This is a genomic window from Streptomyces sp. NPDC039462, assembly GCF_055639375.1.
In genome coordinates, this window is record NZ_JBVKAO010000001.1 from 1480223 (window position 1) to 1537893 (window position 57671).

Consider the following 57671-nt stretch of genomic DNA (forward strand, 5'->3'; position numbering starts at 1 on the left):
GCACGACATCGGGCGCTTGGCCCCCGGCCGCCACTCCGTCCCGCAGAGCACCGAACGTGTCCCACACGGGGCCGGCGGCCAGCGCATCGGACAAGGCGTCGGCCAGCGCACCGGCCGACAAGGCGTCGGCCAGCGCACCGGCCGACGTACCGTCCATCGGGCCACCCTCGACCGGCGCGAGGACCGCGGCACGCGGGGTGCCGCCGCCCGTCTCCTCGGCCCGCGCGGCGACCTCCGCCCACACGAGCCGGAAGAGCGCGTCACGGTCCGCCGCGCGGGCGCCCGCGATCTGGTGGGCGGCCACCGGCCGTACCGTGAGCGACTCCAGCGTGAGAACCGGTTCCCCGCCTCCGCCCCCGTCCACGGCCGTGAGGGCCAGCTGGTCGGGTGCGGTGCGTGCGATGCGTACCCGCAGCTTCTCCGCGCCCGGCGCGTGCACCCGCAACCCGCTCCAGGAGAACGGCAGCAGCACTTGGTCGGTGTCGGCGGACGACGTGACCGCGTCAAGGATCAGCGCGTGCAGCGTGGCGTCGAGCAGCACCGGGTGCACCTGGTAGCGGTCGGCCCTGCCGCTCTCCGCCTCGGGCAGCGCCACCTCGGCGAAAAGGTCGTCCCCGAGCCGCCACGCGCTCACCAGTCCCTGCGAGCCGGGCCCGAAGTCATAGCCGTACGAAGCGAGTTCCCCGTACGGATCCTGCCCGCCGACCGGTGTGGCGCCCGGCGGCGGCCACGTCCCGCCGAACGAGGCGTCCCCGGCGTCGGGTCCCGGGGGAGCGACCACGCCCGCGGCATGCCGGGTCCAGACGGCCTCCTCGCCCTCACCCGTGGGCCGCGAATGGACGGTCACGGGACGCCGCCCGTCCTCGGCCACGGAACCGACCGCCACCTGCACGTCGACCGCGCCCGCGCCCTCGTCCCCGAAGGCGAGCGGAGTGTGCAGCGTCAGCTCCGCCAACTCTGCGCAGCCTGCCCGTACCGCGGCCTGCAGCGCGAGCTCCACGAACGCCGAACCGGGCAGCAGCACCGTGTCCATGACCCGGTGCTCGGCCAGCCACGCCTGGTCCCGCGGAGAGATCCGGCCGGTCAGCAGGTGACTGCCGCCGTCCGCGAGTTCCACGGCGGCCCCGAGCAGCGGATGCCCCGCGGAGGCGAGCCCGAGCCCCGCCGGGTCCCCGGCGAGCCCCCTGCGCCCCTCCAGCCAGAACCGCTCCCGCTGGAAGGCGTACGTCGGCAGATCCACCACCCGAGGCAGCGGCACGGCCGGGAACCAGCCCGTCCAGTCGACCTCCGCCCCCGCGCCGAAGGCCTGGGCGGCGGCGCGGGTGAGCTGCGCGGCGTCGCCGTGGTCGCGGCGCAGGGTGGGCACGACCGTGGCGGGCATGTCGGCCCGCTCGATGGTCTCCTCCATGCCGAGGTTGAGGACGGGGTGGGGGCTGGCCTCGATGAACAGACGGTAGCCGTCGGCCAGCAGCGCTTCGATGGTGTCGGCGAAACGGACCGGCTGGCGGAGGTTGGTGACCCAGTAATCCGTGTCGAGGGCAGTGGTGTCGTCGAGGCGTTCGGCGGTGACCGTCGAGTAGAAGGCGACGTCCGTGGTCGTGGGCCGGATGTCGGCCAGGCGCTCGGTGAGGAGGTCGTGGAGCTGGTCGATCTGGGGGCCGTGGGAGGCGTATCCGACGTCGATGACGCGGGCGCGCAGGCCTCGCGCCTCCGCATCCGCGACCACGGCTGCCACATGCTCCGGCGGCCCTGAAATGACCGTGGAGGAGGGCCCGTTGACGGCTGCGACACATACGCCGGGACGGTCGCCGATGAGCTCAGCAACCTGCTCCGAGCCGGCCCCCAACGACGCCATGTCGCCCTGCCCCATGAGCTGCCGGAGCGCGTCACTGCGTACGGCCACGATGCGCGCCGCATCCTCCAGTGACAGCGCCCCTGCGACGCACGCGGCGGCCATCTCGCCCTGCGAGTGCCCGATGACGGCAGCCGGGGTGATGCCATAGTCGGCCCACACCGCAGCGAGTGACACCATCACCGCCCACAGCACGGGCTGCACGACCTCGACCCGGGACAGCTCACTCCCATCCCCGCGCAAGACATCACTCAGCGACCAGTCCACATGCGCCGACAGCGCCCGCTCACACTCCGCGATCCGCGCCGCGAACACCGGCGACTCGTCAAGGAGCTGGGCACCCATGCCCACCCACTGCGACCCCTGCCCCGGGAACACCAACACCGGACCCGCGCCGGAGGCGCCCTGTACGGCGCCCTCGACGACGTCCGGTGACGGTTCGCCCGCCGCCAGGGACCGTAGCCCGGCGAGGAGAGTCTCGCCGTCCTTGCCCACGACGACGGCTCGGTTCTCGAACACCGACCGGGTCTTCACCAGGGACCAGCCCACGTCCAGCGGCGACGCGAGCCGCGGGTCCGCGGTGGCGCGGTCGGCCAGCAGGCGGGCCTGGGCCCGCAGCGCCTCCTCGCCGCGCGCCGACACCACCCAGGGCACCACTCTGGCCGGCGCCGCGGCGTCCTCCGCCGGAGCGGTCACGGGCTCCGGCGCGTCCGGGGCCTGTTCGAGGATGAGGTGCGCGTTGGTGCCGGAGATGCCGAAGGCGGACACCCCGGCGCGGCGCGGCCGTTCGCCGCGCGGCCAGGCGACTGGTTCGGACAGCAGGCGGACGCCACTGCCGTCCCAGTCCACGTGCGGCGTGGGCGCGTCGATGTGCAGGGAGGCGGGCAGCTGTTCGTTGCGCAGCGCCATGACCATCTTGATCACACCGGCGACACCGGCCGACGCCTGCGCGTGCCCGATGTTCGACTTGATCGAGCCGAGCCACAGCGGCCGGTCCGCGGGCCGCTCCTTGCCGTAGGTGGCGACGAGCGCGCTGGCCTCGATGGGGTCGCCCAGCATGGTGCCGGTGCCGTGCGCCTCCACCGCGTCGACGTCCTCGGCGGAGAGCCGCGCGTTGGCGAGTGCCTGCCGGATCACCCGCTGCTGCGCCTGCCCGTTGGGTGCCGTGAGCCCGTTGCTCGTGCCGTCCTGGTTGATGGCCGAACCCCGGATCACCGCCAGGACGTTGTGGCCGTTGCGCCGTGCCTCCGAGAGCCGTTCGAGCACGACCAGGCCGACTCCCTCGGCCCAGCCGGTGCCGTCGGCGGCGGCCGCGAACGGCTTGCACCGGCCGTCCTTGGCGAGCCCGCGCTGCAGCGAGAACTCGACGAACGAGCCGGGCGTGGCCATCACCGTCGCGCCGCCCGCGAGAGCGAGCGAGCACTCGCCCTGGCGCAGCGCGTGCGCCGCCTGGTGGATCGCCACCAGGGACGACGAGCAGCCGGTGTCGATCGTCATCGCGGGGCCTTCGAGGCCGAGTACGTACGACACCCGGCCGGAGGCGACACAACCGAGATTGCCGGTGCCGATGTAGCCCTCGACCTCGGTGGGCTGTTCACCGACGAGCGCGAGGTAGTCGAAGATGGTCAGGCCCGTGAACACCCCCGCGTCGCTGCCCTTGAGGGTCTCCCGGTCGAGGCCCGCGCGTTCGATCGCCTCCCACGCGGTCTCCAGGAGCAGCCGCTGCTGCGGGTCCATCGCGACGGCCTCGCGGGGGCTGATGCCGAAGAATCCGGCGTCGAAGTCGCCCGCGTCGTAGAGGAACCCGCCTTCGCGCACATAGCTGGTGCCGCGGCTCTCCGGGTCCGGGTCGTACAGCGTCTCCAGGTCCCAGCCCCGGTCGTCGGGGAAGGCCCCCATGGCGTCCTTGCCGGCCGCGACCAGATCCCACAGCTCCTCGGCGGAGCGGACGTCGCCCGGATAGCGGCAGGCCATGCCGACGATCGCGATCGGCTCGTCGTCGACGGCGCCTCCGGAGGCCCCGGCCGCCCGCACCGGGTCGGCGGAGGCCGCCGCGTCACCGGACAGCTCGGCCCGCAGAACGTCGGTGAGCGCGTCGGGGGTGGGGTGGTCGAAGACGACCGTGGTCGGCAGTGTCAGGCCGGTGCTCTTGTTCAGCCTGTTGCGCAGCTCCACCGCCGTCAGCGAGTCGAAGCCCAGCTCCTGGAACGGCTTGGTGGCGGGCACCGCGTCGACGTCCGAGTGCCCCAGCGTGGCCGCCGCCTGGGAGCGCACGTGCTGCAGCAGCAACTGCCGCTGCTGCGCCGGCTTCGCCTCCGTCAGCTCCTGCTGGAGCGACGATGCCTCCGTGGCGTCTTCCTGCTGTGCCGCGGGTGCGCTGGCCCGCCGGTTCTCGGGCAGATCGGCGAGGAGCGGGCTGGGCCGCTGCGCGGTGAACGTCGACGTGAACTGCGCCCAGTCGAAGTTCGCCACGGTCAGCGTCGTCTCACCCGCGTCCAGGGCCTGCTGCAGCGCCTTGACGCACAGCTCCGGGCTGAGCGGATGCAGGCCGAAGCGGCTGAAGAACGTCAACGCGGCCTGGTCCGCCGCCATGCCCGCCTCGGCCCAGGGCCCCCAGGCGATGGAGGTGGCGGGCAGGCCCTCGGCGCGGCGGTGCTCGGCGAGGGCGTCGAGGAAGTGGTTGGCCGCACCATAGGCGCCCTGCTGGCCGCTGCCCCACACGCCGGCGCCCGACGAGAACATCACGAACGCCGAGAGCGGCAACTCCCGTGTCAGTTCATGCAGATGGTGGGCGGCGAGCGCCTTCGGACGCAGCACCTCGTCCAGCTCGGCACCCGACACGTCGCCGAGACCGATGTAGTTCGGCACGCCGGCCGCGTGGATGACGGCGGTCAGCGGGTGCTCGGCGGGTACATCCTCGATGAGGCGGCGCACCTGCTCGCGGTCGCCGACGTCGCAGGCGGTGACGGTGACGGCGGCTCCCAACTCCGCCAGCTCGGCGGCGAGTTCCTCTGCTCCGGGGGCGTCGGGGCCGCGGCGGCTGGTCAGGAGGAGGTGCGGGGCGCCCGCACGGGCGAGCCACCGCGCGAGGACGGCGCCGATGCCGCCGGTCCCGCCGGTGATGAGAGTGGTGCCCTCGGGCCGCCAACCAAGCCCGCTGCCAACCAAGTTGGCGGGCGCGTGTGCGAGGCGACGGGCATGGACGCCGGACGGCCGGATGGAGATCTGGTCCTCGTCCTGCGGAACCAGCGCGGCGGCCAGCCGGGCCAGCGTCTGATGGTCGATACGAGCGGGCAGATCGACCAGCCCGCCCCACAGCCGCGGATACTCCAGCGCAGCGACGCGCCCCAGCCCCCACACCTGAGCCTGCACCGGGTGGGTGAGGGCGTCGCCGGCGCTCGTGGAAACAGCCCCCTGCGTGAGAGTGCGTACGGCGATGTCGGCGCCGTTGTCCCCGAGGGCCTGGACGAGAGCGGTCGTCGCGGCGAGTCCGGCGGGCACGGCCGAGTGCTCGGGATGCGGCTCCTCGTCCAGGGCCAGCAGATTGACGACTCCGGCAAACGCGGCCCCGTCCATCAGGACACGCAGCTCCTGCGCCAACTCCGTACGCTCCACGGCACGTGCGTCGACCACGTGCCGTCGCACCTCGCCACCATGGGCGGTCAGCGTCTGCGCGGTCGCGAGGACGGCCGGGTGGTCGGCGTGCGCGGCGGGCACGAGCAGCAGCCAGGCCCCGCTGAGCTCCGGCGCCGGCACGTCGGGCAGATGCTTCCAAGTGACCTGATAACGCCAGGAGTCGACGGTGGACTGCTCGCGGTGCCGACGCCGCCAGGCCGAGAGGACGGGCAGCGCGGACTCCAGCGCTCCGACGCTCTCCGCCTGCCCCTCGATCTCCAGGCTGCCGGCGAGGGCGTCGATGTCCAGGTCCTCGATCGCCTGCCACACCCGGGCCTCGACCGGATCGTGCCCACCACCCACGGCTGCGACCGCCGCGGGCGGCTCCACCCAGTAGTGCTTGTGCTGGAAGGCGTAGGTGGGCAGGTCGACGGTACGGGGGGTGGGGTCGGCCGGGAACCAGCGCCGCCAGTCGACGTCCGCGCCGGCGGTGAAGGCGTGGGCGGCGGCGCGGGTGAGCTGGGTGGTGTCGCCGTGGTCGCGACGCAGGGTGGGGATGGTGACGGCCGTCCCCGCAGCACCGGCCTGCTGCTCGATGGTCTCCTGGATGCCGAGGTTGAGGACGGGGTGGGGGCTGGCTTCGATGAACAGGCGGTAGCCGTCGGCCAGCAGCGCTTCGATGGTGTCGGCGAAGCGGACGGGCTGGCGGAGGTTGGTCACCCAGTAGGCGGTGTCGAGGGCCGTGGTGTCGTCGAGGCGCTCGGCGGTGACCGTCGAGTAGAAGGCCACGTCGGTGGTGGTCGGCTGGATGTCGGCGAGCCGGTCGGTGAGGAGGTCGTGGAGCTGGTCGATCTGGGGGCCGTGCGAGGCGTACCCGACGTCGATGACGCGGGCCCTGAGCCCCTGCGCCTCCGCATCGGCGACGACGGCTGCCACATGCTCGGGCGGTCCCGAAATCACGGTCGACGACGGCCCGTTGACCGCCGCGACGACCACTCCCGGCCGGTCGCCGATCAGCTCAGTGGCCTGCTCGGCACCGGTGCTGAGCGAGGCCATGTCGCCGTGCCCTTGCAGCTGACGAAGCGCGTCACTGCGTACCGCCACGATCCGCGCCGCATCCTCCAGCGAGAGTGCCCCCGCGACGCACGCGGCGGCCATCTCGCCCTGCGAGTGCCCGATGACGGCAGCAGGAGTGACCCCATAGTCCGCCCAGACGGCAGCCAGCGAGACCATCACCGCCCACAACACCGGCTGCACGACCTCGACCCGGGACAGCTCACTCCCGTCCCCGCGCAACACCGCACTCAGCGACCAGTCCACATGCGCCGACAGCGCCCGCTCACACTCCGCGATCCGCGCCGCGAAGACGGGGGACTCGTCAAGGAGCTGGGCACCCATGCCCACCCACTGCGACCCCTGCCCCGGGAACACCAACACCGGCCCAGGACCCACATCGCCGGCAACCCCGGCCACCACATCCGCCGAAGCCTCACCCGCGGCCAATGCCTCCAGGCCGGCACGGGCCTGAGCCAAGTCCCGCCCCACGACCACGGCCCGCTGATCGAACAACGCGCGTGTCGTGGCCAGCGACCAGCCCACCTCGGCCGCCGACGCATCCCCGGCCCCGACCACGAACTCGCCGAGCCGCCGCGTCTGTTCACGCAACGCGTCCGGCGTCCGCCCGGACACCACCCACGGCACGACCCCACCCGGCTCAGCCGCCACGGGGCCCGGCGCGTCCTCTTCCGGCGGCGCCTCCTCCAGAATCAGATGCGCGTTCGTCCCGGAGATCCCGAACGCCGAGATGCCTGCCCGCCGCGTGCGCTCCGCCGGCCAGTCGACGGGCTCGGAGAGCAGTCGTACGCTGCCCTGTTCCCACTGGACGTGCGGTGACGGGGCGTCGATGTGCAGGGAGGTCGGGAGGAGACCGTTGCGCATCGCCATGACCATCTTGATGACGCCCGCGACACCGGCGGCGGCCTGCGTGTGGCCGATGTTGGATTTCACCGAGCCGAGCCAGAGCGGGCGGTCATCCGGTCGCCCCTGCCCGTACGTGGCGATCAGGGCCTGCGCCTCGATGGGGTCGCCGAGCGTGGTGCCGGTGCCGTGGGCCTCCACGGCGTCGATGTCCTCGGCGGAGAGCCGTGCGTTGGCGAGGGCGGCCCGGATGACGCGTTCCTGGGAGGGGCCGTTGGGGGCGGCGAGCCCGTTGCTCGTACCGTCCTGGTTGGTGGCCGAACCCCGGATCACCGCAAGGACCTTGTGGCCGCGGCGCCGCGCTTCGGAGAGCAGCTCCAGCGCCACCACCCCGGCGCCCTCGCCCCAGCCGGTGCCGTCGGCGGCGGCGGCGAACGGCTTGCACCGCCCGTCGGGCGCGAGCCCCCGCTGCCGGGAGAACTCGGTGAACGAACCCGGCGTCGCCATCACCGTCGAACCGCCCGCCAGCGCGAGTGAGCACTCGCCCTGCCGCAGCGCCTGACTGGCCAGATGGATCGCCACCAGGGACGACGAGCACGCCGTGTCGACGGTGACCGCTGGGCCTTCGAGCCCCAGCGTGTAGGAGATCCGGCCCGACACCACACTGCCGAGGTTGCCGGTGCCGATGTACCCCTCGACGTCGCTGGCCGTCTGACTGATCAGCGTCAGGTAGTCGTGGGCGCTCACTCCGGTGAAGACGCCGGTGTCGCTGCCCTTCAGCGCGTGCGGGTTCATGCCCGCGTGCTCGATCGCCTCCCACGCGGTCTCCAGGAGCAGCCGCTGCTGCGGGTCCATCGCCGTGGCCTCGCGCGGGCTGATGCCGAAGAACTCGGCGTCGAAATGGCCGGCGTCGTACAGGAAGGCGCCGTCCCGCACATAGCTGGTGGCCGGATGCTCCGGATCCGGGTGATACAGCGACTCCAGGTCCCAGCCCCGGTCGTCGGGGAACCCCGCGACCGCGTCACCCCCGTCGCGCACGAGCTCCCAGAGGTCCTCCGCCGACCGGGCGCCGCCCGGATAGCGGCAGGCCATGCCGACGATGGCGACCGGCTCGGTCGATTCCTTGTCGTGGAGCCGTTGCCGGGCCTCGCGCAGCTCCGCGGTGACCCACTTGAGGTGATCGAGAAGCTTCTCCTCGTTCGACATCTGACCCAGGCTCCTTGGCGCTACGTGGTGATCGGGGCGTATGAGGTTGGGGGAGGGCAAGGGGGCCGGTGTGGCCGGGCTCATCGCGCTCAGGACTGATCGCTGCTCAGGACTTCCCGAACTCGCTGGAGATGAGGTCGAAGATGTCGTCCGCGCTCGCCGCCTCCAGATCGGCATGGGCCGAATCAGTGCCTTCCGGCCCGTCCTGCGCCGGACTCCACTTCGACACAAGGACCTGCAGCCGGCCCACGATGCGGCGCCGGGCCGCCTCGTCCACCTCGGCCGCGCCGAACGCCGTGTCCCACTTGTCGAGCGCCGCGAGCACGTCGCCCTCACCTGCGGCCTCGGCGCCGTCGCCGAGCTGTCCGCGCAAGTGCGTGGCGAGGGCCTCGGACGTGGGATGGTCGAAGATCACGGTGGCGGGGAGCGAGAGCCCGGTCGTGGTGTTGAGCTGGTTGCGCAGCTGGACCGCGGTGAGCGAATCGAAGCCCAGCTCCTGGAACGGCTTCGCGGCGGGAATGTCCTCCACCGTGCGGCCGAGCGTCGCGGCCGCGTACGTCCGGACCTGCTGGACCAGGAAGCCGAGCCGCTGCGACGCGGGCGTCTTCGCCAGCTCCTCGCGGAACGCGCTCGTCTCGGCGGCGGTCCCCGTCTGCTCGGCCTCCCGCTGGTTCTCCGGAAGGTCGTCGAGGAACGGACTGGGCCGCTGCGCGGTGAACGTCGGCGTGAACTTCGCCCAGTCGAAGTTCGCCACGGTCAGCGTGGCGTCACCCGCGTCGACCGCCTGGTGCAGCGCCTTGACGCACAGGTCCGGAGCGATCGGGAGCAGACCGAAGCGCTTGAAGTACGTCAGTGACTCCGGGTCGGCGGACATGCCCGCCTCGGCCCAGGGCCCCCAGGCGATGGAGGTGGCGGGCAGGCCCTGGGCGCGGCGGTGCTCGGCGAGGGCATCGAGGAAGTGGTTGGCCGCACCATAGGCGCCCTGCTGGCCGCTGCCCCACACGCCGGCGCCCGACGAGAACATCACGAACGCCGAGAGGTCCAGGCCGCGCGTCAACTCGTGCAGATTCCAGGCCGCGTCGGACTTCGACCCCAGCACCTCGCCGAGGCGCGCGGTCGTCAGATCACCGATCGCGGTCAGATCGGTCATGCCCGCCGCATGGATGACGGCTGTGAGGGGATGCTCGGCCGGCATGTCGTCGATGAGGCCGCTCAGTTGACGGGGATCGCTGACGTCGCAGGCGGTGATGGTGACGGTGGTGCCGAGGCCGTCGAGCTCGGCGGCGAGTTCCCGGGCGCCGGGCGCGTCGGGCCCGCGACGGCTGGTGAGGTGAAGACGGGGGGCGCCTTGCCGGGCCAGCCAACGGGCGAGGACGGCACCGATGCCGCCGGTCCCGCCGGTGATCAGGGTGGTGCCCCGGGGCCGCCAGGTGGCCTCGGTGTGCACGGGATTCTGAGTGCTTCCGACGGCGTGCGTGAGGCGCCGGTGGTGGATTCCGGTGGGGCGGACGGCGGTCTGGTCCTCGTCCTGGGGGAGGAGAGCGGCGGCGAGGCGGGGGAGGGTGTGGCGGTCGATACGAGCGGGAAGGTCGACGAGTCCGGCCCAGAGGCGCGGGTGTTCGAGGGCGGCGACGCGGCCGAGCCCCCAGACGTGAGCCTGGAGGGGATGGGTGAGTGGGTCGGTGGCGCCCGTGGACACGGCACCCTGGGTGACGGTGTGCAGGGGTGCGGTCGTGCCGTTGTCGCCGAGGGCCTGGAGGAGAGCGGTCGTCGCGGCGAGCCCCGCGGGCACGGCCGGGTGCTCGGGGTGCGGCTCCTCGTCCAACGCCAGCAGATTGACGATTCCGGCAAGACCAGCCGTGTCCACCGCGGCCAGCTCCTCACGTCCCGCCCGGCCGGTCTCGACCGGCTGCAGCCGGACAGCAGCCGCCCCGTGTTCGCTCAACGCCTCGGCGGTGGCTCGTACGGCGGGGTGCTCCGCCTTGTCGGCAGGGACGAACAGCAGCCAGTCGCCGCCGAGTTCCGGCGCGGGCCCGTCGGACCGCTGCTTCCACGTGACGCGGTACCGCCAGGAGTCGATGGTCGCCTGGTCCTGGTGCCGACGCCGCCAGCCCTTGAGCACCGGCAGCGCGGGCTCCAGCGCCCGGACGGCCTCCTCGCTGCCCTCCTCCGACCCCAGCGTCTCGGCCAGCAGCCCGAGATCGAGCTCCTCGACGGCGTGCCACAGCTGGGCCTCGGCCGCACTCTGCTCACCGCCGGCGGCTCCCGGGGCGGACGCGGAACGTTCGAGCCAGTAGTGCTGGTGTTGGAAGGCGTAGGTGGGGAGGTCGACGGTACGGGGGGTGGGGTCGGCCGGGAACCAGCGCCGCCAGTCGACGGGGGCGCCGGCGGTGAAGGCGTGGGCTGCGGCGCGGGTGAGCTGGGTGGTGTCGCCGTGGTCACGGCGCAGGGTGGGGACGACGGTGGCGAGGATGTCCGCCTGCTCGATGGTTTCTTCCATGCCCAGGCCCAGCACCGGGTGCGCGCTGGCCTCGATGAACAGGCGATAGCCGTCGGCCAGCAGCGCTTCGACGGTGTCGGCGAAACGGACCGGCTGGCGAAGGTTGGTCACCCAGTAGGCAGTGTCGAGGGCCGTGGTGTCCGTCAGGCGCTCGGCGGTGACCGTGGAGTAGAAGGCCACGTCGGTGGTGGTCGGCTGGATATCGGCGAGCCGGTCGGTGAGCAGATCGTGCAGCTGGTCGATCTGGGGGCCGTGGGAGGCGTACCCGACGTCGATGACGCGGGCCCTGAGCCCTTGCGCCTCCGCATCGGCGACGACCGCTGCCACATGCGCAGGCGGTCCCGAAATCACGGTCGAAGACGGTCCGTTGACGGCCGCGACGACCACTCCCGGCCGGTCACCGATGATCTCAGCGGCCTGCTCGGCACCGGTGCTGAGCGAGGCCATGTCGCCGTGCCCTTGCAGCTGACGAAGCGCGTCACTGCGTACGGCTACGATGCGCGCCGCGTCCTCCAGTGACAGCGCCCCCGCGACGCACGCGGCGGCCATCTCGCCCTGCGAGTGCCCGATGACGGCAGCCGGAGTGACCCCGTAGTCCGCCCAGACGGCAGCCAGCGAGACCATCACCGCCCACAGCACCGGCTGCACGACCTCGACCCGGGACAGCTCACTCCCATCCCCGCGCAGGACATCACTCAGCGACCAGTCCACATGCGCCGACAGTGCCCGCTCACACTCCGCGATCCGCGCCGCGAACACCGCAGACTCGTCCAACAGCTGGGCACCCATGCCCACCCACTGCGACCCCTGCCCCGGAAACACCAACACCGGCCCAGGACCCACATCACCGGCCACCCCGGCCACCACACCCGCCGAAGCCTCACCCGCAGCCAACGCCCCCAGACCAGCCGTCAACGCACCCCGGTCACGCCCCACGACCACAGCCCGGTGCTCGAACACGGACCGGGTCGTGGTCAACGACCAGCCCACATCAGCCGCCGACGCATCCGCCACCCCGGCCGCGAACTCGGCGAGCCGCCGCGCCTGTGCACGCAGCGCGTCCGGTGTCCGCCCGGACACCACCCACGGAACGACCCCACCCGGCTCCTCGACCACGGAGCCCGGCACGTCCTCCTCCGGCGGCGCCTCCTCCAGGATCAGATGCGCGTTCGTCCCAGAGAAGCCGAACGAGGACACCCCCGCCCGGCGCGGGCGCTCGCCCCGGGGCCACTTCGCCGGGTCGGTGAGCAGGCGCAGCCCGCTGCCGTCCCACTCCACGTGGGGCGAGGGGGCGTCGACGTGCAGGATGGCGGGCAGCAGGTCGTGCCGCAGGGCCAGGACCATCTTGATGACACCCGCCACGCCCGCGGCGATCTGCGTGTGGCCGATGTTGGACTTCACCGCTCCCACCCACAGCGGCCGGTCCTCCGGCCGTTCCCGGCCGTAGGCGGAGATGAGAGCCCCGGCCTCGATGGGGTCGCCGAGCGTGGTGCCGGTGCCGTGCGCCTCCACGGCGTCGATGTCCTCGGGGGTGAGGCGGGCGTCGGCGAGGGCGGCGCGGATGACGCGTTCCTGGGCGGGGCCGTTGGGGGCGGTCAGGCCATTGCTCGCGCCGTCCTGGTTGATCGCCGAACCCCGGATCACCGCGAGGACCTTGTGGCCCTTCCTGCGGGCGTCGGAGAGACGCTCAAGGAGCACCACCCCCGTACCCTCCGCCATGCCCATGCCGTCGCTGCTCGCCGAGAACGGCTTGCACCGTCCGTCGGGGGCCAGGCCGCGCAGTTCGCTGAAGCCGATCAGCGGGGCGGGCGACGACATCACGTACGTACCGCCCGCCAGCGCCAGCGAGCACTCCTGTGTGCGCAGGGCCTGGGTGGCGAGGTGAAGGGAGACCAGCGACGAGGAGCACGCCGTGTCGACCGTCACCGCGGGGCCTTCGAGGCCCAGGGTGTAGGCGACGCGGCCGGAGGTGACGCTGCCGGAGTTGCCGATGGTGAAGTATCCGGCGGTGCCCTCGGGGACCTCGGACGCGCCGAGGGCGTAGTCGAGTCCGTCGCAGCCGATGAAGGTGCTGGTGTCGCTGGAGCGGAGGCTGAGGGGGTCGATGCCGGCCCGTTCGATCGCCTCCCACGCCGTCTCCAGGGCGAGCCGCTGCTGCGGCGCCATGGCCGCGGCCTCGGTGGGTCCGATGCCGAAGAAGGTGGGGTCGAAGTCACCGGCGTCGTAGACGAAGCCGCCTTCCCGGACGTAACTGGTGCCGGTGCTCTCGGGGTCCGGGTCGTAGAGGGAGTCGAGGTCCCAATTGCGGTTGCCGGGTAGGGGCGCGACGGCGTCGCCGCCGGTGGAGACCAGCTCCCAGAACTCTTCGGGAGACCGGACTCCGCCGGGCAGCCGGCAGGCCATGCCGATGACCGCGACCGGTTCGTGGCCCGCCGACTCGACGTCCTGCAGCCGGCGTTCCGTCTGACGCAGGTCCGCGGTGACACGCTTGAGGTATTCCAGAAGTTTCTCTTCGGTGTGCGCCATCCCGGTGACAACCGCCCCTCTCCGCGAGAACAGACCGCAGACTCGTCGACGGCGCTAAAGCCCTCCTAATACTCGGCTGTGTACCGCTCGCTGCCATGGGTGTCCGCACTGGTCGGAGGCTCGGGCCCAGGGAACAGGGGCTTTCTTAGGGGCGCTTAAGCGGTGCCTGCCAGGGTGTGCCGGTGTCAGGCCGTCACGCCCTGATCAGCGGCGTCGCCCGTGCCGTGCCCGTGCGGTCGGTGGGCCTGACCGTCGGGTCCGGACAACGCGAAGCGAGGCATCGTGCCCATCACGGATAGCAAGCCGGCCGCCACATTCCCCGACCTGGTCGACCCGTCGTTCTGGGCGCGGCCGCACGCGGAACGCGTGGCGCTGTTCGAGGAGATGCGCGGGCTGCCGCGGCCGGCGTTCATCCGGCAGGACATGCCCGGCGTGCCCTGGACGTTCGGCTACCACGCGCTGGTCAAGTACGCGGACATCGTGGAGGTGAGCCGCCGCCCGCAGGACTTCTCCTCGAACGGCGCGACCACCATCATCGGTCTGCCGCCCGAGCTGGACGAGTACTACGGCTCGATGATCAACATGGACAACCCGGAACACTCGCGGCTGCGGCGCATCGTCTCGCGTTCCTTCGGCCGCAACATGATCCCCGAGTTCGAGGCCGTGGCGACCCGCACCGCCCGCCGCATCATCGACGAGCTCGTCGCGCGGGGGCCCGGCGACTTCATCAGGCCCGTCGCCGCGGAGATGCCCATCGCCGTGCTCAGCGACATGATGGGCATCCCTGCGGAGGACCACGACTTCCTCTTCGACCGGTCCAACACGATCGTGGGCCCCCTCGACCCGGACTACGTGCCGGACCGGGCGGACTCCGAACGCGCGGTGATCGAGGCGTCACGCGAACTCGGCGACTACATCGCGGGCCTTCGCGCGGAACGGCTCGCCGCCCCCGGCAACGACCTCATCACCAAGCTCGTGCAAGTCCAGGCGGACGGCGAGCAGTTGACGCGGCAGGAACTCGTCTCCTTCTTCATCCTGCTCGTCATCGCCGGGATGGAGACCACCCGCAACGCCATCTCGCACGCGCTGGTACTGCTGACCGAGCATCCCGAGCAGAAGCAGCTGCTGCTCTCGGACTTCGACACGCACGCGCCGAACGCGGTCGAGGAGATCCTCAGGGTCTCCACGCCCATCAACTGGATGCGGCGCGTAGCCACCCGCGACTGCGACATGAACGGCCACAGGTTCCGCAGGGGCGACCGGATCTTCCTGTTCTACTGGTCGGGCAACCGGGACGAAGCCGTCTTCCCTGACCCGTACCGGTTCGACATCACGCGCGGGACGAACGCGCACGTCACGTTCGGCGCGGTGGGCCCGCACGTCTGCCTCGGGGCCCACCTCGCCCGTATGGAGATCACCGTCCTGTACCGGGAGCTGCTCGCGGCGCTGCCCCAGATCCATGCCGTGGGGCAGCCCCGCAGGCTGGACTCCAGCTTCATCGAAGGGATCAAGCACCTGCACTGCGCCTTCTGAGCACATACGCTTCCCTCTGCGCATGTGCGCCTCACGACGCTCCGATCAGCGACTGCCGACGACTGTCAGCGACCGGACAGGGCCAAGGGCGGTGGGGACATCAGGTGCATGTCACCCGCGAGTATGGCCCGCTGCAGCTCCTGGAGCGGGCGCCCGGGTTCGAGCCCCAGCTCGTCGTTGAGCGTCTTGCGCACCGACTGGTACACCTTCAGCGCGTCCGCCTGCCGCTCGGAGCGGTAGAGCGCCAGCATCAGCTGGCGGTAGAACGCCTCGCACATCGGGTTCTCCGCGGTGAGGGCGTACAGCATGCCCACGGCCTCGCGGTGCCGGCCGAGCTGGAGCTGGCACTCGACGAGCATCTCCTGACACTCCAGGCGGATCTCGGTCAGCCAGGTCGAGAAGCCGTCGATGATCGGGCCGTTGGTGCCGGGACCGTTCCCGCCCTGCCCGAGGATCGGGCCGCGCCACAGCGCGAGTGCCTGCCCGAAACAGGAGGCCGCCTCGTCGAACCGCTTCTCCCTGAGCAACGACCGCCCCACGTCGACCAGTTCGGGGAAAATCTGGGCATCGATCTGGTCGTCGTCCCGCTTGTGCAGGACGTACCCCGGTGCCCTGGTCTCGACGGGGTTGCCCGCCGAACCGGGCACCTTGAGGAACTTGCGGAGCTGGGAGATGTACACGTGCAGTCCCGCCGTGGCGCGCCGCGGCAGGTCCTCGCCCCAGATCTCCCGCATCAGCTGCTCCAGAGAGACCACCCGGTCGGCGCGGATGAGGAGCACGGTGAGGACGATCTCCACCTTCTGGGCGTTGATGGTGGCGTAGTCGTTTCCGTCCTTGATGCGGAGCGGGCCCAGCATTTCGTATCTCACCGAGCGTTCCCCCTTGCTGTCGCACGCTGCTGCGCACTGTCGGCCAGCGCCTTGGAGATGACTTCCGTGACGCCCTGCTGGTGCGTGTTCAGATAGAAGTGGCCCCCGGCGAAGACCTTGAGGTCGAAGGGGCCTTCCGTGTGCTGCTGCCAGGCCTCGACCTCGTCCAGCGGCGCCTGCGGGTCCCGGTCGCCCACCAGGGCGGTGATGGGGCAGGACAGCGGCGGCGACGGGTTCCACCGGTACAGCTCGACCGCCCGGTAGTCGTTGCGGACGACCGGGATGATCTCCGCGAGCAGTTCCTCGTCGTCCAGGAACCGCGGGTCCGTGCCACCGGCCCGCCGCAGCTCGGCGGCCAGCTCGGTGTCGTCGAGGAGGTGTACGGTGCCGCGCCGGAAGCGGGACGGCGCGCGGCGTCCCGAGACGAACAGCCGGCAGGGCTGCTTCCCCGTGCGCTCGCGGAGCCGCTGGGCGACTTCGTAGGCGAGGACGGCGCCCATGCTGTGGCCGAAGAACGCCAACGGGCGGTCGTCGAACGGGCCGAGCGCATCGGTGATGAGGTCGGCGAGCTCCCCGATGTCGTCCAGGAGCCGCTCTCTGCGACGGTCCTGTCGCCCGGGGTACTGCACCGCGAGGACCTCGGTGTCGGTCGGGAGAGTGGGGGATTGCGCAAGGGGGTGGTAGTAGGAGGCCGAGCCGCCCGCGTGGGGGAAGCAGACCAGGCGAACGAGGGCTTCCGGTCGGGGCCGGAAGCGACGTATCCAAGGGTCCGACATATCGGGTGGGGGGAAGGCAGACAAGATCTTTCCCTTCGCCAGGAACGCTGACAACGGTGTGTCGCCACAACACATAGCCGCTCCTGATCATGCGCAGCTCAAAGTTTAAACGGCAACGTCGCTAACGGGGGAACAGGGCGGAATCAGACATTCCCCATCCTTTATTCCGCGATTCTTACGTGATCGAATCCCGGCGGCCAAGATGGAGTAAATTTCAATATGAATGCTTAACGCCGCACAGCTTGTACGGCGGGCCGCCTGGGCGGTGACTGGCCCCCCTGCCAGCCGTGATGACCCGACGAGGCCTCCGGGAGCCGTCCCCCCGCCCACTGTCGCCGAGGTCTTTGCGGGATTATTACGTTGCATTGGTTTGCTTCGCGGCCCCGGCCGTTGGCCTGCGCTAGCTGTCAGCCTTCCGTCATGGGTGGTAAAAGATCGCCTTTCCCCTCTGGGGTGCCGGTCGAGCCGGCCTCGACCGCGATTGTGGCTTGTTGTTTTCTTGTGGCGCCGCGTGTGAAACAGCGGCAGTTGGCCACTCGCTCTGACAGGGTCCGGGGACGGGGTTGTCACCTTTTGGGGTGACTGGCCTCGTTCAAGGCGTCCTGGCCCGTGGTGCATCCGCGATCGTCGTGCCATGGGTGAAGTGGGAAGGAGCACAGAACGATGAGCGAGAGCATGGCGTGGCTGACGCGGGACGTCCGCAAGGCCCGCAAGGAGGGCAGTGCGGGGACCGCGCGGCGCCGAGCCGACCGGCTGGCGGACCTGGTCGCCCACGCCCGCTCGGCGTCGCCGTACTACCGAGAGCTCTACCACGGCCTGCCCGAGCGGATCGAGGACCCGACACTGCTGCCGGTCACGGACAAGAAGCAGCTGATGGACCACTTCGACGACTGGCCGACGGACCGCGACATCACCTTCGAGAAGGTCCGCGCGTTCACCGACGACCCCGAGCTGATCGGGCGGCGCTTCCTCGGCCGCTATCTGGTGGCCACCACGTCGGGCACCAGCGGCAGGCGCGGCCTGTTCGTGCTCGACGACCGGTACATGAACGTGTCCTCCGCCGTCTCCTCCCGGGTGCTCGCCTCCTGGCTCGGCCCCCTCGGCATCGCCCGGGCCGTCGTCCACGGCGGCCGCTTCGCCCAACTCGTCGCCACCGAGGGACATTACGTCGGCTTCGCCGGATACTCCCGCCTGCGCCAGGACGGCGGAGCGCGCAGCAAGCTCGTCCGCGCCTTCTCCGTGCACGAGCCGATGTCACGCCTGGTCGCCGAACTCAACGAATATCGCCCTGCGTTCGTCATCGGCTACGCCAGTACGATCATGCTGCTCACCGCCGAACAGGAAGCGGGCCGGCTGCACATCGACCCGGTGCTGGTCGAGCCCGCGGGCGAGACGATGACCGAGAGCGACACCGACCGCATCGCTGCGGCCTTCGGCGCCAAGGTGCGCACGATGTACAGCGCGACCGAGTGCACCTACCTCAGCCACGGCTGCGCCGAGGGCTGGTACCACGTCAACGACGACTGGGCCGTGCTCGAACCGGTCGACGCCGACCACCGGCCCACCCCGCCGGGGGAGTTCTCGCACACCACCCTGATCAGCAACCTCGCCAACCGCGTCCAGCCGTTCCTCCGCTACGACCTGGGCGACAGCGTCATGCTCCGCCCCGACCCCTGCCCCTGCGGCACCCCCTCGCCCGCGATCCGGGTCCAGGGCAGGTCGGGCGACATCCTCACCTTCCCCTCGGGCCGGGGCGACGACGTCAGCCTCGCCCCGCTCGCCTTCAGCAGCCTCTTCGACCGCATGCCCGGAGTCGAGCTCTTCCAGATCGAGCAGACCGCGCCGTCGACCCTGCGCGTCCGCGTGGTCCAGGCGCCCGGCGCCGACGCGGACCACGTGTGGCAGCGGGCCCACGACGGGCTGACCCACCTCCTCGCCGACAACAAGCTCGACAACGTAACCGTCGAACGGGGCGAGGAGCCGCCGCGGCAGGCGTCCGGCGGCAAGTACCGGACGATCATCCCGCTCGCCGCCTGAACACTACTCGCCGACTATCCGCGCGCCGCCTGAGCTGCTCTCACCGCGCGTACGGGCGCAGCGGAGGCTCCTCGTCGACCCACGGCTGGCTGTGGATCAGCAGCTCGATCGGGAAGTTCAGCAGGCCGGGCAGGGCGTCGACGGCCTCCTGGCTGTTGAGCGGCATGACCGGCTTGGCGCAGTGCGCGCGGTCGATGCGGCTCGTGTCGGCGGGACCGGGGTGTTCGATCGCATCGGCGACCAGGTCGTAGCTGACCTGGTCGACGACCATGGCGATGTGGGTCGGCCACGGCCGACCGGGGCAGATGTCCTGGACGCCGATGCGGTGGGCGCCCGGCAGCGACGGCGCCTCCCCGTCGGCCACCACGGACTCGTCGGCGTACGAATGGATCGTGGTGTACGACGGTCCTGCGGGCATGGGCGTGCCGTCGGCGCCGAGCGCCTTCGACCAGTTCGAGTCGCGGGCGAACTGCAGGACCGACGCCGGGCAGCCCGCGACCTCGGCGATCGGGCGGCAGGGTGAGGCCAGCCGGGTCCCCTGGAACGGGGAGCCGAGGGTCACCATGTCGTCGACCTTCCCCGGCAGGTCCGGCCAGAAGCGCAGGGCCCACGCCGTGAGGAGGCCGCCCTGGCTGTGCCCGACGAGATCGACCTTCCGGCCGGTGGCCTCATGGATCGCGCGGGTCGCGTACACCACGTACTCGACGGACTCCTGCATGTCACGGAGCCCACGACCGGGAGAATCCACCCAACAGGACTGGTAGCCCTTCTTCTTCAACTCGGCCATGTAGTTCCAGGCGTAGTTCTCCTCGCCCTTGAGGCCGGTCCCGGGCACGAAGAGGACGGTCGGCTTGTCACCGGCCTCACGCAGGTCCCCCAGCTCCGTCCCGCAGTGCAGCGCCTTGGCGAGCTCGGCCGCCGGTATCTCCAATGGGGGAGAGGAATCGTCCGCCGCCGAAGCGGCGGAGACCGGAAGGACGGTGGCGGCCAGCACGGCCGCCACGAGTCCGCCGAGCCATGAGGACAAGCGCACGGTGACCTCCACAGGAACCTTCACGAGTGAGCGGAAGCTCCCTCCGGAGGGAGCACCTCATCGTGCGGCGGCGCCACAGTAGCCGTCAACTGCCCCACGGAGCCAAGTAGTTGACAGTTTGCCGGGCTCGGCCGGCGAGGCTCCCGGGCCCCGCGTCCCGCGCCGTGCGCGAGGGGTCCGTGACCTGGGCGGACGGTCCGGTTGGACATCCCGGGGGAGCCTCTGGCATGGTCGCCCGTCCGTCCCCCTCAAGAACCGAAGGGAGCGTCACGATCACGATGATCGAAGTCAGCACGCGCAGCATGAAGGAAGCGGCTGCCGCCGAGCAGCTCCGCGCGGAGACCACGACACTGGACATTCCAAAGGGTTTCGACCTGTGGACGGCCGACGAGATCGCGGAGTGGCTCGACGGCGTCGAGGACGACCCGGCAGTCTCCGACGCCGACTTCTACGCGGCCCAGCAGGCGGTGCGACGGGTCCTCGGCACCGAGGGCGCCTGACCCGCCGGCGGCCCTGTGCGGCCCTACGTGTGCAGCGCCCCGTCCTCCTCCACATGCCCCTCCGGCTCCAGCTGGATCGTCGAGTGGGCCACGTCGAAGTGACCCCCGACACACCGCTGAAGGCGCCCCAGGAGCTCCCCGTACCCGCTCGCGAGAGCCGCCTCCGTGACCACCACGTGCGCGGTGAGCACCGGCATCCCCGAGGTGACCGTCCAGCCGTGCAGATCGTGCACGGCGACCACGCCCCGCTCATCCAGCAGGTGCCGGCGCACCTCGCCGAGGTCGACGTCCTGCGGGGTCGCCTCCAGCAGGACGTGCAAGGAGTCCCGCAGCAGGCCGTACGCGCGCGGCACGATCAGCAGGCCGATGACGATCGACGCGACCGGGTCGGCGGCCTGCCACCCCGTGAGCAGGATGACCAGGCCGCCCACGATCACCGCGACCGAGCCGAGCGCGTCGCCCAGCACCTCCAGGTACGCGCCCCGCAGATTGAGGCTCTTCTCCTTGGCGTCCCGCAGCAGCCACAGGCCCACCAGATTGCCGGCGAGCCCGCCCAGCGCGACCACGAACATCAGGCCGCCCTTCACCTCCACCGGCTCGCTGAACCGGCCGATCGCCGACCACAGGACCCAGGCGAAGATGACGACCAGGAGCAGCGCGTTCAGGACCGCGGAGAAGATCTCCACGCGGTAGAACCCGAAGGTGCGCCGCGGCGTCGGCGCCCGCTGGGCGAGGGTGATGGCGCCGAGGGCCAGCGAGACGCCGACCGCGTCGGTCAGGCTGTGCGCGGCGTCGGCGAGCAGCGCGAGGCTGCCGGACAGGAGCGCGCCGACCACCTGGATGACGGTGATCGAGCCGCTGATGCCGATGGTCCACAGCAGGCGCTTGCGGTACGTGCCGCTGAGAGTGCCGCCCGCCGCCCCGGCGGACGGACCGTGGTCGTGCCCCATGCCCGCGAGTGGACCACGGCGGCGCGGCACCCGCCACCGAGCGGCCGCCGGTCGGCTCAGTGCAGCCGGGCCTGGGTGGAGGTGTCGCGCTGGTGCGGGATGCCGAGCGGCGGCGGCAGCTCGCCCTGCTGCACCCTGACCGTGCGTACGGGGGCGGGGACCCGGATGCCCTCGGCGCGGTACCGCTGGTGCAGGCGCTTGATGAACTCGTGCTTGATGCGGTACTGGTCGCTGAACTCGCCGACGCCGAGGATCACCGTGAAGCTGATCCGCGAGTCGCCGAAGGTGTGGAAGCGGATCGCCGCCTCGTGGTCGGGGACCGCGCCGGTGATCTCGGCCATCACCTCGTCCACCACCTCGGTCGTGACCTTCTCGACCTGCTCCAGGTCGCTGTCGTAGCTGACCCCGACCTGAACCATGATCGACAGTTCCTGCTCGGGGCGGCTGTAGTTGGTCATGTTGGTGCCGGCGAGCTTCGCGTTGGGGATGATGACGAGGTTGTTGGAGAGCTGGCGGACCGTGGTGTTGCGCCAGTTGATGTCGACGACGTAGCCCTCCTCCCCGCTGCTGAGCTGGATGTAGTCGCCGGGCTGCACGGTCTTCGCGGCGAGGATGTGCACGCCCGCGAAGAGGTTGGCGAGCGTGTCCTGCAGCGCGAGGGCGACCGCGAGACCTCCCACGCCGAGCGCGGTGAGCAGCGGCGCGATGGAGATGCCGAGGGTCTGCAGGACGATGAGGAAGCCCATCGCGAGCACCACGACGCGGGTGATGTTCACGAAGATGGTGGCCGATCCGGCCACTCCGGAGCGGGACTGCGCCACGGCCTTCACCAGGCCGGTGACGATCCGGGCCGCCGTGAGCGTGGCGGCGAGGATGAGCAGCGCGGTCAGCGTCATGGTTACGTTGCGTCCGGTGCGCGGCGTGAGCGGCAGCGCGCCCGCCGCGGCGGCGAGCCCGGCGGTGATGGCCGCGCAGGGCACGAGGGTGCGCAGCGCGTCGACGATGACGTCGTCGCCGCTCCACCGGGTCTTGCTCGCCCGTTCGCCGAGCCACCTCAGAAGTGCGCGGAGCAGCAGCCCGGCGACGACGCCGGCGACGACCGCGATACCGGCCACGATCCAGTCGTGCAGTGTGAGGGCACGGGTCATCAGTTCGCTCCCGTCGTACGGGGGGAGTGCGCCTGTGAGGGGCGTATGTGATGTGACGTCACCTTGTGATACCTGCTCGATTCCGGGGAGTGCGGTCACGCCGGGACGAGAGCTCGGTTCCGGCGCGGACGTCATCCTGCCCCATCCGCCCACGGCAGGCGTGCATACCCCCACCTGGATCTTCACAGACCGGCCACGTCTGTCCATGCGCCGATGAGCGCGCTGCCCGTGGTAAAGCATTGAGTCAGGCGATTTGGCCACTCGGCACTCGGCGGACCGGTCGAGCCGGTCGATCTACGTGAGCGGAGGCGGTTGAGCATGGCGCCCATGTGCAGACCCGGAATGTCACCCGTCAATTCGCACAACGAGTGGGATCCGCTGGAGGAGATCATCGTCGGGCGGCTGGAGGGCGCGACCATTCCCTCCAGCCATCCGGTCGTGGCGTGCAACATCCCGACCTGGGCGGCACGGCTGCAGGGTCTCGCCGCCGGGTTCGAGTATCCGCAGCGGCTGATCGAGCCGGCGCAGCAGGAGCTCGACCAGTTCATCGCTCTCCTGGAATCCCTCGACGTCACGGTGAGACGGCCGGCGGCCGTCGACCACAAGCACCGCTTCGGGACCCCCGACTGGCAGTCGCGCGGCTTCTGCAACTCCTGTCCGCGGGACAGCATGCTCGTCGTCGGCGACGAGATCATCGAGACCCCGATGGCGTGGCCGTGCCGCTATTTCGAGACGCACTCGTACCGCGAACTCCTCAAGGACTACTTCCGGCGCGGCGCGCGCTGGACGGCGGCACCGCGACCCCAGCTCACCGAGGCGCTGTACGAGAAGGACTTCCGCCCTCCCGAGGAGGGCGAACCGATGCGCTACATCCTCACCGAGTTCGAGCCGGTATTCGACGCGGCGGATTTCGTGCGGGCGGGCCGCGACCTGTTCGTGACGCGGAGCAACGTCACCAACCTGCTGGGCATCGAGTGGCTGCGCCGTCACCTCGGGCCGGAGTACCGCGTCCACGAGATCGAGAGCCGCTGCCGGGTACCCATGCACATCGACACCACGTTCGTCCTGCTCGCGCCCGGCAAGGTCCTCGTCAATCCCGAGTACGTCGACGTCGACCGCCTGCCCGACGTGCTGGACTCGTGGGACGTCCTGATCGCCCCGGAGCCCGACCCCATCGACGAGCGTCTGCTCAAGATGACCTCGATGTGCGGCAAGTGGCTCAGCATGAACGTGCTGATGATCGACGAGAAACGGGTCATCGCGGAGCGGCACCACACGGGAATGCTGCGGGCCCTCGAATCGTGGGGGTTCGAGCCGATCCCGTGCGACCTGCTCCACTACGCGCCCTTCGGCGGCTCGTTCCACTGCGCGACGCTCGACGTCCGGCGCCGCGGCACCCTCGAGACGTACTTCGACTGACCGTCGCCGGAGGGGTTCCCCCACCGCGACGGTTATGCAAGTCTCCTCCCTAATTCCGCGGGCCGGTGGACATCACAGCCCGTCAAGTGGGCTGCCGCCGCGCGGATACGGGGTGAAGCACTGATGCGGAACAGGGCTCGTGGGCACGACCTGAACGCGCTGCGGCGGCTCAACACCACCGTCGTGCTGCGCGCCCTGCACCACCGCAGCCCGCGGACCCTCGCCGAGCTCGCAGCGAGCACCGGCCTCTCCCGGCCCACCGTGGAGGCCGCCGTCGAGGAACTGTCCGAGCGCGGCCTCGTCGGCGAGTCCACCGAGGAGTCGGCCGAGCGCACGCCGGGCCGGCCCGCACGCCGCTTCCGCTTCCGCACCGAGGCCGGCCATGTGCTCGGCGCCGACATAGGCCTGCACAAAATGGTGCTGCTCCTCGCCGACCTCGGCGGCACCGTGCTGGCCGCCCACCGCCGCGACATCGACCCGGAGCTCGGCGGCGGCGCCCGCCTCGACCTGCTGCGGCACGGCACGGAAGCCTTCCTCGACGCCCACGCCCCGCGCCGCGCCGCCGTGCTCGCCCGCTGCGTGGGCGTGCCGGGAGTGGTGGACACGGGCGGCGTCCTGAACTCCGTGGTGGTGCCCGAGTGGTCCGGTGTCGACATCGGGCGGCTGCTCCAGGACGGGCGGCCGGCCCACACCCTCGTCGAGAACGACGTGAACCTCGCGGTGCTCGCCGAGCGCTGGCAGGGTGCCGCCACCCTCGCCGGCGACGTCGTCTGCGTACTCACCGGGCACCGCGTCTCGTGCAGCCTCACCATCGGCGGCCGGCTGCACCGGGGCAGACGCGGCGGCGCGGGCGAACTGGGCATGCTGCCGCTGCTCGGCATGAGCACCGCGCAGGAAGCCCTGAAGTGGCCGGGTGCGCGGCGCGCCGGGGAGTCCGAAGTGACCGCCCTGGCCCGCGCGGCGGACGCCGGAGACCCGCGCGCCCGGGCCGCCGTCGCGGACTTCGCCGACCGCATCGCCCCGGGCATCGCCGCCCTCGCCCTCGCCGTCGACCCGGAACTGATCGTGCTGACGGGCGGGGCGACACCCGTCGGCCGACACCTCGTGCCGCTCCTCGAAGAGCGGCTGCGCCCCATGACACTGCACGTCCCGCGCATCGCGCTGAGCTCGCTCGGCGAGCGGGGCGTGGCCATCGGCGCCGTACGCAAGGCGCTCGACCTGGTGGAGGAGGACCTGCTCGCGGACAAGGCGCCGTAGCGGCGGGCCCGCCACGCGCGGGGGAGCCGTGGGGCGTCCGACGACTCATCGGGAGGCGAAGGCGCACATGCGCAGAAGGACTCTGCTCGGCGGGGCGCTGGCCGCCCCCTTGCTCGCCGCCTGCTCCGGAGGGAGCGACGGCACGGACAGCGGTGGCAGGACCACGCTCTCGTACGGGATGTGGGATCCGGCGCAGGCGCCGGGCATGGAGAAGATCATCGCCGCGTTCGAGAAGCGCAACCCGCGCATCTCCGTGCGGATCCAGCTGACGCCCTGGGCGAGCTACTGGACCACTCTCAAGACGTCCATGCGCGGCGGCACCGCCCCCGACGTCTTCTGGATGAACGCCGTCAACTTCCAGCTGTACGCGTCCAACGGCGTCCTCGAACCGCTCTCCGGGCACATCGAGGCCGACGCCACTCCCGTGGACCGCCACCCGGAAGCCCTGGTGAAGCTCTACGCCTACCGCGGCACGCAGTACGGCCTGCCCAAGGACTTCGACACCATCGGCCTCTGGTACAACAAGCAGCTGTTCGACAAGAAGGGCATCAAGTACCCGGACTCCACCTGGACCTGGGACGACGTGCGCGACGCGGCGGCCGAACTCACCGATCCCAGCCGGGGCGTGCACGGCTTCGCCGCCGAGATGCACCGGCAGATCAAGATCTACCCGGCGGTTGTCGGCGCCGACGGCTTCATCCTGCGGGACGGCCGCTCCGGCTTCGGCGACGAACGCACCATCGAGGGCCTGCGCTTCCTGACCGACATGATCGACCGGGGCTGGTCACCGCCGCAGAGCGCCATGACCGAGTCCGTCGGGCGTGTGCGCTACTGGTCGGAGAAGGTCGCCATGAACTACGACCTCTCCGCGATGGCCGGGCAGATGTACGCCGTACCCGCGATCAAGGACCACGGCGGCATCACTGTCCTGCCCAAGGGACGCCGCAGGGCCACCATCATCCACGGCCTGGCGAACGTCATCTCCGCCAAGAGCGACAAGAAGGCGGCCGCCTGGAAATTCGTGCACTTCATGGCGGGCCGCGAGGCGGCCGAGATCCAGGCACAGGCGGGCGTCACCATCTCCTCGTACGAGGGCACGCAGGACGCCTGGCTCAAGTCGATGCCCGAATTCGACCTCAAGCACTTCATCGAGATGCAGAAGTACGCGGTGCCCTATCCGAGCTCCGAGAACACCGCCGTCTGGGAAAACCTGCAATACCCGCTGCTCGGCGCCGCTTTCAGCGGCAAGGGCGGCATCGAGAGCGCAGCCCGCACCCTGGGCGAGCAGATGGACCGGGCCCTGAAGGAGGAACGCGCCTCATGAGTGTCTTTCCCGCCACGGCGGCCGCGAAGTCGGCCGGGCGCGGCCGGGCGTCCGCGTCCGGCGCCCGGCCCGGGGCCCGCAACCAGCGCTCCGCCTACTGGTTCATCGCGCCGCTCGGCCTCGGCTTCGCCGTCTTCTACTTCTGGCCGCTGCTTCAGACCTTCTACTACAGCTTCACCGAATTCGGCGCGTTCGGCGGCCACACCTTCATCGGCACCGACAACTACGTCCGCGTCGTCAAGGACGTCACCGTCTGGCAGGCCCTCGGCAACACCCTGATCTACAGCGCCATCGGGCTGATGGCGCTGCCGGTCGCCATCGTCGTCGCGTCCCTCCTCAACCGGCGCGGGCTGCGCGGCGTCGCCCTCTACCGCGCCCTGTACTTCGTACCGTTCGTGACACTGCCCGTCGCCGTCGGGCTCGTCTGGAACTGGCTCTACAACGGCGACTTCGGCCTCATCAACGAAGTCCTTGGCTGGGTCGGCGTCGACGGCCGCTACTGGGTGTCCGACCCCTCCACCGCCGTCTACGCGATCGGCACGGTGATCGTCTGGTCGACCACCGGCTACTACCTGGTCATCTTCATGGCGGGCATCAAAGGAATTCCCCGTGACTATTACGAAGCCGCGGAACTCGACGGGGCCGGGGCGCTGCGCCGCTTCTTCACCATCACGCTCCCGCTGCTCAGCCCGACCATCTTCTTCGCCTCCGTCATCTGCATGATCAATTCCCTGCAGACCTTCGACCTGATCTACATCATGATGGGCGAGTCGAATCCCGCGATCGGCGATACGCAGTCGATCGTCGGCCTCTTCTACAAATGGGCCTTCGTCGAGAACGCCCAGGGCGCCGCAGCCGCACTCGCCTTCCTGCTGATGCTGGTCATCGCGGCCCTGACGTACCTCCAATTCCGGATCCAGAAGAGGTGGGTGCACTATGCCTGAGCGCCGAAGGCGCATCGACGCCGGATCCGTCGCCACCCACGCCGTGCTCTCCCTCGGCGCACTGGTCATGGTCTTCCCGTTCCTGTGGCAGCTGCTCACCGCGCTCAAGACCCTCGCGGAGACCTCACGGGTGCCGCCCACCTTCCTGCCCGACAACTGGAACTGGGCCGGCTTCGAAGAGGTCTTCACCGCGCTGCCGTTCCGCGAAATGCTGACCAACAGCCTGATCAACACCGTCGGGCGCACCCTCGGCCAGCTCGTGTTCTGCTCCCTCGCCGCCTACGCCTTCGCGCGCATGCAATTCCGCGGCCGCAACGTCCTGTTCGCGCTCTTCCTGTCCGTCCTGATGGTCCCTAGCTCCCTGCTCGTCCTGCCGCAGTACGACATCATCCAGTCGCTCGGCCTGCTCAACTCCGCGCCCGCGCTCTTCCTGCCCGGCATGTTCAGCGCGTTCGGCACCTTCATGCTCCGCCAGTTCTTCCTGACGCTCCCCAAGGAGCTGGAGGAAGCCGCCCGCATCGACGGCGCGGGGTCCTTCCGCATCTTCTGGTCGATCATGCTGCCGCTGATCCGGCCCGCGCTCGCCGCGCTCGCCGTCATCACCGCCATGTGGTCCTGGAACGACCTGCTGTGGCCCCTGATCGTCAACACCGACCCGGAGAAGATGCCGATCAGCGCGGGCCTCACCTCCCTGGAGGGCCAGTACGAGACCAACTACCCGGTCATGATGGCCGGTTCGCTCGTCGCGAGCCTGCCCATGCTGCTCGTCTACGTCTTCCTCCAGCGGCACTTCGTGCAGAGCGTCGCCCTCTCCGGCTCCAAGAACTGACCGGGCCCGGCCCCGTCACCCGTCCCCCCCCACGGAAAGGCAGCCCCTCTCTATGCCACCGCTTCACATAGGCCTGCTCGGCGCCGGCGGCATCGCGCGCGCCCACCTGCCCGGCTGGCTGGCGCTCGGCGCCCGGGTGAGCGTGTACACCGTCGACGGCTCCGCGGAGAAACTCGCGGCGGAGTACGCCGAGCGCGGACACGACGTCCGGGCGGTCGACACCCTGGACGCCCTCCTCACGGACGCGTACGCCGTCGACGTCTGCACCCCCACCCCCACCCACAAGGAACTCGTCCTCGCGGCCGTCGCCGCGAGGCGGCACGTCGTCTGCGAGAAGCCGCTCGCCCTCACCGCCCACGACGCCGAGGAGCTCGCCGCCGCGGCCGCCTCGGCAGGCGTACGGCTGCATCCCGCCCACGTGGTCCGCTACTTCCCGGCGTACGCCGCCCTGCACAGGGCCGTCGCCCGCGGCGACCTCGGCGCCCTCGCCGTGCTGCGCTTCACGCGCGGCGGGGCCAGGCCCCAGTGGGCGCCGTGGTTCGGCGACCCGGCCCAGTCCGGCGGCGTCATCATGGACCTGATGGTGCACGACATCGACATCGCGCGCTGGCTCGCGGGCGACGTCGTCCGCGTCCACGCCAGGACCCGCGGCGTCGAGCACGCCACCGGCGCCCCGCCCGAAGTCGTCACCGCGACCGCCGTCCTCACCCACGCGTCGGGCGCCGTCAGCCACATCAGCGGACTGTGGGGCCAGCCCGACCAGCCGTTCCGCACCACGTTCCGCGTCGCGGGCGCCGACGGCCTGCTGCACCACGACTCGACCGCCGTGCCCGGCTTCCGGATCACCGCACAAGGAGTGCGCGCCGCCAACGAGGGCATCCCGTCCAGCCCCATGACCGAGAGCCCCTTCCTCACCGAACTCCGCGAGTTCGCCGCGTCCTGGCACGACGGCGGGCCCGAACCACGCGTGAGCACGCGCGACGGCGTCGAAGCGGTGCGGATAGCCGAGGCCGCGGCGGAATCCAGCCGCACCGGCGAAGTCGTCGAGCTGCCCGCACCCACACACTCCGACCGGACCGAGGAGGCAGCGCGATGAAGGTCGCCGTCCTGTCGTTCGCCCACGTCCACGCGGCGGGCTACCTGCGGCTCCTGAACCGTATGCCCGGCATCGAGGTCCTGGGCAGCGACCCCGACACGGACCTCGCGGCACCCGGCGAGGTACGGGGCCGCGCGCTCGCCGACCAACTCGGCGTCGCGTACGCGGGCACGTACGAGGAAGCCTTCGCCCAGCACCCGGACGCGGTGATCGTCTGCTCCGAGAACGCCCGGCACCGCCCGCTCGTGGAACGCGCCGCCGCGCACGGCGTGCCCGTCCTCTGCGAGAAGCCGCTGGCCGCCACGGTCGAGGACGGCGAAGCGATGGTCGCCGCCTGCCGCGCCGCGGGAGTACGGCTCGCGGTCGCCTACCCCGTGCGGTTCAGCCCGGCGTACGCCGCCGTGAAGGCCACCGTCGACGCGGGCGACGCCGGACGGGTCCTCGCGGTGTCCGGCGCGAACAACGGCGCCATGCCGACCCGCGACCGCCGCTGGTTCGCCGAGCCCGAACTCTCCGGCGGCGGCGCCCTCATGGACCACACCGTGCACATCGCCGACCTGCTCGACGACCTCTTCGGACAGGCCAGGCCCGTCGAGGTGTACGCGCAGACCAACAACCTCCTGTACGCCGACGAGGTCGCCGCCGAGACCGGCGGCCTGGTCAGCGTCACCTACTCCAACGGCGCCGTCGCCACCATCGACTGCAGCTGGTCCCACCCCCGCTCCCACCACTCCTGGGGCGGCCTGGAACTCATCGTCGTCGGCGAACGCGCCACCCTGGAGATGGACGCCTTCGACCAGAAGGTGCACGGCTTCAGCGAACGCGAAGGACGCGGCACGGAACTGCCGTTCGGCGTCGACCTGGACGAACTGATGCTGCGCGCCTTTCTCTACGGGCCGGGGGACGGCGGCATGACCGTCGCGGACGGCGAGGGCGGCCTGCGCACACTGCGCATCGTCGAGGCGGGCTACGCGTCGGCCCGCAGCGGAGTCCCGGTCGCGCTGGGCCGGGACCAATAGACGCGTACGTCCTTCGGACACGTACGCCCCTACCGCCACCTACAGTTGACGCCGTGGACGAGCGGACGCGGAACAGTGTGAGCGGGCAGGCGCAGGTCGGGACGGCCGTCCAGACGGGCCCGGTAGAGGTGCTGAATGTGTACGGCGCCCCGGGCGCGCCCGAGGACTCCCTCCTGCCGCATCAGATGCCCCCGGACGTCCGGCACTTCGAGGACCGCGACGATCAGCGTTCGCGCGTGCTCGACATCGCCGCCCGCCCCCGGGCGGCCGGGCGCCCGCTGGTCGTCTCGGTCACCGGGGTGCACGGCGTCGGCAAGACCGCGCTCGCCGTGCACCTCGCCCACCGCCTCGCCGACGAGCACGCCTACGTCGTGCGCTACGTCGACCTCGACGACCACCGGCCCGACGGCGGCGCCGACCTGGCCGACGTCATGGGCGAACTGCTGCGCTCCTTCAAGGTCACCGACCTCCTCGAAGGGGCACCGGCGCGGCGCCGCAAGCAGTACTGGGAGCAGACCGGCAAGCGGCGCCTCGTCCTGGTCCTGGACAACGCCCGCTCCGGCACCGAGATCACCCAGCTCCTCCCGTCGTCGGCGGAGAGCGTCGTCGTCGCCACCAGCCGTCAGACGCTCTACGACGTCGAGGGCGGCGTCGACCTGGAACTCCCCGTCGGCCCGCTCGAAGAACCGCACGCCGCACGGCTGCTGCGCCGCATCGTCGACGACCCGCGCCTCGCCACCGACCCCGCGTCGGCCGCCGAACTCACCCGGATCTGCGGCGGCCTGCCCGCCGCCCTCCACGTGGCCGCCGAATGGCTGCGCAAGCACCGCACCCGAAGGCTCGCACGCCTCACCGCGCAGCTCGCCGCCGAACTCGACGTGAAGGGGGTGCCCACGGTGGAGGCCGTGTGGGACGCCGCGTACCAGGACCTCACGCCGGGCGCCGGCACGCTCTACCGGCTGCTCGTCGAGCACCCCGGCCCCTGGATCGACCCCGAGGCGGTCACCGCGCTGCTCGGCAGGGGAGAGGACGCGGCCGAGGACGCCCTGGACGAGCTGGTCCGGGCGAGCCTCCTGGCCCGGGAGCGGGACGGACGGCTGCGCCTGCACGACCTGCTGCGCGCCCACGCCGCACGCCGGGCGGAGCGGGAACGCCGCGCCGGGGGCGGCGCCGAGGCGGCGGAGGGACGGCGGCGCGTCATCCGCTGGTACCTCCGCCAGGCCCAGCGCGCCGACGCGCTGCGCGCGGGCCCGCGCATGACCTTCGCCGAGCCGGTCCCGCCCCTCCCGGACGCGCCGGACACCCCCGACACGGAGTTCGGGATCACCGCCGACGACAGCGAGAAGCAGCGGAAGGCGAAGGCACTGCACTGGCTGGAGGCCCAGCGGCTCGCGCTCCACGACTGCGTACGCGTCGCCCACGCGCACGGACTCGACACGGAGGCCTGGGCGCTCTGCGAACCCCTGTGGACCCACTACATGGACCACCCCCGCCTCACCCAGGTCATTGACACCTTCACCAAGGGACGCGACGCCGCGCTGCGCGCCGGAGGCCCGCTCACCGCACTGATCCGCATGCGCTGCCAGCTGGCGCGCCCGCTGTGGGAGCGGGGACGCTTCGACGACGCGGCGACGGAACTCCGCCTCGCGTCGGCGGCCGCCGAGACGCTGGGAGACAGCACCCGGGAGAGGAAACTGCGCGCCTCGGTCATCGAGTTCCGCGGGCTGCTCAGCTCCGCCCGGGGCGACTGGGCGGCAGCGGCGACGGACTTCGAGGCGTCCGGGCGCATCCACACGGAGATCGGCAACGCCTACGGCGCCATGCTCCAGACGTACCTCCTCGGCAAGGCCCTCACCGAGCTCGGCGAACTCGACCGCGCGGCAGGCCTGTTGACGGCCGCGCACACCCAGGCCGAGGACCTCGGCCGGGCCCGCCTGACCGCCCGTACAGGTTTCGCGCTCGCCCGGGTGCTGCGGCGCGTCGGACGACCCGCCGAGGCGATGGCGCTCTACGACGAGTCGCTCCGGGAGGCCCGCCTCAGCAAGTCCCCCCGCGAGGAGCTGCGGGCCCTGGAGGCCTTGGCCGACCTGGCCGCGGAGACCGGCGATGAGACCGCCGCCACGGAGTTCCGCACCGCGGCGCGCGCGGTGCGGGAGCGGGGCGGCGGCCTGGACGACGTCGGTGAGGCCTCAGCTCAGCACGGGTAGGTGCTGCCACCGTTCGTCAGGTTTCCGTCGTACACCCAGCCCTCGGCTCCGGTCGAACGGACCGTCAGATAGGTCCACGTGTTTCCGGACTCGTTCGTCGTGTAGCAGTGGTAGTTGACCGCTGTGCTGTGGACGGGATTGCTGCCGCACGTGTTGTGGGGACCGCTGCGGCGCAGCGTCTGGGTGCTGACCGTCTCCCCGCCGCCGGGGTCGATGTCGCGGTGGGAGTGGGAGGAACAGCTCTGGACTCCGCTGGGGGTCCAGCTGGGCGGTTCCCCGCCGGCGGGAGCCGCCTGCGCGGTGGTGACCGAACCGCCGGCCAGCAGGGCGGCACCCGCCGAGAGTCCGACGAACCAGGTGCGAGTACGCATGATGCTCCTTGGAGATCGATGGGCCGGACGATGACAATGACTTGATGAAACCTGCCGACCGGCAGCGGTGGTGCGTAAGTTGGCCGCCTGCCTGTGCACAGGCGTCGAAGGGGGCGGCAGCATGGCGGTCGGAACCGGTCGGGGCAGACGCTGCCCGTTGCTCACCGCGCCGACAAGGCCGAACGGCGTTCGAGCCTGTTCGGAACGGTGCTCATCGTGTTCCGTACACGTCCGAACACGAGTGCGCCGCCCGATGGCGAGGGCTCTCGGTCGGCCCAGGGCGATGCCGTGACGAGCCGGGACGAGGGTGTCCAGGCCGGGCAGCCGGCCGAAGCGCCGCAGCCGGGCAAGGTCAGCACCGCGACCGAGTTCGCGGCGGCACTCCGCGTGATGCGGACGTGGTCCGGACTGACCTACCGCCAGCTCGAGAGCAAGGCCGCCGCGCGCGGCGACACCCTGCCCGCCAGCACGATCGCGACCACCCTCGGGCGCGTCACCCTGCCCCGGGAACGGTTCGTCGAGGCCTTCACCCGCGCGTGCGGCCTCGGTGACGAGGAAGTACGCCAGTGGTTGGCGGTCCGCCGGCGCCTCGCCACCGACGGGGCCGCACCGACCGGCGACACCGAGGGCGGCGACGACCGGACCGCCGCACCCGCCCCGGGGCGCGCCCCGCGGTGGCACGCGGCTGCCGCTCTGGCCGCCGCCGCGGGCTTCGGGGTCGCCGGCACCCTCGGCGTCGGCAACCTCGTCGACGCCTCGGAGCCGACGGCCGTGTCGGTCGCGATGCCGGTGACCGGGGTGCGCATCCCGGCCGTGGGCAGTTGGGCACGCATCCACCCCGCCCGGACGCCGGAGTTCTGCGTGACGGAGGGCAAGGACCGCACCGGCGCCTACCGAACCGCTGTCGCCGCCCAGCAACCCTGCGGGAAGGCGGTCCAGCCCCGCGTGTTCCTCGAACCTCTGCGCAAGGACGTCGTGCAGATCCAGTGGCACCACCCGAAGTACGGCATCGGCTGCCTGACGGTCCTGCGGAAGGGGCCGGGCCGCGACCTGCTCGAACCGCGCGACGACTGCTCCGACGAAGACCGGGCCCAGCAGTTCCGCATCAGCCCCCTCGGCCCGGCCGCCGCGGCGCACTTCCGCCTGCACCCCGTCCTCACCGACCGGTGTCTGAGCCTGCGCGACCAGGACACCGAAGCCGGTGCGGAGATCGTCCAGGGCCGCTGCTCCGGCGCCCCCGACCAGGAGTTCCTGATCGAACTGATCTCGCCTCCGTGAGGCACTTCCCCGGGAGCGGGGCCCTAGATCTCCTGCTGCGCCTCCGCAGGGGTGGCGGGGGTCAGCGTCGCGTGGTGGGTGCGGTCCGCGATGAGGCAGGGGATCGACACCGGGGCGGTGGGCGTCCCGGGGTGGTCCACGAGCCACGCGTGGACGCCGGAGAGCACCGCAGCCGGGTCCGCGCGGATGACGCGGCCGTCCGGCTCCCGGTGCGGTTCGACGCGGACGGAGAGGAGCGCGCCACCGGTCCGGCGCAGCACGCAGTGCGAGGCGCTCAGGGCGACGGCGGCCGTGCGCGGGCCGCCGTACTCGTCGAGCGCGTGCCGCGTCCAGCCGTCGACGGTCCAGGTCTCGCCCCGCACCGGGTAGCCGGCAGCGTGCCCGGCGCGGCGGAACAGGAGCCCCGCGCTCTGCAGCTGGGTGTCCGACGCCCTGCCGTCCTCGGCCGCCAGGTGATGGGCGGGCGTGTCGGAGCGCGCGGGCCGTCGTTCGATGTGCAGGTGCGGGCCTCGCCGGTCGATCTGTACGGCGAAGGCCGCGAGGGAGCGGGCGGGGGGTGCGGGGTCCGGCAGGACGCGGGGCTCGGCGGGCGCGTCGGGCGGCGTCAGGCCGAGGACGCGGTACAGCTCCTCGCGCAGCCGGCGTACGGCATGGCCGCGCTCGGCGAACGCCTGCCCGGCCGCCGCGGCCGGAACGCCGGGTCTGTGCGCCGCGACGGCGCGCTCCAGATCGGCCGCGGTCGGCCGGGCCAGCGAATTCAACACCGGTACGCGGGCGAGGAGTTCGGCCATCGGGGTGCCCGGTATCAGCTCGCCGCCGCCGTCCCCCGCGGCGATCACGGGAACGTCGCGGGCCGCCGCCGCGTACAGCGCCGCCGAGCCGTGGTCGGTGACCACCGTGTCGGCGGCGACGAGCAGCGCGGCCCACTCCTCGTGGGGCCGGGCCAGGACCATGCCCGCGTCCAGGGCGGGCGCGAGAGCCTGGGCGAGGTCGAACCCGCCGGTCCTGCTGTGTTCGTTGGGGTGCAGGACGAGCCCCAGCTGGTACGTGTCGTGGGGGAGCTCGGCGGCCAGCCGGGCCGGGAGCCCGGGGTGGCGCCGGATCAGGGAGTGCGGCCCCCACGTGGAGGTGAGGACGACGAGCCGCCGGCCGTGGGTGCGCAGCGCGGCCCGGTAGCGCTCGCGCAGCGGGAGGGAGGCGAGGACCCGGTCGAGCGTGGGATCGCCGGTCACCGTGGCGCGTGCCGCGGCGGGCGGGCACTCGGTGGCGAGGCGGGCGACCTGGGAGGGGTGGGCCAGGGCGTGGAGGCGGGCCAGGGGCCGGCCGCCCCGCATCAGGAGCGCCGGGGCCATACCGGACGCGGAATCGGCGGGGCCGTCCGATTCCGATTCCTTCTTCTCCCCGAGGGCCTTGTTGTAGCCCGCGCCGTGCGGCAGGAGGACGCGCGGGCCGCGGAGCTCGGCGAGTCCGCCCTTGGGACTGGCGGCCAGGATCAGGTCGTGGGGGCGGGTGACGGCCTCGGCCCACGGAATGGTGCGGCCGCCCGCCCGCTCGACGGCCGCGAGGGCGTCGGCGTCGAAGTCGGAGCCGGGGACGAGGGTGAAGCGGCGGCGGATGCGGTCGTCACCGGCGAACACGGGGAGCACGTCGAGGAGCCGGTGCAGGGCGGTCGCCGACCGAACGGCGAAGAGCACGTGCTTCTCGGCACGGGAGGCACCCGCCACGGGACCCGCTGCCCGCTGCCCGCTGCCCGCTGCCCGCTGCCCGCTGCCCGCTTCGGGAGTATTCATCCTAGTCTGCGGCGAGATGGCGTGGGGCCCGTTTCCGCACTTCGGGGCGGGTATGTGAGGGTCGGCGGGCGGCATGCCGGAGATCGTACCCGGATCGCCCGGCCGGGCCCGCAGGATAGACCTGCGGCGGATGCGTCCTGCGACCGGAGTCGGATCCGGAACGGATCGGCAGGGTATTAGCGTGGACGGAACAGATCGATCGACAGGATCCGAGGTGCCCTGCCCATGGCAAGCCGCAGCGAGAGCCGTACCCAGCTCATCGAGTCACTCATGGAGCGGTTCCCGCACGTCCCGCGGGAAGCCGTGATCAAGGAGGATCTGCTGCGTGGCGGCATCGCCTTCGACGAGTCGGCGCTCAGCGACAACGAAGGGGGTGACGTCAAGCCGAAGTCGTACTTCATCTTCTCCTTCGACCACGGCACGCTCCCCGAGCTGGGCGCCGCCGCCCTGCGCCGCCCGCCGGAGGAGATCGTCCTCACCGGCGGCCCGTACGAGCTGCGCCGCACCGTCGTCTCGGTCCGCGTGAACCCGGCGTCGCCGTACCGCGTGGCCGCCGACGACAACGGCGTGCTCGGCCTCTACCTGGACGGCGTGCGGATCTCCGACGTCGGCCTGCCCCCGATGCCGGACTACTACCGGCACACGCTGGAGAACGGCAAGTCGGTGATGGAGGTGGCGCCCACCATCCAGTGGGGCTACCTCATCTATCTGACGGTCTTCCGGGTCTGCCAGTACTTCGGCGCCAAGGAGGAGTGCCAGTACTGCGACATCAACCACAACTGGCGCCAGCAGAAGGCGGCGGGGCGCCCGTACACGGGCGTGAAGCCGATGGACGAGGTCCTCGAAGCCCTCGCCATCATCGACAAGTACGACACGAACAAGTCGTCCACCGCGTACACGCTCACCGGGGGCGCCATCACCACGCAGCTCCAGGGCAAGGACGAGGCCGATTTCTACGGGCAGTACGCGAAGGCCATCGAGGAGCGCTTCCCGGGCCGCTGGATCGGCAAGGTCGTCGCCCAGGCCCTGCCCAAGGCGGACGTGCAGCGCTTCCACGACTACGGCGTGCGGATCTACCACCCCAACTACGAGGTGTGGGACCCGTACCTCTTCGAGCGCTACTGCCCCGGCAAGGAGCGCTACGTCGGCCGTGACGAGTGGCACCGCCGCATCCTGGACTCCGCGGAGGTCTTCGGGCCGCGCAACGTGATCCCGAACTTCGTGGCGGGCGTGGAGATGGCGGAGCCCTTCGGCTTCAAGACCGTCGACGAGGCCATCGACTCGACCGTCGAGGGGCTGCAGTACTTCATGTCGCGCGGCATCACGCCCCGCTTCACCACCTGGTGCCCGGAGCCGACGACCCCGCTCGGCAAGGCGAACCCGCAGGGCGCCCCGCTGGAGTACCACGTGCGGCTCCTGGAGGCCTACCGCGCCACCATGGAGGCCAACGGCCTCTCGTCCCCGCCCGGCTACGGCCCGGCAGGCCCCGGCAACGCGGTCTTCTCGGTCAGCTCCTTCATGGACAGCCTGCCCGCGGAGAAGGCGGCCCCGGAGGACGCCGTGATCCCGGCGGAGGCCCAGTAGCCCCGCAGGGCAGTATCGACGGCGCCCCTCGGCCCCGACGAAGATCACCGCTTCGTAGGATGACGGCGTGATCCGGACGCGGGCGACCCCCGCGTCCGGGCGGCGCGACAGTCAGCCACCCACAGCCGGAGGTCCCCCGTGCAGCCCCACCCCGTCACTGTCGTCACCGGCGGCAGCCGCGGCATCGGCGCCGCTGTCAGCGCCCGTCTCGCCGAGGACGGCCACGACGTCGTCATCGGCTACCGCTCGAACGCGGCCGCCGCGGAAGAGGCCGCGGAGGCGGTCCGCGCGGCCGGCCGCCGCTGCGTCACCGTCCAGGTCGACACCGCCGACGAGGCCGACGTCGACCGTCTCTTCGACACCGCCGCAGCCGAGCTCGGCCCGGTCACCGGACTGGTCAACAACGCCGGTGTCAGCGGCCCCGTCGGCCCCCTCGCCGACGCCGACGCCGAGGGCATGCGCCGGGCCCTCGACGTGAACGTACTCGGGTATCTGCTCTGCGCCCGGCGCGCGGTGCGGGACATGCGGGCCACCGGCGGCGGTGCGATCGTGAACCTCTCGTCCGCCGCGGCCACCCTCGGCGCACCCGGCGAGTACGTCCACTACGCCGCCGCCAAGGGCGCGGTCGACACGATGACGGTCGGCCTGTCCAAGGAGGTCGCGGCGGACGGCATCCGCGTCAACGCCGTCGCCCCCGGCGTCATCTGGACCGACTTCCACGCCGACCCCGAGCGCCCCGCGAAGCTCGCGTCGGGCATCCCGCTGGGCCGCGCCGGCCAGCCGTCGGAGATCGCGGCGGCCGTCGCCTGGCTGCTCTCGGACGACGCCTCGTACGCGACGGGAACGGTGCTGCGGGTCGCGGGCGGCCGCTGACGCTCCCGCGCGGGCCCTCTCGTACGCTGGTTCGCATGATCGGCGGAGAGGCAGCACTCACGGGGGACGTCCTGATCCGGGCCGTCTCGTACGACGACGCGGCGGCGCTGGCCCGCGCCTACCGGCGCAACCGCGCCCACCTCGCCCCCTGGGACCCCGAAAGGACCGAGGCCTTCTACACCGTCGAGGGCCAGGCGGACCGGGTCCGGGGGCAGTTGGAGGAGATGCGGGCGGGCCGGGCCGCGCACTGGGTGTTCGTCGAGGGCGGCGAGATCGTCGGTCACGCCGCCCTGTCGAACATCGTGCTCGGCCCGGCCCGCAGCGCGGCGCTCGGCTACTGGACCGACGCGGCGCTGGTCGGCCGGGGCATCGCGTCCGCCGCCACGCGCCACGTCTGCGAGGTGGCCGACACCCGGCTCGGCCTGCACCGCGTCGAGGCGGGCACCCTGCTCCACAACACCGCCTCGCAGCGTGTGCTCACCAAGTGCGGCTTCGAGGAGTACGGGATCGCGTCGAAGTACCTGCACATCAACGGCGCCTGGCGCGATCACCGGCTCTTCCAGCGGATCCTCAACGACCGCCCGGCCGGCTAGCTCAGACGATGTTCTCCGCGACCTCGGCCTGTTCGCGGTCCGAGCCGTACGCCTGCGGAGTGCTGTAGGAGCGGCGCGCCACGAACCACCACACGGTGGCGAGGAGCAGCACCACGGCGAGCGCGATCGACGCGTAGTTCATCGTCTCGGCCGTCACCGGCGAAGCCTGCGGGAGGCAGAACAGGACCGTCACGAACGCCACCCAGACCACGGCGATCCAGCCGATGGGCCTGCTCCAGCGGCCCAGGTTCCACGGCCCCGGCCGGAACCGGTCGCCGGCGCGCAGACGCAGATAGATCGGGATGGCGTACGCGGGGGTGATGCCGATGACGTTGATGGCGGTCACGGCGGTGTACGCGGTCGCCGAGTACAGGGACGGCAGGGCGATCACCGCGGCGAGGCCCACCGACAGCCACACCGCGGGCACCGGCACCTGGCTGCGGGCGCTGACCTTGCGCCAGAGCGCGGACCCCGGCAGCGCGTTGTCGCGGCTGAAAGCGAAGACCATGCGGCTCGCGGCGGCCGTCTCGGCGTTGCCGCAGAACAGCTGCGCCACGATCACGATGAGCAGCAGCGCCGTCGCCCCGGACTCGCCGAGCGCGTCGATCATGATCTGCGCGGGCGGCACCCCGGTGTCGGTGGCGAGTGTGCCCGCGTAGTCCTGGATCGCGAAGGTCAGCCCGGCGAGCAGCACGAAACCGGCGATCCACGACGCCCAGATGGCGCGCACGATGCCGCGGGCCGCGGACACCGACGCGTTGGAGGTCTCCTCGGACAGGTGCGCGGACGCGTCGTAGCCGGAGAAGGTGTACTGCGCGAGGAGCAGGCCGATGGCGGTGACGTAGAGCGGGTTGTCCCAGCCGGTGCCGTCGAAGAACTCGCCGAAGACGAAGGACGGCGACTGGTGGTGGTCCGGCACGATCGCGAGGACACCGACGATCACGGTGACACCGGCCAGGTGCCACCACACGCTGACCGAGTTGAGCAGGCTCACCAGGCGGACGTTGAAGAGGTTGAGGACGGCGTGCAGCAGCAGGATGCACAGGAAGATCAGGAACGTCTTCTCCGGGGTCGGCGTGAAGCCGAACTTCAGGTTCAGGAACGCGCCGGTGAACAGGGCGGCGCCGTAGTCGATGCCCGCGATCGCGCCGAGCAGACCGAGGAGGTTCAGCCAGCCCGTGTACCAGCCCCAGCGCCGCCCGCCGAGCCGGTCGGCCATGTAGTAGAGGGCGCCCGATGTGGGATACGCGCTGGTGACCTCGGCGAGCGCGAGGCCCACGCAGAGCACGAACAGGCCGACCCCGACCCAGCCCCAGAGCATCACGGCGGGGCCGCCGGTGAGCAGGCCGAAGCCGTACAGAGTCATGCAGCCGGACAGGATGGAGATGACGGAGAAGCTGATGGCGAAGTTGCCGAAGCCGCCCATGCGGCGGGCCAGGACGGGCTGGTAGCCGAGCTCTCTGAGCCGTTCCTCCTCGTCCTGGCGTGGCGCTGGGACGGAGCTCGACGACCAGGTGGTGCGGGACACGGTGGGACCTCCGGTGGGGTGGGGGAAGGACGGGGTCCGCGGGGCTACCCGGGGCCCCGGGCAGCGCTGAAGCAGCGGGCGCGGGCCTGGACGAAGACCTCGGCGGCGGCGTCCGCGTCGCCGGGGGAGTGGGTGCGGTACGTCCACGGCACGGTCGTGTAGAAGGGGTCGAGGGCCTGGAACACGCGGGACGCGTCGTGGAACTGGTGGGCGCCCCACAGGGCGTGCGCCAAGTGGTTCAGGTCCAGGAGCGAGGTCGTGGCGGGCGTCGCGTTGTCGAACCACAGCTGCAGGGCGAGGAGCGCGGCGCGCGTGGCGTCCTCGGAGATCCAGTGCAGATCGAGGGCCTGTTCCTGCCCGGACTCCCTGCGGTACCGCTCGACCCGCACGTACAGCGGCAGCAGATGCAGGGCGGAGCCCGCGGGCGCCGCCGCCGACGCCCACTGCACGAAGTTGTACGCCTCGGTGAGCGGCCCTTCCGCGCGGCGCCCGTACACGAACTGCAGCATGCGGTGGTACGCCTCACGGTTGCCCGGGTCCCGCTTGTCCGCCTCGGCGAGGAGCTGCCAGGGGCCGGGGAAGAGCATCGGCTCCGGAGGTGCCACCCGGTGCTCGTCCCACCGCTGCCCCACGTCCAGCTGGGCCAGGGAGAGCAGGCAGATCCACGGCACGGGGTCCTCGGGCGACATGGCCGAGGCGTCGGCGCACGCCGCGACCGCCTCGCGCCACAGGTCGTTGGTCCTGCGGTGCCCCGTGCGGTGGGCGCGCAGGGCCCGCTCCACCAGGACGCGGGTGTGCAGCACGGCGGCCGACGCGCTGCGCGGTTCCTCGGCGCGCCAGGTCCGCACCACGTCCGACCCGGCGACGGCGGCCCCCAGGATCTGCGTGCGCTGTGTCCACAGCCCCCAGTCGGGTGTCTCGGTCAGCAGATTGCGCGTGGAGACCCAGCGGCCGGTCCTGAGGTCCTGGAGCACCGCGCGCAACGCTTCGTCGTGGCCTGCCGGGTGGTACACCGGGCGGCCTAACGGCATGGGCATGAGACCTCTGTCGGGGGAAGAGTGGAGGTTGAACGCTTAAAAGGGCGCATTGGTACGGGAGTTGACGACTTGGGCGGGGGGTGACGGGTGGGGCTCGGCGGACAGTGTAGATCCGGCCCTTCCGGTTCCAGGACACTTCACCGATCTTTTATGACCCCGTTCTGTCAACACGGCGCGCCGAGCGCTCATTTGACGGACGTCATCTGTCATCGCGATCCCTTGACGCCCTCCGGGCCGCTGTAGCAGTCTTCCCGCGGTGATCACCTATCAGCGGCCCCCGGCGCAGCGCCCCGTGCTCGCCGTGGACCAGGGCACCTCCGGGACGAAGGCCCTCGTCGTCTGCCCGGAACGCGGCGTGATCGGATCGGGCGCGGCGCCGGTGCGCCCCCGCTTCCTGCCCGGCGGCCTGGTGGAGGCCGACCCCGCCGAACTGTTCTCGTCCGTCGTCGAGGCGGGCCGCGCGGCGCTGGCGGACGCGGGCGAGCCGGTCGCCGCCGTCGGCCTCGCCAACCAGGGCGAGACCGTCCTCGCCTGGGACCCGAAAACCGGCACACCTCTCACCGACGCCCTCGTCTGGCAGGACCGCCGCGCCGAGTCGGTCTGTGCCGAACTCGCCGACCACGCAGAGGAGTTGCGGGACCTCACCGGCCTGCCCCTCGATCCGTACTTCGCCGCTCCCAAGATGGCGTGGATACGCCGCCACCTGACCCGGCGCGGTGTGGTCACGACCAGCGACGCCTGGCTCGTCCACCGCCTCGCCGGCGCCTACGTCACGGACGCCGCGACGGCGGGCCGCACCCAGCTCCTCGACCTCGACACCGTCGCATGGTCACCGCGCGCCCTGGAGCTCTACGGCCTCGGTGACGAGCGCCTGCCCCGCGTCGTCGACGCCGCGGGACCGGTCGGCACGACCACCGCGTTCGGCCCCGAACTCCCCCTCACCGGACTCCTTGTCGACCAGCAGGCCGCGCTGCTCGCCCAGGACGTGACCACCCCGGGCAGCGCCAAGTGCACCTACGGAACCGGGGCGTTCCTGCTCGCCCAGACCGGCGCGCGTCCCCGGCGCGGCAGCTCGGGGCTCGTCAGCTGTGTCGCCTGGCGGCTCGCGGGCAAGAGCAGCTACTGCCTCGACGGGCAGGTCTACACGGCCGCGTCCGCCGTCCGCTGGCTCACCGATCTCGGCGTGATCGCGGGCGCCGAGGACATCGACCCCGTGGGTTCCGCCGTCCCGGACGCCGGGGGCGTCACCTTCGTGCCGGCGCTCGCCGGTCTCGCCGCGCCCTGGTGGCGCGGCGACCTGCGCGGATCGCTGACCGGACTCGGCCTCGACACCACCGCGGGCCACCTGGTGCGCGCCCTCTGCGAGGGCATCGCCGCGCAGGTCGTCTCGCTCGCCGACGCCGTCGCCGCCGACCTCGGGCAGCCCCTGACGACCCTGCGGGTCGACGGCGGTCTGACCCGCTCGGCCCTGCTCATGCAGACCCAGGCCGACCTGCTGCAACTACGAGTCGAGGTATCGGCGTTGCCCGACGTCACGGCCCTCGGCGCGGCCGCCGTCGCCCGCATCGGCCTCGATCCCGCACTCACCGTCGCCGACGCCGTCCCGGAGTGGCGGCCCGCCACCGTCTACGAACCGCGGATCGACGCGGACCGCGCCGCCGAACGCCTCGCGGGCTTCGACGCGGCGGTGACGGCACTCCTGGAACGTACGCCCTGATGGCGCTGACCAGGCGTGGCACGCCGCCCGACGTGACGTACGACGTGACCGTCATCGGCGCGGGAGTCATCGGCTCGGCCGTCGCACGCGAACTGGCCCGCCACCCCGGCCTGCGCATCGCCCTGGTGGAGGCCTCGAACGACGTCGGCGAGGGCACGTCGAAGGCGAACACGGCGATCCTGCACACCGGTTTCGACGCGGTGCCCGGGTCCCTGGAGTCCCGCCTGGTCCGCGAGGGCCGACGGCTGCTCGCCGCGTACGCCGCCGAGTCCGGGATCCCCGTCGAGCCGGTCGGCGCACTGCTCGTCGCCTGGGACGCCGACCAACTGGCAGCCCTGCCAGAGCTTTTGGCGAAGGCGGAGCGCAACGGCCACGACGCGGCACGGATCATCGGACCCTCGGAGCTCCGGGCGCGCGAGCCGCATCTCGGCCCCGGTGCCCTCGGCGCACTCGACGTCCCCGGCGAGAGCATCATCTGCCCCTGGACCACCACCCTCGCCTACGCCACCCAGGCCGTGCGCGCGGGCGTCGACCTGCTCCTCAACTGCCGCGTGGAGAACGTATATACGTCGGATGGCGTCCACCTCCTGACTACGAGCCGCGGTCCCGTGCGGACCCGGTATCTCGTCAACGCCGCCGGCCTGCACGCCGACACCGTCGACCGGCTGCTCGGCCACGACGACTTCACCGTCACCCCGCGCCGCGGCCAGCTCCTCGTCTTCGACAAGCTCGCCCGCGACCTGGTGCGGCACATCCTGCTGCCCGTTCCCACGGCGCTCGGCAAGGGCGTCCTCGTGGCCCCGACCGTGTACGGCAACGTCCTTCTGGGCCCCACCGCAGAGGAGTTGGACGACAAGGCGGCGACCGGGTCGACGGCCGACGGCATCGCCGCGCTGCGCGAGAAGGGCCGCCGGATCCTCCCGGAGCTGCTCGACGAGGAGGTCACCGCGGTCTACGCAGGGCTGCGCGCCGCCACCGAGCACGACGACTACCGCATCAGCGCCCACAAGGAACAGCGCTACGTCACCGTCGGCGGCATCCGCTCCACCGGCCTCACCGCGTCCCTGGCCATCGCGGCACACGTCACCGAACTCCTCGCCGCCACCGGCCTGGAGCTGCCCGGCCCCCGCGACCTGCCGCCCGTCCGCATGCCGAACCTCGGCGAAGCCTTCCCGCGCCCATATCAGCGCGCCGATCTCATCGCCACCGATCCCGCGTACGGTGACGTGGTCTGCCACTGTGAACGGGTGACGCGCGGCGAGATCCGGGACGCCCTCGCGGCCACGGTGCCGCCCGGATCGTTGGACGGCCTGCGGCGGCGCACCCGGGCGCGGGGCGGTCGCTGCCAGGGCTTCTACTGCGGTGCCGAAGTGCGGGAACTCTACGAACGGGGTGCGGAGTGGGGTACCGGATGAGGCGCGAGCGGATCGTCGACGTGCTGGTCGTCGGCGCCGGACCCGCGGGCCTCGCCACGGCGGTCGGACTGGCCGCGGCGGGCGTCGGCGAGGTCGAGGTGGTCGACCGCGAGCGGCAGGCGGGCGGGGTGCCGCGGCACTGCCTGCACGGCGGCTTCGGACGCCTCGGTATGACGGGGCCGCAGTACGCGGAGCGGTGCGTGGCGGCGGCCGTGGGCACCGGCGCGGTCCTGCGGACCGGCGTCACCGTCACCTCCTGGGCGGCACCGCTCACCCTGGACACCACGAGCCCCCGGGGCCTGGAGCGGATCACCGCCCGCGCGGTGGTCCTCGCCACGGGCGCCCGGGAGCGGCCGCGCGCCGCACGCCTGGTGCCGGGGACACGGCCCGCCGGGGTCTACACCACCGGCGAGCTCCAGCAGGCCGTCCACCTCCACCGGCAGCGGATCGGCACGCGGGCCGTCGTCGTCGGCGCGGAACCGGTGAGCTTCACGGCGCTGGACACACTGCGCCGGGCCGGGGTCTCCGTCACCGCGCAGGTCACCGAACACCGGCGCCACCAGGCGCCGCACGCCCGCGCCCTGGACGCACGGCTGCGGCGCGGCGTGCCGCTGCTCACGGACGCCACCGTGGCCGAACTCCTCGGGCGCGGCCGCCTGTCGGGGGTCAGGCTGCGGCACCGGGACGGCAGAACGGCGGACGTCCCCTGCGACACGGTCGTCTTCACCGGTGACTTCGTCCCCGACCACGAACTGGCCCGCCTCGGCGGCCTGTTGCTCGACCCCGGCACGCGGGGCCCCGCCGTCGACAGCGCCTTCCGCACTGACGAACGCGGCGTCTTCGCGGTGGGCAACGTGCTGCACGCCGCCGAGCCGGCGCGCGTGGTGGCGCGCGAGGGAGCCTTGGCGGCCGCGGCCGTGCGGCGCTACCTCTCCGACGGGGACTGGCCCTCGGCCTCGGTGCCGCTGCGGGTCGCGGCCCCGCTCGCCTGGATCGCCCCGAACCGGCTCTGCCTGGACGAGCCGACGGAGGAATTCACCCTCCGCAGCACGGAGTTCGTCCCGCGTCCCACGCTGGTCGTCACGCAGGACGGCAGAACCCTGCACCGCGCCCGCCCGCGCCGCCCGGTCGTCCCGAACCGGCCGTTCCGGGTCTCCGGAAGCTGGACGGCGGGGGTGGACGCGCGGGGCGGCGCGGTGCGGGTCGCCCTCGGCTGATGTCGCTTGATGTCGCCTGATGTCGCCTGATGTCGACTACAGGGAGGCGCCGACCAGCCGGGCGAGGTCGATGAGGCGGTTGGAGTAGCCCCATTCGTTGTCGTACCAGCCGACGACCTTGACCTGCGGTCCCGTGACGCGCGTGAGCTCGGCGTCGAAGACGCAGGACGCGGGGTCGGTGACGATGTCCGTGCTCACGATGGGGGCCTCGGTGTAGGACAGCACTCCCTTGTACGGTCCCGCGGCCGCCGCCGCGTACGCCTCCTTGATCTCCTCGACGCTCGTGGGCCGTCGCGTGGTGACGGTGAGGTCGGTGACCGAACCGGTGGGGACGGGGACCCGCAGTGCGAACGCGTCGAGGCGGCCGGCCAGTTCGGGCAGGACGAGGCCGATGGCCTTGGCGGCGCCGCTGGAGGTCGGGACGATGTTCAGGCCCGCGGCGCGGGCGCGGCGCAGGTCCTTGTGCGGGGCGTCCTGGAGGTTCTGGTCCTGGGTGTAGGCGTGGACGGTGGTCATCATCCCGGAGTCGATGCCCACGGCGTCGTGCAGCACCTTCGCCAGGACACCCAGGCAGTTGGTGGTGCACGAGGCGTTGGAGATGATCGTGTGCCGCTCGGGGTCGTAGGCGTCGTCGTTCACGCCGAGCACGATCGTGACGTCCTCACCGCTGGCCGGGGCCGCGATGATGACCTTCTTCGCGCCGCCCTCGACGTGCGCGCGGGCCCGGTCGGCGTCGGTGAAGACGCCCGTCGCCTCGATGACCACGTCCACGCCGAGTTCGCCCCAGGGCAGGCCGGCGGGGTCGCGTTCGGCGAATACCTGGACCGTCCGGTCGCCGACGCGGATCGCTCCCGGTTCGGCGGTGACCTCGCCGGGGAAGCGGCCGAGGATCGAGTCGTAGGCCAGCAGGTGCGCCATGGTCGGCACGTCGCCCAGATCGTTGACCGCGACGATCTCCAGGTCCGCGTCCCGTGCTGCCGCCGCCCGGAAGACGTTGCGGCCGATTCGCCCGAAGCCGTTGATGCCGATACGAACAGTCATGGAACTCTCTCCTTGCGCCGCCGAGGCGCGGTCGAGAACAATATAAGCAGCTTACATAAGTGAGCAATGTAATTCTTCAGGGTGGCTGACATGCACGACGATCAGAGCGACGGCAACCGGGATCACGGCGCCGGTCATGGGGGCGGTCGGCCCGGCGAGCTGGACGTGGAGGAGTTCACCGCGGCGATCGAGAACTTCAACCGCTTCTACATCCGTCTCCCGGTGCTGGAGAAGCTGCCGTTCACGACCCTGTCGGTCCTTGACACCCTCGCGTTCGGCGGCGGGCCCAAGCGGCTGACCGAGCTGGCGAAAACAGAGCAGGTCAGCCAGCCCGGCATCACTCAGCTGGTCACCCGCCTGGAGCGCGACGGCCTGGTGGAGCGCCGCCCGGACCCGAGCGACGGGCGTGCCGTCCTCGTCCACCTCACCGAGAAGGGCCGCCGGATCGGCCGCTCCCGCCACGAGGACCGGACGCGCCATCTCGCGCCGCTCGTGGATCAGTTGACCCCGGAGCAGCGCACGGCGGTGGCGGAGGCCCTGCCCGCGCTGGCGCGCCTGGCGGAACTGGGGCGGGGTGAGGCGTAGGACACCCTTCCCATGGCCCCCACCTCGCGCATAAACTCCAAAACTAGCAGCGCTAATTTACGCAGCGAGACCTCGCAGAACGATCCGGAGCCGTATCGTGCGCACCGTCCACTTCGCCGCCGCCCGCCGCACCCCCATCGGCAAACTCCGCGGCGCCCTGTCCTCCGTTCGCCCCGACGACCTCGCAGCGGGCGTCGTGCGGGCACTCCTCGCCGACATCCCCCAGCTGGACCCCGCCCGGATCGACGACATCTACTGGGGCGCCGCCAACCAGGCGGGCGAGGACAACCGCAACGTCGCGAGGATGGCCGCCCTCCTCGCGGGGCTCCCCGAGTCCGTGCCCGGCGCGACCGTGAACCGGCTCTGCGCCTCGGGCCTCGAAGCCGTCACGACCGCCGCGCGCACCGTCGCCGCGGGTGAGGCCGACATCGTCCTCGCGGGCGGCTCCGAGTCGATGAGCCGCGCGCCCTTCGTGCTGCCCCGCCCCGACGAGGCGCTGCCGCACCGCATGGAGACCGCCGACACCCGCCTCGGCTGGCGCCTCACGAACAAGAAGATGCAGGAGCTGCACGGTGTCCTCGCGATGGGCGAGACCGCCGAGGAGGTCGCCGAGCGGTACGGCGTCCCGCGCGAACGCCAGGACGAGTTCGCGCTCCGCAGCCACCAGCGCGCGGCCGCCGCCCGCAAGAACGGCCACTTCGACGACGAACTCCTCCCCGTCACGCGCCCGGACGGCGTCGTCGTCGACGCGGACGAGTGCGTGCGCGAGGACACCTCGTACGAGAAGCTCAGCGGTCTGCGGCCGGTCTTCCGCAAGGACGGCACCGTCACCGCGGGCAACGCGTCGCCGATGAACGACGGCGCGGCCGGGCTGCTCCTCGTCAGTGAGGAGGCCCTCAACGACCTCGGCCTCGAATCCCTCGGGCGGTACGCGGCCGGGGCCTCGGCCGGCGTCCACCCCGACGTCATGGGCATCGGCCCCGTGCCCGCCACGCGGAAGGTGCTCGCCCGGGTCGGCTGGGAGATCGGCGACCTTCAGGAAGCGGAGTTCAACGAGGCGTTCGCGGCCCAGGCGCTCGCCTGCGTCGACGCCCTCGGCATCGACCCGGAGCTGGTCAACCCGTCCGGCGGGGCCATCGCGCTCGGCCACCCGCTCGGCTGCTCCGGCGCCCGCATCCTCACCACCCTGCTGCACAGAATGCGCCGCACCGGCGCCACGCGCGGCCTCGCCACGATGTGCGTGGGCGTGGGGCAGGGCAGCGCGCTCCTGGTCGAACGCGACTGAGCCGGCGCGCGCGTCCGCGCCGGGGGAGGGGCGGGGAGGGCAACGGGTGCGTGCCGCTGCCGCAGGGGTGCCCCGCCCGGGGCGTGACCGTCCTCGGGCGTGACCCGCCCTCTCCGGTGAGACAGGACGCACTCCTCCGGCGAGGCGTGCCCTTCGGGCAGGCACGGCCCGATACCCCGGCGAGGTGCGGTCCCACACCCTCCGGTGAGGTACGCCTCAGCCCCAGGCGAGGCGCGACCCAACCCCTCCGGCGAGGCGACCCAACCCTGAACGCGCCGTCGCCCTCTACCTATGGGGGCGAACCCAGCACGCCCCCGGCGAGATGCCGGTCCGACTCGCCGTCGACTCAGGCAAGGCTCCGCGAACGACTTACCGCCCGCCCCGCGTAAAACCCACCCGCCCCAGCCCCGCGTAAACCCCACCCCCGGCCCCACATAAGCCCCACCCCCACGAAAGACTCGCGCAAGCCCACCGAAACGGAGCATCCTCCCTCATGGCCACGCTGTCCCTCGCCGCGATCCTCGCCGAGCCCGCCCGCCGCCACCCGGACCGCACCGCCCTCGTCGAGGGCGAACAGCGGTTCTCCTTCCGGGAGTTGTGGCGCGAGGCCCGCGCTCAGGGTGCGGCTCTCGCGGAGCTCGGTGTGCGGCCGGGAGACCGCGTGGCCCTGATGGCGCCCAACACCGCCGAGTTCCCGAAGGCGTACTACGCCGTCCTCGCCGCCGGCGGAGTCGTCGTACCCGTCCATCTGCTGCTCTCCGCCGAGGAGGTCGAGCACGTCCTGCGGGACAGCGGCGCGACCCTGCTCCTCTGTCATCCCGCGCAGGCCGCGACGGGCGGGGCGGCCGCCGAGGCCACCGGCGTGCGGATGCTGCGGCTCGGCCCCGAGGGCGAGCTGGAGACCCTGGCCCGCACCACCGAGCCCCTCACCACCTACGTCACCCGCGACGCCGACGACCCGGCCGTCGTCTTCTACACCAGCGGCACCACAGGCGTTCCCAAGGGCGCCGTGCTCAGCCACTTCAACCTGGTGATGAACGCGACGGTCAACGCCTTCGACGCCAACGACATCCGCCCCGACGACACCGCCCTCGGCGCGCTCCCGCTCTTCCACGCCTTCGGCCAGACCGTCTCCATGAACTCGACGTGGCGGGCGGGCGCCACCCTCGTCCTGCTGCCCCGCTTCGACGCGGCGCGGGCCATCGAGCTGATGGTCGCGGAGGGCGTCAACACCTTCCACGGCGTCCCGACCATGTACGTGGGCCTGGTCGCCGCCGCCGAGGCCGCCGAGCGGCTGCCGCGGCTGCGGATCTGTATCTCGGGCGGTGCCTCGCTGCCCGTCGCCGTGCTCGAACGCTTCGAGAAGGCCTTCGGCACCCCCGTCTACGAGGGATACGGGCTCTCCGAGACCTCCCCGACCGCGTCCGTCAACCAGCCCGACTTCGGTACGAAGCCCGGCAGCATCGGCCACCCGCTGTGGGGCGTCGACGTGGAGATCGCCCGCGCCGACCTCGACGACCGCGTCGAACTGCTGCCCGTCGGTGAACTCGGCGAGGTCGTCATCCGCGGCCACAATGTCTTCTCCGGCTACCTGGGGCGCCCCGAGGCGACCGCCGAGGCCCTGGTCGACGGCTGGTTCCGCAGCGGCGACCTGGGCACCAAGGACGCCGAAGGCTTCCTGACCATCGTCGACCGCAAGAAGGACGTCATCATCCGCGGCGGCTTCAACGTCTACCCGCGCGAGGTCGAAGAGGTCCTGATGCGCCACCCGGCCGTCGCCCAGACCGCCGTGATCGGCCTGCCCGACCCCGTGCACGGCGAGGAGATCTGCGCCGTCGTCGTCGCGGCCGCCGACGCCACCCCCGAACAGGCGGCGGCGATCATCGAGTGGTCCAAGGACCACCTGGGCCGTCACAAGTACCCGCGCCTCGTGGAGTTCATCGACGAGCTCCCGCTCGGCCCCAGCATGAAGGTCCTCAAGCGGGAGCTGCGCGCCCACTACAGCGCGTAGGAAAGCCTTGGCCGCGGCGGCGCTGTTGGTCGGCTTCTCGAAGACGGCCGTCAGCGGCGCCAACGCCATTCAGCGTGCGCCGACCGTGGCGCCCGTCGTCTCGGGTGAGAGCCCGTGCTCCAGATCCTCCGCGAGCAGCCGCTTGGCGATCGCGTCGACCGCCGCGGCGAGCTCCTGGTCCGGCGGCCGGCCGATGTCCTTCGTGATCTCCTCGCCCAGCCACGCGGACCACGCCCTGGAGATGACCTCCGCCTCGCGCTCCCCGGCGGGCGTGAGCGAGAAATACGCGTCCGTACGGGTCAGATAGCCCTCCTCGACCATGCGGTCGAAGACGGGCACGAGCACCTCGGGCGGAATCCTGCGCCGGGCCGCGATCAGCCCCAGACTGGCGTGTCCGACCATCCGGGTGAAGAGCGAGACCTGCATGACCGCCCAGGCGCCCGCGATGTCCAGACGGGTGTCGGAGTCCCGGATGATCCCGCGAGCCGTGGTCATGCCCACATTCCGGATGATGTTGGCGACGCCCCGCTCCAGCAGATGCCCGGAGTCGCCGCTCGACGGCTGCGCGAAGCCCTCGCCCATGTCCGGAGCGCCCATGCGCGCGCTGTCGCGCAACTGCACCTGCTTGAGGAAGAGCGCCACCAGGAACCCGAGAAGCGCCACCGGGACGGTCCACAGGAAGACCGTCTGCAAGGTGTCCGCGTACGCCTTGATGAGGGGCTCGGCGCTCGCCGCCGGCAGTTCGTGCAGTCCGCCCGGGCTCTGCGCCGCCTTGCCGAGCACGGCCGGATCACCGCCGGCCCGCGCCGCCTCGGCGACCCCGTCCTTCAGGTTCGGCGCGAGGGTGTTGGCGTAGATGGTGCCGAACACGGCGGTGCCGAACGAGCTGCCCAGCGTACGGAAGAAGGTGACTCCGGACGTGGCGGTGCCCAGGTCCGTGTACGCGACGGTGTTCTGCACGGCGATCGTCAGGACCTGCATGCACAGCCCGATGCCGGTGCCGAGCACGAACATGTACAGCGACTCCAGCCAGGTGCTGGTGGTCCGCCCCATCAGCGAGAGCAGGTAGAGCCCGAGAGCCATCACCAGCGCGCCGACGATCGGGAAGATGCGGTACGTGCCGGTCTTGCTGACGACGTTGCCGCTGAAGACGGACGCGATGAGCAGCCCGACGACCATGGGCAGCGTGCGGACACCCGAGACGGTGGCCGAGTCCCCGTCGACGTACTGGAGATAGGTCGGCAGGAACGTCATCGCGCCGAGCATCGCGAAGCCGACGATGAAGCTGAGGACCGAGCAGACCGTGAAGACGGGGTTGGCGAAGAGCCGCATCGGCAGCATCGGCTCGGCGGCCCGCGTCTCGACGACGCAGAACAGCGCCAGCGCGACCAGCCCGCCGACGAAGAGGCCGATGATCGTCGGCGACCCCCACGCGTACTGGTTGCCGCCCCAACTCGTCGCCAGGATCAGCGCGCTCGCGCCGACGGCGACGAGGGCGATGCCCAGATAGTCGATGACGGGCCGCACCGCCGACTTCACGACGGGGATCGTGCGGGCGGCCGCGAGGACCACGACGATCGCGATGGGCACGTTGACGTAGAACGCCCAGCGCCACGTCAGATGGTCCGTGAAGAGCCCGCCCAGCAGCGGCCCGATCACCGTGGCCACCCCGAAGACGGCCCCGATCGCCCCCTGGTACTTGCCGCGCTCCCGCAACGGGATCACATCGGCGATCAACGCCATCGACGTGACCATCAGGCCGCCCGCGCCGATGCCCTGCATCGCCCGCCAGGCGATCAGGAGCGTCATGTTCGTCGACAGACCGCACAGGAACGACCCGGTGATGAAGACGACCGCCGACACCTGGAAGACGACCTTGCGCCCGAACAGGTCACCGAACTTGCCGACGAGGACCGTGGCGACGGTCTCCGCGAGCAGGTACGACGTGACGACCCACGACATGTGTTCCGCGCCGCCCAGATCCGACACGATCGTCGGCAGCGCGGTGCCGACGATCGTCTGGTCGAGGGCGGCGAGCAGCATCCCCAGCATGATCGTCACGAAGACGACATTGCGGCGCCGCCGGTCGAGCACGGGCGGCGCCTGCGCCTCGACGAAAGCGGAAGCAGCCGACTGATCGGTGGTCGTCGTCACACGCCCACCCTCACACCGCCCCCGACCATGTGCATGCGGGGCGAGTCCGGTGCGGTGACGGACCCCGCTCCGCACCCACCGAACCCCCTGCTTCCTCCCCCCCCGCCCCTACCCCGCTCCGCCGCGCAGCCGCGGCGCGTGGGACGCCGCGTCCACCGCGGTCTCCTCCCGCTCCAGCCGCCCGGCCAACGTCTCCGCCCAGGTGACCAGTTCGGCGACGCCGATTCCGTACGGCCGGTCCTGTCCGGTCTGCGCGCTCCAGTCGGAGACGGCGGCGGCGCCGCGCGACAGCAGGCGCGCTCCGCCCGTGATGTTGCCGCGGGCCGAGTGCGTGAGGCCGACGGCGAGCTGGGCCAGCCCCTTCCACAGCCCGCGCTCCGTCTCGGGCCCGGACTTCCACGCGTCCTCGAAGACCTCGTGCGCGTGGAAGGGACGCCCCGCGTCCAACAGCGCCTGCGCCTCGGCCACGGACTCCTCGGGCGCGCGCACGACCCCCTCCGGCTGCCGTGGCACCCCGTCGGTGCCGTAGGGCAACGGCCGCCCGAGCCCGTCGCGAGGCCGCTGGTTACGGGCCCGTCCCTCCTCGTCGCGGTCCCGCTCGCGGCCACTTCCGTACGGTCCAGGTGCAGAGCTCATACGACGATTGTCGCGCGTGCCTGACGGCGGTCACCGGAGGACGAAGCACCCGTCCACGTGGGGTAGAGTTCTACCTGTGATCACGCGGGACACCGCGCCGAACACCACGGGACGTGGCGCAGCTTGGTAGCGCACTTGACTGGGGGTCAAGGGGTCGCAGGTTCAAATCCTGTCGTCCCGACTCGTAAGAGTCGCAGGTCAGGGCCGGTTTTGGAGGAATCCGAAACCGGCCCTTGATCATTTTTGGGGACCAGATGGGGACCGGCGTGCTTGACCGGGTTCAGCGGGTCATGACGATCGGGCTCGGCAGCGAGCGTGGTGCGCGCAGCGCGCTGAGGTGGGCGGAGAGCGCGGTGCCGGCAGCCGTGATCTTGTGTACGTCTGGATGCAGGTAGCGCTGCGTGGCCGTCAGCGAACCGTGGCCGGCGATCTTGCGGAGGACGTGTACCTGGACTCCGGCATCGGCGAACCAGGTCAGTCCGGTGTGCCGGAGGTCGTGGCGGCGTGGGTGTTCGTAGCCGAGCTTGGTGACCACGGCGTCCCAGTGTGTGGCGTCGCGCAGGACGGCGGTAGAGATGCGTCCGCCGCGCGGGCCGGTGAGCAAGCGGGCGTCGGGGTTGCGGCCGACAGACAGGATGCGCTGGGCGATGAGGGGGCGGATCTCCTCGATGATGGGAACTTTTCGGGCCCGCTTGTCCTTGGTGCCCCTGTCGGTCACCCCCCAGGTGCGGGTGCGGGTGTGGTCTGATGCCGCACGATCCAGATCCACTGGGCGGTGTCGATGTCCCCGACCCGGCAGCCTGAGACCTCGCCGATCCGTGCGGCAGTGCACGCGGCGAAGAGGACCACATCTCCCCAACCGCGGTACTGGTCGTGGGAGGCGGCAACGAGGGCGTCGGCCAGTGCAACGAGGGTCTCCCAGTCGGGCAGAGCCAGCGCCCGTGGGTCGAGGAGTTCGTCCTCGGCCTGCTTGTAGAGCTTCTGCCAGCCGGTCACCCGGGCGGGGTTGACCTTGATGATGCCGTCACGGACGGCCTGTTCCATGACACGGACCAGGACGGCGATCGTGTTCTTCATCGTGGAGCGGCTGTGCTCGTCGGCGATCCAGTTCTGCACGGTGCGGTCGACGACACCGTTGGTGGTTATCCGCACCGCTATGTGACCCAGGGCGGGGACAACACGTATCCGCCACCCCCACAGGTAGGGGTCGAGCGTTTTCAACTCCAGGCCGCGCATGGCGAGGTCCATGTTCGCTTCGCCGTATTCGCCGAGCTTCATGGTGGTCAGCGACGGGGTCAGGCCCTGAGTGGGGCGGTCAGGACGGTGCTCGATATCAGTGGAGAGCCGGACACCGACAGGAACGATGGTCTTATCGGCCATTGAGCCCCTCGGTGGGGACTGTACGTCGGCGGCGCAGCCATTCCTCGACGTCGAGGCGCTATACGTGACGACGCGTTCCGAGACCGGGACGAAAGGGGGCCCTGAGGGGCTGAGCGGTGCACCGGCGGCGCAGGGTCGAGGCATCCACTCTCAGGCGCGCGGTGAATTTCGAGTGGGTAGTGGCGACGCGTCAACTGTCGCTTAGGGCCGTGGTTGTGCTCGGGGGTGGACGTTGGCGACATAATCGTCTCTAGAAATGCCGGTGTGGCTAACCGGCGTTTCCGGTCTATGTTGCTACCGCGTCGAATGACAGCAGCACACTAGGCTGCGTAGATGGCCATTCGGCTGTTTCGCCGCCATGTTTGTCCACGCAGCCGGAAGTTGAAGTGGGCCCCGCGGGACTCCCACCGCCGACGGTCGCTCTTTCGGTCCCGCGCAGGGTGAGTGGGGTGTGGGCGGAGCTTCGTCCATCGGCGGTCCGCCTTGAATATACGTTGGCGCCAGTTGCTGTGGCTCGTGGGAGGGCCTGAAGGCGGGGCGCCAAGAGATGATGTTCGGCTTATGGCTTGCTGACGGTCAGCTGGAGGGGGCGGGCCCATGCGGTGTCACTGATGTCGGGCCCGTTCCTGTTCGCGGCATGGCGACGTGGGTCTGGCCGTATGGTGGGGTTCAACATGCGGTGGGGCGTGTGGGGAGGTGGAGGTGCCTGTGCGAGGTCATCGGCGCGTGGCCCTGGTCGCGACCGTGCTGGTCCTGGCGGTCTTCGCTGGTGCGCTATCGCTGCTGAGCTGGGACCGGGCGAACCAGGTGGCTGGGGTGGTCTCGGCGGTGGTCGGAGTGGCCGCCCTTGGGGTCGGCGTCTGCGCGCTGCTAGGCCCATCCGGGAGCGCTTCTATACAGGTTTCCAGGACCGGACGTGCTACGGCCACCGGCGGCGGGGACGCCAATACGGGGGCCGTCGCCTCTTCGTCTGCCGGTGTGATCGTTGTCGAGGAGACTGGTGACGCGCGGGCGGACGGCGGCAGTGCGAACACCGGTTATCAGCGGCGGGACTAGGGGCGCATCCGTGTTCTTCCGCAGACGCGCCGCGGTGCGCAAGTCGGGTGGTTCCTCCGCTGAGGGAGCTGGAGCCTTCGCCAACAGCGGCGTAATGATTGACAGCTCTGTGCAGGTGGTCGCAGGGCGCGCTGCTGTCTCCGGCTATCTCCTGCAGGTGCAACAGGCCCCCACCGCTACCAAGTTCAAAGGGCGTGAGAGCGAACTCGCCGAGCTGGCCGCCTTCTGCGAGCACGACGCCCCCGCAGACCGGCCTGGTGCCAGTTACTGGCGCTGGGTGGCCCCGGCGTGGGCGGGAAAGTCCGCTCTGCTGGCGCACTTCGTCGTGCATCCTCCACCCGGCATCGACGTCGTGTCGTTCTTCATCACCTCCCGCATGGCCGCGCAGAACGACGCCGCGGCGTTCTGCGAGGTCGTCCAAAGGCAGCTGTACGCCTTGCTGGGTGAGGAGGAGCCGCTGAGCACCCCCGCCACGCGCGCCGAGCAGATGCTGCTTGCGCTGCACCGCGCCGCACAGTGGTGCGAGGCGCGCGGCCGGCGGCTCGTGCTCGTGGTGGACGGGCTGGACGAGGACCGCGGCGTGACCGCCGGTCCCGACGGCCATAGCATCGCGGCGCTATTGCCCCGCTTTCCCTCGCACGGCATGCGGGTCGTCGTCGCCGGCCGTCCCCATCCGCCAGTACCGGGAGACGTGCACGCGGACCATCCCCTTCGGAGCGCACGGATCGACCACCAGTTGGAGCCATCCCCGCACGCCCGCGCGGCGCGCGAGGAGGCGGAGCGGGATCTGCTGAGACTGCGAGATGGCGGCGGGCTGGGCTGGGACTTGGCCGCTCTCACCGTCGTGGCTGGAGGCGGGCTGAGTGCGTCCGACTTCGCGGGGCTGACCGGGAGCCCGGCGAGGCTGGTTGAGCGCGAGCTGTCTGCGGTGAACGGCCGTAGCTTCCGCCGGCGCTCAGGGCACTGGACGCCTGCCGGTCCGTCCGTCTTTCTCTTTGCGCACGAGGAGATCCGGCGCGCCGCAGCCGAATTGGTCACGGACCAGGAGCTGGCGGCCCACCGCAGTCGTCTGCACCGATGGGCAGACTCCTACCAGCACGTCGGGTGGCCGGAGAAGACACCTGAGTACCTGCTGCGCGGCTACACCCAATTGCTGCGCGAACGGAGGGACGTCCCTCGGCTGGTGGCGCTCGCCTGCGATATCCGGCGCCAGGAGCGGCTGTGGCGGGTGTCCGGGGCGGACCTGGAGGCGCTCAGCGTAGTGTCGGCCGCGTTCGACCTTCTGCTCGCGGACGGTGAGCGACGCGGCGATCAGGACGTGTCTGTGGCCCTGCGGCTCGCGGTCGCGCGGGACGGGCTGCACGAGCGAACAGCGCCTCTTTCCCCTGGCCTTATCGCCCTGTGGGCTCGGTGCGGGTACCCGGCACGCGCCGTTCACCTGGCCGAGTCGCAGCGCGGCGCTTGGGAGCGGGTGGCCGCCCTGAGCGCCATCGCCGGCGCCTTGGCTGCAGCGCGGCCGGAGCAGGCGGCCGCTCTGCTCGGCAGAGCGGACAGCACTGAAGA

Annotated in this window: 36 protein-coding genes, 1 tRNA gene and 2 pseudogenes (2 of these 39 running past the window's edge); 24 read left to right on the forward strand and 15 right to left on the reverse strand. The window is 71.5% G+C overall.

Going from position 1 to position 57671, the window contains the following annotated elements; genetic code table 11:
• Positions 1–8590, reverse strand: the 5' portion of a protein-coding gene (locus tag ACZ7LU_RS06140; protein ID WP_471915843.1) for a type I polyketide synthase. It extends 2720 nt beyond the left edge of the window; the window shows 8590 of its 11310 coding nt (coding positions 1–8590); the start codon lies at positions 8588–8590; its stop codon lies off the left edge, out of view.
• A gap of 106 nt (positions 8591–8696) precedes the next feature.
• Positions 8697–13616, reverse strand: a complete 4920-nt coding sequence (locus tag ACZ7LU_RS06145) for a type I polyketide synthase (RefSeq protein ID WP_471915844.1) — start codon at positions 13614–13616, stop codon at positions 8697–8699.
• A 282-nt stretch (positions 13617–13898) separates the two neighbouring features.
• On the opposite strand from ACZ7LU_RS06145, the gene ACZ7LU_RS06150 reads away from it, so the two are divergent.
• Positions 13899–15149 carry a cytochrome P450 gene (locus ACZ7LU_RS06150; protein ID WP_471915845.1) on the forward strand — a complete coding sequence of 417 codons (1251 nt, stop codon included), beginning with the start codon at positions 13899–13901 and terminating at the stop codon, positions 15147–15149.
• 65 nt (positions 15150–15214) lie between these two features.
• On the opposite strand, the gene ACZ7LU_RS06155 is transcribed toward ACZ7LU_RS06150, so the two are convergent.
• Positions 15215–16018, reverse strand: a complete 804-nt coding sequence (locus ACZ7LU_RS06155; RefSeq protein ID WP_398299073.1) for an AfsR/SARP family transcriptional regulator — start codon at positions 16016–16018, stop codon at positions 15215–15217.
• On the reverse strand, positions 16015–16794 hold the full coding sequence (locus ACZ7LU_RS06160; protein WP_468085818.1) for a thioesterase II family protein: 780 nt from the start codon (positions 16792–16794) through the stop codon (positions 16015–16017). Before ACZ7LU_RS06160 ends, ACZ7LU_RS06155 begins: the two co-directional genes overlap by 4 nt.
• A 663-nt stretch (positions 16795–17457) precedes the next feature.
• On the opposite strand from ACZ7LU_RS06160, the gene ACZ7LU_RS06165 reads away from it, so the two are divergent.
• The gene (locus ACZ7LU_RS06165; RefSeq protein WP_398299069.1) at positions 17458–18831 is read left to right on the forward strand and encodes a phenylacetate--CoA ligase family protein; all 1374 of its coding nucleotides are present in this window, start codon (positions 17458–17460) and stop codon (positions 18829–18831) included.
• 40 nt (positions 18832–18871) lie between these two features.
• Here ACZ7LU_RS06165 and ACZ7LU_RS06170 read toward each other — a convergent pair whose 3' ends face one another.
• Entirely contained in the window at positions 18872–19864 is a 993-nt protein-coding gene (locus ACZ7LU_RS06170) for an esterase/lipase family protein (protein ID WP_471915846.1), read from the reverse strand.
• Positions 19865–20142: 278 nt separating this feature from the next.
• Here ACZ7LU_RS06170 and ACZ7LU_RS06175 point away from each other — a divergent pair, with 278 nt between their 5' ends.
• Positions 20143–20364, forward strand: coding sequence for a hypothetical protein (locus tag ACZ7LU_RS06175; protein ID WP_468303143.1), 222 nt, complete (start codon positions 20143–20145; stop codon positions 20362–20364).
• 23 nt (positions 20365–20387) lie between these two features.
• Here the strand turns inward: ACZ7LU_RS06175 and ACZ7LU_RS06180 are convergent, their stop codons facing one another.
• Both ACZ7LU_RS06180 and ACZ7LU_RS06185 read right to left on the reverse strand, forming a co-directional pair.
• Positions 20388–21314, reverse strand: coding sequence for a cation diffusion facilitator family transporter (locus ACZ7LU_RS06180; protein ID WP_471915847.1), 927 nt, complete (start codon positions 21312–21314; stop codon positions 20388–20390).
• A gap of 56 nt (positions 21315–21370) precedes the next feature.
• Complete coding sequence (locus ACZ7LU_RS06185) at positions 21371–22462, reverse strand: mechanosensitive ion channel family protein (protein ID WP_468303149.1); 1092 nt, start codon at positions 22460–22462, stop codon at positions 21371–21373.
• A 327-nt stretch (positions 22463–22789) separates the two neighbouring features.
• On the opposite strand from ACZ7LU_RS06185, the gene ACZ7LU_RS06190 reads away from it, so the two are divergent.
• From ACZ7LU_RS06190 to ACZ7LU_RS06225, 8 genes are all read left to right on the forward strand, one after another.
• A complete protein-coding gene (locus ACZ7LU_RS06190; protein ID WP_468085810.1) occupies positions 22790–23881 on the forward strand; it encodes an amidinotransferase in 1092 nt (363 codons plus the stop codon).
• A 123-nt stretch (positions 23882–24004) separates the two neighbouring features.
• Positions 24005–25138, forward strand: a complete 1134-nt coding sequence (locus ACZ7LU_RS06195) for an ROK family protein (protein WP_471915848.1) — start codon at positions 24005–24007, stop codon at positions 25136–25138.
• A 67-nt stretch (positions 25139–25205) separates the two neighbouring features.
• Positions 25206–26462 (forward strand): ABC transporter substrate-binding protein, encoded by a 1257-nt coding sequence (locus tag ACZ7LU_RS06200; protein ID WP_471915849.1) that lies wholly within the window; start codon positions 25206–25208, stop codon positions 26460–26462.
• The gene (locus ACZ7LU_RS06205; RefSeq protein WP_468303157.1) at positions 26459–27406 is read left to right on the forward strand and encodes a carbohydrate ABC transporter permease; all 948 of its coding nucleotides are present in this window, start codon (positions 26459–26461) and stop codon (positions 27404–27406) included. The genes ACZ7LU_RS06200 and ACZ7LU_RS06205 overlap by 4 nt, the downstream gene beginning before the upstream one ends.
• Entirely contained in the window at positions 27399–28235 is an 837-nt protein-coding gene (locus ACZ7LU_RS06210) for a carbohydrate ABC transporter permease (protein ID WP_468712199.1), read from the forward strand. The genes ACZ7LU_RS06205 and ACZ7LU_RS06210 overlap by 8 nt, the downstream gene beginning before the upstream one ends.
• 52 nt (positions 28236–28287) lie before the next feature.
• Entirely contained in the window at positions 28288–29331 is a 1044-nt protein-coding gene (locus ACZ7LU_RS06215) for a Gfo/Idh/MocA family protein (protein ID WP_471915850.1), read from the forward strand.
• A complete protein-coding gene (locus ACZ7LU_RS06220) occupies positions 29328–30350 on the forward strand; it encodes a Gfo/Idh/MocA family protein (protein WP_471915851.1) in 1023 nt (340 codons plus the stop codon). Before ACZ7LU_RS06215 ends, ACZ7LU_RS06220 begins: the two co-directional genes overlap by 4 nt.
• Positions 30351–30403: 53 nt before the next feature.
• Complete coding sequence (locus ACZ7LU_RS06225; protein ID WP_471915852.1) at positions 30404–32557, forward strand: hypothetical protein; 2154 nt, start codon at positions 30404–30406, stop codon at positions 32555–32557.
• Here the strand turns inward: ACZ7LU_RS06225 and ACZ7LU_RS06230 are convergent.
• Entirely contained in the window at positions 32545–32928 is a 384-nt protein-coding gene (locus ACZ7LU_RS06230) for an SH3 domain-containing protein (RefSeq protein WP_398299044.1), read from the reverse strand. The genes ACZ7LU_RS06225 and ACZ7LU_RS06230 overlap by 13 nt on opposite strands.
• 288 nt (positions 32929–33216) lie before the next feature.
• On the opposite strand from ACZ7LU_RS06230, the gene ACZ7LU_RS06235 reads away from it, so the two are divergent.
• The gene (locus tag ACZ7LU_RS06235; protein ID WP_471915853.1) at positions 33217–34206 is read left to right on the forward strand and encodes a helix-turn-helix domain-containing protein; all 990 of its coding nucleotides are present in this window, start codon (positions 33217–33219) and stop codon (positions 34204–34206) included.
• Between the two features lie 23 nt (positions 34207–34229).
• Here ACZ7LU_RS06235 and ACZ7LU_RS06240 read toward each other — a convergent pair whose 3' ends face one another.
• Positions 34230–35996 (reverse strand): translation initiation factor 2, encoded by a 1767-nt coding sequence (locus tag ACZ7LU_RS06240; protein WP_471915854.1) that lies wholly within the window; start codon positions 35994–35996, stop codon positions 34230–34232.
• Positions 35997–36221: 225 nt separating this feature from the next.
• On the opposite strand from ACZ7LU_RS06240, the gene ACZ7LU_RS06245 reads away from it, so the two are divergent.
• The 3 genes from ACZ7LU_RS06245 to ACZ7LU_RS06255 all read left to right on the forward strand — a co-directional run bounded on the left by ACZ7LU_RS06245 (position 36222) and on the right by ACZ7LU_RS06255 (position 39046).
• A complete protein-coding gene (locus tag ACZ7LU_RS06245; protein ID WP_398299038.1) occupies positions 36222–37580 on the forward strand; it encodes a radical SAM protein in 1359 nt (452 codons plus the stop codon).
• A 138-nt stretch (positions 37581–37718) separates the two neighbouring features.
• A complete protein-coding gene (locus tag ACZ7LU_RS06250; RefSeq protein ID WP_398299036.1) occupies positions 37719–38453 on the forward strand; it encodes an SDR family oxidoreductase in 735 nt (244 codons plus the stop codon).
• Positions 38454–38488: 35 nt separating this feature from the next.
• Entirely contained in the window at positions 38489–39046 is a 558-nt protein-coding gene (locus ACZ7LU_RS06255; RefSeq protein ID WP_468558919.1) for a GNAT family N-acetyltransferase, read from the forward strand.
• A 1-nt stretch (position 39047) separates the two neighbouring features.
• Here the strand turns inward: ACZ7LU_RS06255 and ACZ7LU_RS06260 are convergent, their stop codons facing one another.
• Both ACZ7LU_RS06260 and ACZ7LU_RS06265 read right to left on the reverse strand, forming a co-directional pair.
• Positions 39048–40574, reverse strand: a complete 1527-nt coding sequence (locus ACZ7LU_RS06260; RefSeq protein ID WP_398299032.1) for an amino acid permease — start codon at positions 40572–40574, stop codon at positions 39048–39050.
• Positions 40575–40618: 44 nt separating this feature from the next.
• Positions 40619–41611 (reverse strand): hypothetical protein, encoded by a 993-nt coding sequence (locus tag ACZ7LU_RS06265; protein WP_471915855.1) that lies wholly within the window; start codon positions 41609–41611, stop codon positions 40619–40621.
• Between the two features lie 256 nt (positions 41612–41867).
• Between ACZ7LU_RS06265 and ACZ7LU_RS06270 the strand changes: the two genes are divergently transcribed.
• From ACZ7LU_RS06270 to ACZ7LU_RS06280, 3 genes are read left to right on the forward strand one after another with little or no spacing between them, the layout of a single operon-like run.
• The gene (locus ACZ7LU_RS06270; RefSeq protein WP_471915856.1) at positions 41868–43328 is read left to right on the forward strand and encodes an FGGY family carbohydrate kinase; all 1461 of its coding nucleotides are present in this window, start codon (positions 41868–41870) and stop codon (positions 43326–43328) included.
• Complete coding sequence (locus ACZ7LU_RS06275) at positions 43328–44743, forward strand: FAD-dependent oxidoreductase (RefSeq protein WP_471915857.1); 1416 nt, start codon at positions 43328–43330, stop codon at positions 44741–44743. The genes ACZ7LU_RS06270 and ACZ7LU_RS06275 overlap by 1 nt, the downstream gene beginning before the upstream one ends.
• Positions 44740–45960 carry an NAD(P)/FAD-dependent oxidoreductase gene (locus ACZ7LU_RS06280; protein WP_468085779.1) on the forward strand — a complete coding sequence of 407 codons (1221 nt, stop codon included), beginning with the start codon at positions 44740–44742 and terminating at the stop codon, positions 45958–45960. The genes ACZ7LU_RS06275 and ACZ7LU_RS06280 overlap by 4 nt, the downstream gene beginning before the upstream one ends.
• Positions 45961–45996: 36 nt before the next feature.
• Here ACZ7LU_RS06280 and gap read toward each other — a convergent pair whose 3' ends face one another.
• Complete coding sequence (gene gap, locus ACZ7LU_RS06285) at positions 45997–47001, reverse strand: type I glyceraldehyde-3-phosphate dehydrogenase (RefSeq protein ID WP_398299022.1); 1005 nt, start codon at positions 46999–47001, stop codon at positions 45997–45999.
• 90 nt (positions 47002–47091) lie between these two features.
• Here gap and ACZ7LU_RS06290 point away from each other — a divergent pair, with 90 nt between their 5' ends.
• The 4 genes and pseudogenes from ACZ7LU_RS06290 to ACZ7LU_RS06305 form a co-directional block, all read left to right on the forward strand.
• A complete protein-coding gene (locus ACZ7LU_RS06290; protein ID WP_398299020.1) occupies positions 47092–47586 on the forward strand; it encodes a MarR family winged helix-turn-helix transcriptional regulator in 495 nt (164 codons plus the stop codon).
• Positions 47587–47683: 97 nt separating this feature from the next.
• Complete coding sequence (locus ACZ7LU_RS06295; RefSeq protein ID WP_471915858.1) at positions 47684–48871, forward strand: thiolase family protein; 1188 nt, start codon at positions 47684–47686, stop codon at positions 48869–48871.
• Positions 48872–49364: 493 nt separating this feature from the next.
• On the forward strand, positions 49365–50882 hold the full coding sequence (locus tag ACZ7LU_RS06300; RefSeq protein ID WP_471915859.1) for a long-chain-fatty-acid--CoA ligase: 1518 nt from the start codon (positions 49365–49367) through the stop codon (positions 50880–50882).
• Positions 50883–50889: 7 nt separating this feature from the next.
• Positions 50890–50994, forward strand: a pseudogene (locus tag ACZ7LU_RS06305) (sulfite exporter TauE/SafE family protein); the annotation flags it as partial.
• Here the strand turns inward: ACZ7LU_RS06305 and ACZ7LU_RS06310 are convergent.
• Together ACZ7LU_RS06310 and ACZ7LU_RS06315 are read right to left on the reverse strand one after the other, a co-directional pair.
• Positions 50952–53036 carry a DHA2 family efflux MFS transporter permease subunit gene (locus ACZ7LU_RS06310; protein WP_468712170.1) on the reverse strand — a complete coding sequence of 695 codons (2085 nt, stop codon included), beginning with the start codon at positions 53034–53036 and terminating at the stop codon, positions 50952–50954. The pseudogene ACZ7LU_RS06305 and the gene ACZ7LU_RS06310 sit on opposite strands and share 43 nt — an antisense overlap.
• Before the next feature lie 108 nt (positions 53037–53144).
• On the reverse strand, positions 53145–53672 hold the full coding sequence (locus ACZ7LU_RS06315) for a DUF309 domain-containing protein (RefSeq protein WP_471915860.1): 528 nt from the start codon (positions 53670–53672) through the stop codon (positions 53145–53147).
• Between the two features lie 107 nt (positions 53673–53779).
• Here ACZ7LU_RS06315 and ACZ7LU_RS06320 point away from each other — a divergent pair.
• Positions 53780–53853: transfer RNA gene (locus tag ACZ7LU_RS06320), tRNA-Pro, on the forward strand.
• A gap of 99 nt (positions 53854–53952) precedes the next feature.
• Here the strand turns inward: ACZ7LU_RS06320 and ACZ7LU_RS06325 are convergent.
• A pseudogene (locus ACZ7LU_RS06325) lies at positions 53953–55052 on the reverse strand (tyrosine-type recombinase/integrase).
• A 1150-nt stretch (positions 55053–56202) separates the two neighbouring features.
• On the opposite strand from ACZ7LU_RS06325, the gene ACZ7LU_RS06330 reads away from it, so the two are divergent.
• Positions 56203–57671, forward strand: the beginning of a protein-coding gene (locus ACZ7LU_RS06330) for a hypothetical protein (protein ID WP_471915861.1). Its footprint extends 1900 nt past the window's final position; the window shows 1469 of its 3369 coding nt (coding positions 1–1469); the start codon lies at positions 56203–56205; its stop codon lies beyond the right edge, outside the window.

Excerpts from the sequence above, each read along its gene's own strand:
- ACZ7LU_RS06180 (WP_471915847.1), bottom strand. The coding sequence starts at position 21,314 with ATGGGGCACGACCACGGTCCGTCCGCCGGGGCGGCGGGCGGCACTCTC.
- ACZ7LU_RS06205 (WP_468303157.1), top strand. The coding sequence starts at position 26,459 with ATGAGTGTCTTTCCCGCCACGGCGGCCGCGAAGTCGGCCGGGCGCGGC.
- ACZ7LU_RS06200 (WP_471915849.1), top strand. The coding sequence starts at position 25,206 with ATGCGCAGAAGGACTCTGCTCGGCGGGGCGCTGGCCGCCCCCTTGCTC.
- ACZ7LU_RS06145 (WP_471915844.1), bottom strand. The coding sequence starts at position 13,616 with ATGGCGCACACCGAAGAGAAACTTCTGGAATACCTCAAGCGTGTCACC.
- ACZ7LU_RS06195 (WP_471915848.1), top strand. The coding sequence starts at position 24,005 with ATGCGGAACAGGGCTCGTGGGCACGACCTGAACGCGCTGCGGCGGCTC.
- ACZ7LU_RS06275 (WP_471915857.1), top strand. The coding sequence starts at position 43,328 with ATGGCGCTGACCAGGCGTGGCACGCCGCCCGACGTGACGTACGACGTG.
- ACZ7LU_RS06230 (WP_398299044.1), bottom strand. The coding sequence starts at position 32,928 with ATGCGTACTCGCACCTGGTTCGTCGGACTCTCGGCGGGTGCCGCCCTG.
- ACZ7LU_RS06165 (WP_398299069.1), top strand. The coding sequence starts at position 17,458 with ATGAGCGAGAGCATGGCGTGGCTGACGCGGGACGTCCGCAAGGCCCGC.
- ACZ7LU_RS06240 (WP_471915854.1), bottom strand. The coding sequence starts at position 35,996 with ATGAATACTCCCGAAGCGGGCAGCGGGCAGCGGGCAGCGGGCAGCGGG.
- ACZ7LU_RS06160 (WP_468085818.1), bottom strand. The coding sequence starts at position 16,794 with ATGTCGGACCCTTGGATACGTCGCTTCCGGCCCCGACCGGAAGCCCTC.
- ACZ7LU_RS06190 (WP_468085810.1), top strand. The coding sequence starts at position 22,790 with ATGTGCAGACCCGGAATGTCACCCGTCAATTCGCACAACGAGTGGGAT.
- ACZ7LU_RS06215 (WP_471915850.1), top strand. The coding sequence starts at position 28,288 with ATGCCACCGCTTCACATAGGCCTGCTCGGCGCCGGCGGCATCGCGCGC.
- ACZ7LU_RS06245 (WP_398299038.1), top strand. The coding sequence starts at position 36,222 with ATGGCAAGCCGCAGCGAGAGCCGTACCCAGCTCATCGAGTCACTCATG.
- ACZ7LU_RS06290 (WP_398299020.1), top strand. The coding sequence starts at position 47,092 with ATGCACGACGATCAGAGCGACGGCAACCGGGATCACGGCGCCGGTCAT.
- ACZ7LU_RS06185 (WP_468303149.1), bottom strand. The coding sequence starts at position 22,462 with ATGACCCGTGCCCTCACACTGCACGACTGGATCGTGGCCGGTATCGCG.
- ACZ7LU_RS06300 (WP_471915859.1), top strand. The coding sequence starts at position 49,365 with ATGGCCACGCTGTCCCTCGCCGCGATCCTCGCCGAGCCCGCCCGCCGC.
- ACZ7LU_RS06175 (WP_468303143.1), top strand. The coding sequence starts at position 20,143 with ATGATCGAAGTCAGCACGCGCAGCATGAAGGAAGCGGCTGCCGCCGAG.
- gap (WP_398299022.1), bottom strand. The coding sequence starts at position 47,001 with ATGACTGTTCGTATCGGCATCAACGGCTTCGGGCGAATCGGCCGCAAC.
- ACZ7LU_RS06220 (WP_471915851.1), top strand. The coding sequence starts at position 29,328 with ATGAAGGTCGCCGTCCTGTCGTTCGCCCACGTCCACGCGGCGGGCTAC.
- ACZ7LU_RS06315 (WP_471915860.1), bottom strand. The coding sequence starts at position 53,672 with ATGAGCTCTGCACCTGGACCGTACGGAAGTGGCCGCGAGCGGGACCGC.
- ACZ7LU_RS06280 (WP_468085779.1), top strand. The coding sequence starts at position 44,740 with ATGAGGCGCGAGCGGATCGTCGACGTGCTGGTCGTCGGCGCCGGACCC.
- ACZ7LU_RS06210 (WP_468712199.1), top strand. The coding sequence starts at position 27,399 with ATGCCTGAGCGCCGAAGGCGCATCGACGCCGGATCCGTCGCCACCCAC.
- ACZ7LU_RS06265 (WP_471915855.1), bottom strand. The coding sequence starts at position 41,611 with ATGCCCATGCCGTTAGGCCGCCCGGTGTACCACCCGGCAGGCCACGAC.
- ACZ7LU_RS06255 (WP_468558919.1), top strand. The coding sequence starts at position 38,489 with ATGATCGGCGGAGAGGCAGCACTCACGGGGGACGTCCTGATCCGGGCC.